Source organism: Azospirillum humicireducens, assembly GCF_001639105.2.
GTDB lineage: Bacteria > Pseudomonadota > Alphaproteobacteria > Azospirillales > Azospirillaceae > Azospirillum > Azospirillum humicireducens.
The window spans coordinates 302,501-359,461 of the sequence record NZ_CP015285.1 but is presented as its reverse complement, the minus strand read 5'-3'; the positions used below and the strand labels follow the sequence as shown (position 1 = coordinate 359,461).

The 56,961-nt window shown below is 68.4% G+C and carries 50 protein-coding genes, 1 tRNA gene, 2 rRNA genes and 1 riboswitch (1 of these 54 running past the window's edge); of the genes, 19 read left to right on the top strand and 34 right to left on the bottom strand.

The annotated features are described in order from the left end of the window. Positions 1 to 590 precede the first annotated feature (590 nt). The gene (locus A6A40_RS01605; protein WP_063633834.1) at positions 591 to 3,641 is read left to right on the top strand and encodes an Rne/Rng family ribonuclease; all 3,051 of its coding nucleotides are present in this window, start codon (positions 591 to 593) and stop codon (positions 3,639 to 3,641) included. A 100-nt stretch (positions 3,642 to 3,741) separates the two neighbouring features. Continuing rightward, positions 3,742 to 4,302, top strand: coding sequence for a transcription elongation factor GreB (greB, locus tag A6A40_RS01600; RefSeq protein ID WP_063633833.1), 561 nt, complete (start codon positions 3,742 to 3,744; stop codon positions 4,300 to 4,302). Positions 4,303 to 4,440: 138 nt separating this feature from the next. Here the strand turns inward: greB and thiC are convergent, their stop codons facing one another. From thiC to ffh, 15 genes are all read right to left on the bottom strand, one after another. Beyond that, positions 4,441 to 6,168: a phosphomethylpyrimidine synthase ThiC gene (gene thiC / locus A6A40_RS01595; RefSeq protein ID WP_063633832.1), complete on the bottom strand. Its 1,728-nt coding sequence runs from the start codon at positions 6,166 to 6,168 to the stop codon at positions 4,441 to 4,443. A gap of 132 nt (positions 6,169 to 6,300) precedes the next feature. Continuing rightward, positions 6,301 to 6,434, bottom strand: a riboswitch (TPP riboswitch). Positions 6,435 to 6,513: 79 nt separating this feature from the next. Continuing rightward, the gene (locus tag A6A40_RS01590; protein ID WP_063633831.1) at positions 6,514 to 7,497 is read right to left on the bottom strand and encodes a magnesium transporter CorA family protein; all 984 of its coding nucleotides are present in this window, start codon (positions 7,495 to 7,497) and stop codon (positions 6,514 to 6,516) included. Between the two features lie 41 nt (positions 7,498 to 7,538). Continuing rightward, on the bottom strand, positions 7,539 to 7,838 hold the full coding sequence (locus A6A40_RS01585; RefSeq protein WP_063633830.1) for a hypothetical protein: 300 nt from the start codon (positions 7,836 to 7,838) through the stop codon (positions 7,539 to 7,541). Positions 7,839 to 7,856: 18 nt separating this feature from the next. Then, complete coding sequence (gene argB / locus A6A40_RS01580; protein ID WP_063633829.1) at positions 7,857 to 8,756, bottom strand: acetylglutamate kinase; 900 nt, start codon at positions 8,754 to 8,756, stop codon at positions 7,857 to 7,859. Between the two features lie 82 nt (positions 8,757 to 8,838). After that, positions 8,839 to 10,137, bottom strand: a complete 1,299-nt coding sequence (locus tag A6A40_RS01575; protein WP_063633828.1) for a cation:proton antiporter domain-containing protein — start codon at positions 10,135 to 10,137, stop codon at positions 8,839 to 8,841. 15 nt (positions 10,138 to 10,152) lie between these two features. Continuing rightward, positions 10,153 to 10,836: a ribosome biogenesis GTP-binding protein YihA/YsxC gene (gene yihA / locus A6A40_RS01570; RefSeq protein ID WP_063633827.1), complete on the bottom strand. Its 684-nt coding sequence runs from the start codon at positions 10,834 to 10,836 to the stop codon at positions 10,153 to 10,155. A gap of 129 nt (positions 10,837 to 10,965) precedes the next feature. Then, entirely contained in the window at positions 10,966 to 12,693 is a 1,728-nt protein-coding gene (gene yidC, locus A6A40_RS01565) for a membrane protein insertase YidC (RefSeq protein WP_063633826.1), read from the bottom strand. Between the two features lie 27 nt (positions 12,694 to 12,720). Next, entirely contained in the window at positions 12,721 to 13,092 is a 372-nt protein-coding gene (gene yidD, locus A6A40_RS01560) for a membrane protein insertion efficiency factor YidD (RefSeq protein ID WP_063633825.1), read from the bottom strand. Between the two features lie 15 nt (positions 13,093 to 13,107). Then, positions 13,108 to 13,437 carry a ribonuclease P protein component gene (gene rnpA, locus A6A40_RS01555; protein ID WP_335645180.1) on the bottom strand — a complete coding sequence of 110 codons (330 nt, stop codon included), beginning with the start codon at positions 13,435 to 13,437 and terminating at the stop codon, positions 13,108 to 13,110. A 65-nt stretch (positions 13,438 to 13,502) separates the two neighbouring features. Further along, positions 13,503 to 13,637: a 50S ribosomal protein L34 gene (rpmH, locus tag A6A40_RS01550; protein ID WP_012973146.1), complete on the bottom strand. Its 135-nt coding sequence runs from the start codon at positions 13,635 to 13,637 to the stop codon at positions 13,503 to 13,505. A 101-nt stretch (positions 13,638 to 13,738) separates the two neighbouring features. Then, positions 13,739 to 14,134 (bottom strand): 50S ribosomal protein L19, encoded by a 396-nt coding sequence (gene rplS / locus A6A40_RS01545; protein WP_012973145.1) that lies wholly within the window; start codon positions 14,132 to 14,134, stop codon positions 13,739 to 13,741. Positions 14,135 to 14,175: 41 nt separating this feature from the next. After that, the gene (trmD, locus tag A6A40_RS01540) at positions 14,176 to 14,922 is read right to left on the bottom strand and encodes a tRNA (guanosine(37)-N1)-methyltransferase TrmD (RefSeq protein ID WP_236783767.1); all 747 of its coding nucleotides are present in this window, start codon (positions 14,920 to 14,922) and stop codon (positions 14,176 to 14,178) included. 59 nt (positions 14,923 to 14,981) lie between these two features. Next, complete coding sequence (gene rimM / locus A6A40_RS01535) at positions 14,982 to 15,551, bottom strand: ribosome maturation factor RimM (RefSeq protein ID WP_063633822.1); 570 nt, start codon at positions 15,549 to 15,551, stop codon at positions 14,982 to 14,984. Positions 15,552 to 15,602: 51 nt separating this feature from the next. Then, positions 15,603 to 15,959 carry a 30S ribosomal protein S16 gene (rpsP, locus tag A6A40_RS01530; RefSeq protein ID WP_063633821.1) on the bottom strand — a complete coding sequence of 119 codons (357 nt, stop codon included), beginning with the start codon at positions 15,957 to 15,959 and terminating at the stop codon, positions 15,603 to 15,605. 61 nt (positions 15,960 to 16,020) lie between these two features. After that, positions 16,021 to 17,406: a signal recognition particle protein gene (gene ffh, locus A6A40_RS01525; protein ID WP_063636066.1), complete on the bottom strand. Its 1,386-nt coding sequence runs from the start codon at positions 17,404 to 17,406 to the stop codon at positions 16,021 to 16,023. Positions 17,407 to 17,739: 333 nt separating this feature from the next. Here ffh and A6A40_RS01520 point away from each other — a divergent pair, with 333 nt between their 5' ends. Then, complete coding sequence (locus tag A6A40_RS01520) at positions 17,740 to 19,092, top strand: pentapeptide repeat-containing protein (protein ID WP_063633820.1); 1,353 nt, start codon at positions 17,740 to 17,742, stop codon at positions 19,090 to 19,092. 7 nt (positions 19,093 to 19,099) lie between these two features. On the opposite strand, the gene A6A40_RS01515 is transcribed toward A6A40_RS01520, so the two are convergent. The 4 genes from A6A40_RS01515 to A6A40_RS01500 all read right to left on the bottom strand — a co-directional run bounded on the left by A6A40_RS01515 (position 19,100) and on the right by A6A40_RS01500 (position 23,589). Further along, a complete protein-coding gene (locus A6A40_RS01515) occupies positions 19,100 to 19,744 on the bottom strand; it encodes a hypothetical protein (RefSeq protein ID WP_063633819.1) in 645 nt (214 codons plus the stop codon). Positions 19,745 to 19,849: 105 nt separating this feature from the next. Beyond that, positions 19,850 to 20,482 carry a hypothetical protein gene (locus A6A40_RS01510; protein WP_063633818.1) on the bottom strand — a complete coding sequence of 211 codons (633 nt, stop codon included), beginning with the start codon at positions 20,480 to 20,482 and terminating at the stop codon, positions 19,850 to 19,852. Positions 20,483 to 20,512: 30 nt separating this feature from the next. After that, positions 20,513 to 21,850, bottom strand: a complete 1,338-nt coding sequence (locus A6A40_RS01505) for a DUF2336 domain-containing protein (protein WP_063633817.1) — start codon at positions 21,848 to 21,850, stop codon at positions 20,513 to 20,515. Next, positions 21,847 to 23,589: a sensor domain-containing diguanylate cyclase gene (locus A6A40_RS01500; protein ID WP_063633816.1), complete on the bottom strand. Its 1,743-nt coding sequence runs from the start codon at positions 23,587 to 23,589 to the stop codon at positions 21,847 to 21,849. Before A6A40_RS01500 ends, A6A40_RS01505 begins: the two co-directional genes overlap by 4 nt. A 221-nt stretch (positions 23,590 to 23,810) precedes the next feature. On the opposite strand from A6A40_RS01500, the gene A6A40_RS01495 reads away from it, so the two are divergent. The 5 genes from A6A40_RS01495 (at position 23,811) to A6A40_RS01475 (ending at position 27,673) form a co-directional block, all read left to right on the top strand. After that, a complete protein-coding gene (locus A6A40_RS01495) occupies positions 23,811 to 24,542 on the top strand; it encodes a pyrimidine 5'-nucleotidase (RefSeq protein WP_063633815.1) in 732 nt (243 codons plus the stop codon). Between the two features lie 108 nt (positions 24,543 to 24,650). Further along, entirely contained in the window at positions 24,651 to 25,493 is an 843-nt protein-coding gene (gene dapD / locus A6A40_RS01490) for a 2,3,4,5-tetrahydropyridine-2,6-dicarboxylate N-succinyltransferase (protein WP_063633814.1), read from the top strand. Between the two features lie 108 nt (positions 25,494 to 25,601). After that, entirely contained in the window at positions 25,602 to 25,919 is a 318-nt protein-coding gene (locus A6A40_RS01485; RefSeq protein WP_063633813.1) for a hypothetical protein, read from the top strand. A 13-nt stretch (positions 25,920 to 25,932) separates the two neighbouring features. Continuing rightward, positions 25,933 to 27,081, top strand: coding sequence for a succinyl-diaminopimelate desuccinylase (dapE, locus tag A6A40_RS01480; protein WP_063633812.1), 1,149 nt, complete (start codon positions 25,933 to 25,935; stop codon positions 27,079 to 27,081). Positions 27,082 to 27,103: 22 nt separating this feature from the next. Next, complete coding sequence (locus A6A40_RS01475) at positions 27,104 to 27,673, top strand: hypothetical protein (RefSeq protein WP_063633811.1); 570 nt, start codon at positions 27,104 to 27,106, stop codon at positions 27,671 to 27,673. Positions 27,674 to 27,838: 165 nt separating this feature from the next. On the opposite strand, the gene cobT is transcribed toward A6A40_RS01475, so the two are convergent. Both cobT and A6A40_RS01465 read right to left on the bottom strand, forming a co-directional pair. Then, the gene (gene cobT, locus A6A40_RS01470) at positions 27,839 to 28,864 is read right to left on the bottom strand and encodes a nicotinate-nucleotide--dimethylbenzimidazole phosphoribosyltransferase (RefSeq protein WP_063633810.1); all 1,026 of its coding nucleotides are present in this window, start codon (positions 28,862 to 28,864) and stop codon (positions 27,839 to 27,841) included. Positions 28,865 to 28,992: 128 nt separating this feature from the next. Further along, positions 28,993 to 30,039, bottom strand: a complete 1,047-nt coding sequence (locus A6A40_RS01465) for a lysozyme family protein (protein ID WP_063633809.1) — start codon at positions 30,037 to 30,039, stop codon at positions 28,993 to 28,995. 220 nt (positions 30,040 to 30,259) lie between these two features. Between A6A40_RS01465 and A6A40_RS01460 the strand changes: the two genes are divergently transcribed. Beyond that, positions 30,260 to 32,056, top strand: a complete 1,797-nt coding sequence (locus tag A6A40_RS01460; RefSeq protein WP_063633808.1) for an acyl-CoA dehydrogenase — start codon at positions 30,260 to 30,262, stop codon at positions 32,054 to 32,056. A gap of 473 nt (positions 32,057 to 32,529) precedes the next feature. After that, entirely contained in the window at positions 32,530 to 32,976 is a 447-nt protein-coding gene (locus A6A40_RS01455) for a GFA family protein (RefSeq protein ID WP_063636065.1), read from the top strand. A gap of 9 nt (positions 32,977 to 32,985) precedes the next feature. On the opposite strand, the gene A6A40_RS01450 is transcribed toward A6A40_RS01455, so the two are convergent. The 8 genes from A6A40_RS01450 to ykgO all read right to left on the bottom strand — a co-directional run bounded on the left by A6A40_RS01450 (position 32,986) and on the right by ykgO (position 43,533). Next, positions 32,986 to 34,302, bottom strand: a complete 1,317-nt coding sequence (locus A6A40_RS01450; RefSeq protein WP_063633807.1) for a hydroxyacid-oxoacid transhydrogenase — start codon at positions 34,300 to 34,302, stop codon at positions 32,986 to 32,988. A gap of 83 nt (positions 34,303 to 34,385) precedes the next feature. After that, positions 34,386 to 37,202, bottom strand: a complete 2,817-nt coding sequence (locus A6A40_RS01445) for a DUF2339 domain-containing protein (protein WP_063633806.1) — start codon at positions 37,200 to 37,202, stop codon at positions 34,386 to 34,388. 116 nt (positions 37,203 to 37,318) lie between these two features. Continuing rightward, entirely contained in the window at positions 37,319 to 38,059 is a 741-nt protein-coding gene (locus tag A6A40_RS01440) for a DUF72 domain-containing protein (RefSeq protein WP_063633805.1), read from the bottom strand. Positions 38,060 to 38,146: 87 nt separating this feature from the next. Then, positions 38,147 to 38,854, bottom strand: coding sequence for a phosphatidylcholine synthase (gene pcsA / locus A6A40_RS01435; RefSeq protein WP_063633804.1), 708 nt, complete (start codon positions 38,852 to 38,854; stop codon positions 38,147 to 38,149). 198 nt (positions 38,855 to 39,052) lie between these two features. Next, entirely contained in the window at positions 39,053 to 40,378 is a 1,326-nt protein-coding gene (glcF, locus tag A6A40_RS01430) for a glycolate oxidase subunit GlcF (protein WP_063633803.1), read from the bottom strand. Between the two features lie 17 nt (positions 40,379 to 40,395). Beyond that, a complete protein-coding gene (locus A6A40_RS01425) occupies positions 40,396 to 41,694 on the bottom strand; it encodes an FAD-binding protein (protein ID WP_063633802.1) in 1,299 nt (432 codons plus the stop codon). Between the two features lie 16 nt (positions 41,695 to 41,710). Next, positions 41,711 to 43,198 (bottom strand): FAD-linked oxidase C-terminal domain-containing protein, encoded by a 1,488-nt coding sequence (locus tag A6A40_RS01420; protein ID WP_014246802.1) that lies wholly within the window; start codon positions 43,196 to 43,198, stop codon positions 41,711 to 41,713. A gap of 209 nt (positions 43,199 to 43,407) precedes the next feature. Next, the gene (ykgO, locus tag A6A40_RS01415; protein ID WP_012973122.1) at positions 43,408 to 43,533 is read right to left on the bottom strand and encodes a type B 50S ribosomal protein L36; all 126 of its coding nucleotides are present in this window, start codon (positions 43,531 to 43,533) and stop codon (positions 43,408 to 43,410) included. 665 nt (positions 43,534 to 44,198) lie between these two features. Here ykgO and A6A40_RS01410 point away from each other — a divergent pair. Further along, positions 44,199 to 45,167, top strand: coding sequence for a tripartite tricarboxylate transporter substrate binding protein (locus A6A40_RS01410; RefSeq protein WP_063636064.1), 969 nt, complete (start codon positions 44,199 to 44,201; stop codon positions 45,165 to 45,167). A gap of 98 nt (positions 45,168 to 45,265) precedes the next feature. Here the strand turns inward: A6A40_RS01410 and A6A40_RS01405 are convergent, their stop codons facing one another. Further along, positions 45,266 to 46,354, bottom strand: coding sequence for a tripartite tricarboxylate transporter substrate binding protein (locus A6A40_RS01405; RefSeq protein ID WP_082860685.1), 1,089 nt, complete (start codon positions 46,352 to 46,354; stop codon positions 45,266 to 45,268). Positions 46,355 to 46,649: 295 nt separating this feature from the next. Between A6A40_RS01405 and A6A40_RS01400 the strand changes: the two genes are divergently transcribed. From A6A40_RS01400 to tyrS, 8 genes are all read left to right on the top strand, one after another. Next, positions 46,650 to 47,318, top strand: coding sequence for a 4-carboxy-4-hydroxy-2-oxoadipate aldolase/oxaloacetate decarboxylase (locus A6A40_RS01400; protein ID WP_063633801.1), 669 nt, complete (start codon positions 46,650 to 46,652; stop codon positions 47,316 to 47,318). A gap of 42 nt (positions 47,319 to 47,360) precedes the next feature. Further along, positions 47,361 to 48,314 (top strand): hydroxyacid dehydrogenase, encoded by a 954-nt coding sequence (locus tag A6A40_RS01395; RefSeq protein ID WP_063633800.1) that lies wholly within the window; start codon positions 47,361 to 47,363, stop codon positions 48,312 to 48,314. A 143-nt stretch (positions 48,315 to 48,457) separates the two neighbouring features. Beyond that, positions 48,458 to 49,183: a response regulator gene (locus A6A40_RS01390; RefSeq protein ID WP_063633799.1), complete on the top strand. Its 726-nt coding sequence runs from the start codon at positions 48,458 to 48,460 to the stop codon at positions 49,181 to 49,183. Then, a complete protein-coding gene (locus A6A40_RS01385) occupies positions 49,180 to 50,601 on the top strand; it encodes a sensor histidine kinase (RefSeq protein ID WP_063633798.1) in 1,422 nt (473 codons plus the stop codon). Before A6A40_RS01390 ends, A6A40_RS01385 begins: the two co-directional genes overlap by 4 nt. 63 nt (positions 50,602 to 50,664) lie before the next feature. Beyond that, positions 50,665 to 51,231, top strand: a complete 567-nt coding sequence (locus A6A40_RS01380) for a cytochrome b (protein ID WP_063633797.1) — start codon at positions 50,665 to 50,667, stop codon at positions 51,229 to 51,231. A 96-nt stretch (positions 51,232 to 51,327) separates the two neighbouring features. After that, positions 51,328 to 52,254 carry a RadC family protein gene (radC, locus tag A6A40_RS01375; protein WP_063633796.1) on the top strand — a complete coding sequence of 309 codons (927 nt, stop codon included), beginning with the start codon at positions 51,328 to 51,330 and terminating at the stop codon, positions 52,252 to 52,254. 115 nt (positions 52,255 to 52,369) lie between these two features. Beyond that, entirely contained in the window at positions 52,370 to 53,029 is a 660-nt protein-coding gene (locus A6A40_RS01370) for a YcbK family protein (RefSeq protein WP_063633795.1), read from the top strand. 235 nt (positions 53,030 to 53,264) lie between these two features. Next, complete coding sequence (gene tyrS, locus A6A40_RS01365; protein ID WP_063633794.1) at positions 53,265 to 54,509, top strand: tyrosine--tRNA ligase; 1,245 nt, start codon at positions 53,265 to 53,267, stop codon at positions 54,507 to 54,509. Between the two features lie 16 nt (positions 54,510 to 54,525). On the opposite strand, the gene A6A40_RS01360 is transcribed toward tyrS, so the two are convergent. The 4 genes from A6A40_RS01360 to A6A40_RS01345 form a co-directional block, all read right to left on the bottom strand. Beyond that, the gene (locus tag A6A40_RS01360; RefSeq protein ID WP_063633793.1) at positions 54,526 to 55,476 is read right to left on the bottom strand and encodes an MBL fold metallo-hydrolase; all 951 of its coding nucleotides are present in this window, start codon (positions 55,474 to 55,476) and stop codon (positions 54,526 to 54,528) included. A 174-nt stretch (positions 55,477 to 55,650) separates the two neighbouring features. Then, positions 55,651 to 55,727 (bottom strand) — tRNA-Met (locus tag A6A40_RS01355). An 80-nt stretch (positions 55,728 to 55,807) separates the two neighbouring features. Beyond that, positions 55,808 to 55,923, bottom strand: a 5S ribosomal RNA gene (gene rrf / locus A6A40_RS01350). A gap of 141 nt (positions 55,924 to 56,064) precedes the next feature. After that, positions 56,065 to 56,961, bottom strand: a 23S ribosomal RNA gene (locus tag A6A40_RS01345) (it continues 1,850 nt past the right edge of the window).

Genomic DNA, 56,961 nt, shown 5'->3' with positions numbered 1-56,961 from the left:
GGTCTCAATTCCGGGCCGGGGTGCCGTTCCTGCAACAGTGACTCCGCGCCCTGCCGTCGCGGCCACCCCGGCCCGCCATTGCCGGGGAACGCCGCGCTTACGCTTCCCTGGGACGAACTTGTTCGCCGAATCGGCGCATTTCCGCGTTGTGAAAGAGGGACCGCTTGTCTATGGTATCTTTGCGACAGACCGCAATTCGCCAGATTCGGGTCGGACTCCCAAGGTGAGCGCCGATTCGCTGATCCCCGGTACTCGATTCCATCGATCCGGGGGTCAGCCGATCGCCGGTCACGGGGCCGTCCAAGGGGCTGCGGCGTCGCCTCCGACACCGCCTGTCCGGCCATCCGCGCCGGAGGGACGTCGTGAGGTGGCGCGTTCGGGTTGGCGGTGAGAGGACGAAACCTCGAAGCTGGCTGTGGCCGCAAGGCGGCAGCCCGGCGCGTGTCGACCGGGCCGTCCTGGCTGCTCTCGTCAGCGCCGTTCGGCGGTTCCGGTCCGTCGTGCCGTATGCTTCGCCCACAACAGACGCTGCGTCCAGGCGGCCCGACCGGTCGCGCGGGTTCCCTGGGTCGCGCCGTTGAGGACCGTATATGGCCAAGCGCATGCTGGTGGACGCCACGCACCCGGAAGAAACCCGGGTCGCCGTGGTCAATGGGAACCGGCTGGAAGAACTCGACTTCGAGATCGCCAGCCGCAAGCAGCTGAAGGGCAACATCTACCTCGCGAAAGTGACGCGGGTCGAACCTTCGCTCCAGGCGGCCTTCGTGGAGTATGGCGGCAACCGCCACGGCTTCCTCGCCTTCTCCGAAATCCATCCCGACTATTACCGCATCCCCGTCGCCGACCGCGAGGCCCTGCTGGCCGAGGAGCGCCGGCTGGAAGAGCAGGCCGAAGCCCGCGCCGAGGCCGCCGCCGACGGCGCCGTGATGGGCGAGCCGATCCGCCCCGAGCAGGTGGTCGAGGAATGGTCGCCGATGCCCTCCCCCATCACGCCGGAGGCGTCCGACGAGGATGCCGGCGACGAGGAGGGTGAGAACGAGACCGGTTCCGAGGGGCAGGCCGCTCCGTCCGAAACCGCCACCCAGGACACGGCACAGGCGGCCGACGCCCCCGATATGGTCGGCGGCGACGAGGATGAAGAGGTCGAGACCCAGCGCCGCCGCTCGCGCCCGCTGCGCTCCTACAAGATCCAGGAAGTGGTGAAGCGCCGGCAGGTCATGCTGGTGCAGGTGACGAAGGAGGAGCGCGGCAACAAGGGCGCCGCTCTGACCACCTACCTGTCGCTTCCCGGCCGCTACTGCGTCCTGATGCCCAACACCGGCCGTGGCGGCGGGATTTCCCGCAAGATCACCAACCCGGCCGACCGCAAGCGCCTGAAGGAAATCCTGTCGGATCTCGACATTCCGGACGGCATGGCGGTCATCCTGCGCACCGCCGGGCTGGAGCGCTCCAAGCCCGAGATCAAGCGCGACCTGGAATATCTGCTGCGCCTGTGGGACGACATCCGCGAACAGACGCTGAAGTCGTCGGCGCCCTGCCTGATCTATGAAGAAGCGAACCTGATCAAGCGGTCGATCCGCGATCTCTACGCCAACGACATCGACGAGATCTGGGTCGAGGGCGAGGCCGGCTTCCGCACGGCGCGCGAGTTCATGGACATGCTGATGCCGGGTCATTCCCAGCGCGTCCAGCTGTACCGCGACAGCCAGATCCCGCTGTTCCACCGCTATCAGGTGGAAACCCAGATCGACGCCATCCACAGCCCGGTGGTGCAACTGCGCTCCGGCGGCTACATCGTCATCAACCCGACCGAGGCGCTGGTCTCCATCGACGTCAACTCCGGCAAATCGACCCGCGAGCGCAACATCGAGGAAACCGCCTACAAGACCAACCTGGAGGCCGCCGACGAGGTGGCGCGCCAGCTGCGTCTGCGCGATCTGGCCGGCCTGATCGTCATCGACTTCATCGACATGGAGGAGCCGCGGAACAACGCCGCCGTCGAGCGCCGCATGAAGGAGGCGATGAAGAACGACCGGGCGCGCATCCAGCTCGGCCGCATCTCCGCCTTCGGCCTGCTGGAGCTGTCGCGTCAGCGTCTGCGCCCCTCGCTGCTGGAGACCAACTTCGAACGCTGCCCGCACTGCTCGGGCACCGGCGTCGTCCGTTCGGTCGAGTCCGCCTCGCTGCATGTCCTGCGCGCCATCGAGGAGGAGGGCATCCGCAAGCGGTCGGCCGAGATCACCATCTACGTCCCAACCTCGATCGCGCTCTACATCCTCAACCAGAAGCGCGGTGAGCTGGCCAAGATCGAGGAGCGTCACAGCTTCCACGTCATGGTCCAGGCCGACGACAGCCTGATCGCCCCGGACCATCGTCTGGAGCGCAACAAGGCGCGCCTGCCGGACGAGGACGGTCCGCTGGTCAGCGCCGACCGCGTCATGGCTGAGACCGATCGTGCCCTGGCGGCGGAGCCGGTCGCCGAGCCGGTCGAGGAGGAGGCCGACGTCGAAGCCGCCCAGGCCGAGGATGTCGGCGAGCGCGGCGAGACCAACGGCGCCAATGGCGATGGCAATGGCGAGGACCGCCGCCGCCGCCGCCGCCGCCGCCGTGGGCGTGGCCGTGACCGTGAGGAAGGCCGCATCGAAGGCGACGCGGGTGCGGGCGAGGACGCCGAGGAGTCCGACGAGACGGGCGACGAGGAGACCGGCCTGCCGGCTGCCGCCGAGACGATTCCCGGCGCTGCCGTCTCCGAGCCGGCCGAAGACGACGACTCGGAAGAGGATGAGGAAGAGGGCGAGGGCGACGAGGAGACCGGCGCAGACGCCGGCGATCGCAACGGCGAGGGCCGCAAGAAGCGCCGCCGCGGCAAGCGCGGCGGTCGCCGCAGGTCCCGCCGCGAGGGTGCGGAAGGGTTGGAAGGAGGCGAGGAGACTGCGGCCGATCAGTCGTCTGCCGCTCCGGCCGAAACCGCTCCCGTACAGGCTCCGGCCGAGGCATCCGACCTCGACTGGATCCTGGCCGGTGAAAGCGCTCCGGCACCCGTCCCGGAAGAGGCTCCGGTTCCGGTGCCCGCGGCCGAGCCGCCGGTAACCGCTCCGGCCCCGGCTGAAGCCGTTGCCGAAAAGGCGCCGGCCAAGAAGGCCTCGCGCAAGCGCAAGGCCGCTGCCGAGGCCCCGGTGGAAGCCGCGCCCGCCGCCGCGCCTGCCGTCGACCAGGCCCCGGCCAGGGGCCGCAAGCGCAAGGCTGCCGCTCCGGTGGAAGCACCGGTGGAAGCGGCACCCGAGCCGGTGACGGAGCAGGCTCCGGCCAAGAAGGCCTCGCGCAAGCGCAAGGCCGCTGCCGAAGCCCCGGTCGAGGCCGCGCCCGCTGCCGCGCCTGTCGTCGCCGAAGCGCCGGCCAAGGGCCGGAAGCGCAAGGCAGCCGCAGCCGAAGCCCCGGCGGCAGTCGCGACCGACGCGGCTCCGGCCAAGAAGGCCTCGCGCAAGCGCAAGGCCGCTGCCGAGGCTCCGGCCGAAGCCGCGCCCGCCGTCGTCGCTGCGACGGCGCCTGCCACCGCTCCGGAACCCGCTGCGGTTCCGGCGGCGGCCGACGACACCGGCGAAGCTGCCGCCAAGCCGCGCCGCGGCTGGTGGAAGCGGTAAGCCGAACGGCCCGTTGGGACTTCTGGAACGGGAAAAGGCGCCGCAAGGCGCCTTTTCCTTTTCCCGGACGTTATTTCCCTGCCACAGCACAGGTCGGACCATGAGCAAGGCTTTCACCCGCGAGAACGACACGCCCCCCGAAAGCGAACTCGACGATCTCGACGATCCGGCACCGCTGCCGCAGGGCTTCAAGAATTACATGACGCCGCCCGGCTTCCAGCGCATGCAGGAGGAACTGCGCCATCTGCTGCGGGTGGAGCGGCCGAAGGTGGTGGAGGTGGTGTCCTGGGCCGCCGGCAACGGCGACCGGTCGGAGAACGGCGACTATCTTTATGGCAAGAAGCGCCTGCGCGAGATCGACCGCCGCATCCGCTTCCTGAACAAGCGCTTGGAGTCGGCGGTGGTGGTCAACCCGCAGGACCAGAAGAACCGCGAACAGGTCTTTTTCGGCGCCATCGTCACCTATGCCCGCGAAGACGGATCCGAGAACACCATCACCATCGTCGGCGCCGACGAGGTCGATCCCGACCGCGGCCATGTCAGTTGGATCTCCCCCATCGCCCGCGCATTGCTGAAGGCGCGGGAGGGCGATCTGGTCGATGTGCGCACGCCGGCGGGCATGGAACAGGTGGAGGTGCTGGAGATCAGGTACGCGGGGTGAGTGGAGGCGTTGCTGCCCCCACCCTGACCCTCCCCCGCTGGGCGGGGGAGGGAATTGGACCTTTGTCGGCGTTCGGCGGCAGTCCCCTCTCCCGCATTAGCGGGGGAGGGTTAGGGAGGGGGCATCGCTGCCGAGACCTCACTCCGCCGCCGGCTGGTAAATCTCCCCGCCCGACTCGCGGAACTTCTGCGACATCTCGGCCATGCCGGACTCCGCGGCGTCGCGGATTTCCTGCGTGATCTTCATCGAACAGAATTTCGGCCCGCACATCGAACAGAAATGCGCGGTCTTGGCCCCTTCGGCCGGCAGGGTCTCGTCGTGATAGGCCATCGCCGTCTCGGGATCGAGCGACAGGGCGAACTGGTCGCGCCAACGGAAGGAGAAGCGGGCGCGCGACATGGCGTCGTCACGCAGGCGGGCCGCCGGATGGCCCTTGGCAAGGTCGGCGGCGTGGGCAGCGATCTTGTAGGCGATGACGCCGGCCTTCACGTCATCGCGGTCGGGCAGCCCCAGATGCTCCTTCGGCGTGACGTAGCAGAGCATCGCCGTGCCGAACCAGCCGATCATCGCCGCACCGATGGCGCTGGTGATGTGATCGTATCCCGGAGCGATGTCGGTCACCAGCGGCCCCAGCGTGTAGAAGGGCGCCTCGCCGCACAGGGCCAACTGCTTTTCGACATTGTGCTTGATCTTGTGCATCGGCACATGGCCCGGCCCTTCGATCATCACCTGCACGTCGCGCGCCCAGGCGATCTTGGTCAACTCGCCCAGGGTTTCCAGCTCGGCGAACTGGGCGGCGTCGTTGGCGTCGGCCTGGCTGCCCGGCCGCAACCCGTCTCCCATCGACAGCGCGACGTCATAGGCGCGGCAGATCTCGACGATGTCGGCAAAATGGTCGTAGAGGAAGCTCTCGCGATGATGCGCCAGACACCATTTGGCGATGATCGAGCCGCCGCGCGAGACGATGCCGGTCACCCGCTTGGCGGTCAGCGGGATATGGGCCAGCCGCAGGCCGGCATGGATGGTGAAGTAATCGACGCCCTGCTCCGCCTGCTCGATCAACGTCTCACGGAACAGCTCCCAGGTCAGGTCCTCGGCCCTGCCCTTCACCTTTTCCAAAGCCTGATAGATCGGCACGGTGCCAATGGGAACCGGGGAGTTGCGCAGGATCCATTCGCGGGTCCGGTGGATGTCGGCGCCGGTGGACAGGTCCATCACCGTGTCGGCGCCCCAACGGATCGCCCACACCATCTTCTCCACCTCCTCCTCGATCGAGGAGGTCACGGCGGAGTTGCCGATGTTGGCGTTGATCTTGGTCAGGAAGTTCCGGCCGATGATCATCGGCTCCGACTCGGGGTGGTTGACGTTGGACGGAATGATTGCCCGCCCGCGCGCTACCTCGTCGCGCACGAATTCCGGCGTGATGAAGTCGGGGATGTCGGCCCCGAAATCCTCACCGTCGCGGGCGGCTCCGATTGCCGCGACCCGGCCCAGATTCTCGCGGACGGCGATATACTCCATCTCCGCAGTGACGATGCCGGCGCGGGCATAGGCCATCTGCGTGACGGCCCCGCCGCCCTTGGCGCGCAGCACGCCGCTGTCGGTGGTCTCCACGTCGCCGCGGGCCAGGATCCAGTCGCGGCGGTGCTTGGCCAGCCCGGCGCGCACGTCGATGCTCACCGACCCGTCGGTGTAGGGGCCGGATGAATCATAGACGGTCAGCGGAGGCTCGCCACCCGACAAGGCGATCTCGCGCATGGCGACGCGCAGGTCTGGAAAGCGCGTGCCCGGCACATGGATTTTGCGCGACGACGGCAGTGGGCCGGTCGAAATGCGGATGGCGGAGTCGTTGAAGTCCTTGGGCATTGGGTTTCTCCGTCGGAGTTGGGCGGACAAACCCGGGACTGCGGACGGAGGTGCGGTGTCTTCGTGCGGGCCGTATCCCTGCATGAGTCCCCGGCGTGGCGGGGCTGATACGGCCGGACGGGGCGAGAATCGGCCCGTCACGAGGTCCCTCCCTTCGCCGGTATGACCCGGATCAGGTTCGAAGGGTCACCACGCTGCCGGCAGCGCTTGGCGCCGTCCGGCCGTTGGTATCTCAGCCCCCTGTCGGGACCCCCCTGGAATGCGCCCATCCTGCCGGGACGGACGCCCCCTGTCAAAAGGAAAGAACAGCGGACGATCCGCTCACCCCATTGTGGAGATCCGGTGCTACAGCCAGCGTTTCAGACGAACATAGATCATCGGCAGAAGCGCCGACAACAGCATCAGCCCCAAGGCGCTTGGATAGCCGAAGGGCGAGTCGGTCCCCGGCATCTCGTTGAAATTCATGCCGCCGATGCTGGCGACCAGGGTTGGCGGGAACAGCAGGACGGTCAGGACCGACACGATCTTGACGATCTCGTTCTGCTCCACGTTGATCTGACCCAGCGCGGTGTCCAGCGCCAACGCGACCTTGCCGGCCAGGAAGCGGGCGTACTGGTCCAGTCCGCGCAGATCCTGCAGCGTCGTCTTGGCCCAGCGTCGTGTCGCCTTGCCGGAGTTCCAGCCGTCGCCGCGCGCCAGGAAATCGGCCATCCGTGACAGGCTGGCCAGGCTGATGCGGGCCTTGCCGATCAGGTGGCCGGCATGGCCGATGCGCTTCAGCGTCTGGGCGTCGTCCAACGTCTCGCCACGCGAACGCAGCTTGCGCCCACGGAAGAAGCGGCGGTTCAGCACGTCCAGTTCGACCCCGGTCCGCCGCAGCACAGCCGACGTCCGGTCGACCATCCCGTCGACCAGCGCCGCCAGAACCAGTTCCCCGCGGGAGGCGGGGACCTGCCCATGGGTGGCGCGGCGGCGGAAAGCCAGCAGGGCCTGGGGGTCGATGTCGTGGATGGTGACCAGCCGGCGCCCGGCCAGCACGAAGCTGACCGTGGCGATGCGTGGCTCGTCGGTATCGGCCCAGACCAGGGCGGTGACGGTCATGGTCAAGGCGCCCCCGGCGATGCGCAACCGGCTCGATTCCTCGATCTCGGCCATCTGCTCGCGGGTTGGCAGGCTGGCGCCGATCAGAGTCTCCGCCCGCGCCAACTCCTCGGCGGTCGGGTTGATCAGGTCCAGCCAGACGGAGGCCTCGGGCAGCGGATCCGCCCCCTCCGCGGCCTCCCTGGCCCAGCGCAGCAGACCGCCCTCATTGACGAAGACATGCAGCAAGGCACTGCTCCTTGCGAGGTTGGCGGCGGCTCTTGAGGCGGCTAGGTCATCCGCCCGCCACGCCTGGGCTTCTGGGGCGGCTGTACCGGCGAAGGCGCTTTCCCCTCGGTGTCGAGGTCCAGCGTTGCCCCCTCCGCCTTCAAAGCCTGTTCCAGCTTGCGGCGGAAGGCGCCGCCATCCCGTTTGGCGTCGAGGAAATGGCCGACCGCCTCCTTCGCCGCGTCGCTGTCGTAGGGGATCTTGCCCAACGCCGCCAGCTTGGCGCGCTCCACCAGCTTGGGGTCCATCCGGTCGCGGATGGCCTTCATCTGGCGGAGCAGGTCCTTGCGCAGGTCGCTCATCGGCCCCCCGTTGCAGCGTCAGGCCTTGCCGATCAGGGTGCCGGCGCCGCCTTCGGTGAAGATCTCGAGCAGCAGTGCATGCGGCACGCGGCCATCGAGGATAACCGCGGCGTCGACACCCTGCTCCACCGCGCCGATGCAGGTTTCGATCTTCGGGATCATGCCGCCGGACGCGGTGCCGTCGGCGATGGCCCTGTGGGCATCCTCCAGCGACATCTTCTCGATCAGCGTCTTGTCCTTGTCGAGAACGCCGGCGACGTCGGTCAGCAGGAAGAAGCGCGCCGCCTTCACCGCCGCCGCGACCGCGCCGGCCGCCGTATCGGCATTGATGTTGTAGGTGTCGCCGTTCACGTCGAAGCCGACCGGCGCGATCACCGGGATGATGTCCGACTGCGCCAGGGCATGCAGAATCTGCGGGTTGACCTTGTACGGCTCGCCGACGAAGCCGAGGTCCAGCACCTTCTCGATGTTGCTGTCGGGATCGCGCTGCACGCGCTCCAGCCGGCGGGCGGTGATCAGGTTGCTGTCCTTGCCCGACAGGCCGACGGCCCGGCCGCCGGCGCTGTTGATGGCGGCGACGATCTGCTTGTTGATGGAGCCGGCAAGCACCATCTCGACCACCTCGACCGTCTCCTTGTCGGTGACGCGCAGGCCGTCGATGAAGCTGGACTTGATCTTCAGCCGCTCCAGCATCTGGCCGATCTGCGGCCCGCCGCCATGGACGACCACCGGATTGATGCCGACCTGCTTCAGCAGGACGATGTCGCGCGCGAAAAGCTCCGCCAGGCTGGCGTCGCCCATGGCGTGGCCGCCGTACTTGATGACGAAGGTGCTCCCGGCATAGCGGCGCATGTAGGGCAGCGCTTCGGACAGGGTACGGGCCTTGGCGAGCCACTCGTCACGGGTGGGAGTCTGCACGGGAGGATGCCCTTTGTCGGGGTGAACGGTCGGGTTTCTTTAACGGAAAGGCCGGCCGGTTGCCTAGAGGGCAATTTAACGGTCACATGCCCCCGTTCCGTCCGCCCGCGGCTGCGGCCGACGCGGCGCCGGCCGGGCGCCACCATCCGGCCAGCCGGGTCATGGGCTGGGTCAGCGCGGTGACCGCCACCGCCATCAGCACCATCGCCGAGAAACAGGCGCCGGACAGCACCCCCGCTTCCAGCAGGACGGTCAGAACGATCACCTCCATCAGCCCCTTGCAGGGCATCAGCGTGCCAAGCCTCAGCGCGTCCGGCCAGCTTTCCCCGGTCAGGCGGGCGGGCAGCGACGTACCGGCCATCTTGCCGGCGAGCGTCGCCACTGTGGCGAGCGCGAAGACCGTCCATTGCGCCGGATCGTCCAGAGTCAGGGTCACCTTCAGTCCCGTAAGGGTAAAGAAGAAGGGCAGCAGGATCAGGGTGGAGAAATGCTCCAGCCGGTCGAGGATCGCGGCGGCATAGCGGCGCGGCATGGCGGTGCCGGCGACGAAGGCGCCCAGGATGTAATGCAGCCCGATCAGTTCGGTCACGGCCGCCGAGGACAGCAGCGCCGCGCAGGTCACCACCACCGCGGTGTCGCCCATCCGCCCCTCGGGCGCCACCCGCTCCAGCAGGCGGTCGAGCAGCGGACGCACGATCAGAACCGTCACCCCGACATAGGCGAAGCCCAGCAGTCCGACCCGGGCGACCGCCCAGCCGCCCCCACCATCCGACGCGCCGTCCGCCGAGGCCCAGGCCAGCACGGCGGTGATCAGCAGCCACAGCAGCGCGTCGTTCACCGCCGCATAGCCGAGAGCCAGCCGCCCGACCCGATCGCCCAGCAAATCCATCTCGCGCAGGATGGCACCAAGCACCGGCAGGGCGGTGACGCCGACGCAGATGCCGAAGCCGGCGGCGAACAGGCCCGGCGTGGCGTGGGTCCCGGTCATCTCGGGAAAGGCACCGGCCAGCCACCAGCCAAGCGCCCCGCCCAGCAGCGTCGGCACGATCATGCTGGACAGAGCCACCGTGGCGAAGGCACCACCCCGGCCTCGGAAATCTGCGGGGTCGAGGTGAAGGCCGGTGAGAAAGGCGAAGAAGACCACGGCCAGCAGCGCGAGACCGGACAGCGGCGCCAAGGCTGCCGGCGCGAACAGCACGCCCCACAGATCCGGCACCATCCGGCCGAGCAACGAAGGGCCCAGCGCGACGCCGAACAGGATCTGGATCACCACCATCGGGGCGATGTGACGCCCGCCGCCGAGCCGCCACAGCAGGAACGGCCCGGCGATCAGCAGCAGGGCCTGCATCAGGAACAGCAAGGCGGGGGAAAGGCCACCCATCGCGGTCGCCCGGTGCTATTCGGCGGCCAGGGCGAGCGCCGCGAGGCTGGCGCGCAGTTCGGCGATGCCGGTTCCCTTCTCGGAACTGGTGACATGGATGTCGGGGAAGGCGGCGGGGTGCTTCTTCAGCCCCGCCTGGGTGTCGCGACGGATCTTGTCCAACTCCGTCGGCTTCACCTTGTCCGCCTTGGTCAGCACGACGACATAGGGCACCGCGGTGCGGTCCAGCATCTCCATGATCTCGTGGTCGTTGGGCTTCAGCCCATGGCGCGAATCGATCAGCACCAGCGCCCGGCGCAACGTCACCCGCCCGCGCAGGAAGCGGCGGACCATGTCGTTCCACGCCTCCACCTTCTCCTTCGATTCCTTGGCATAGCCATAGCCGGGCATGTCCACCAGCTTCAGCCGGTTGCCGAGGTTGAAGAAGTTCAGCTGCTGCGTGCGGCCCGGCGTGTTGGATGTGCGGGCCAGCGTCTTGCGCCCGGTCAGCGCGTTCACCAGGCTCGACTTGCCGACATTCGACCGCCCGGCGAAGGCGACCTCCGGCAGGTCGGCCTCCGGCAACTGGTTCAGCGCGTTGGCGCCCCAGACGAAGTCGCACTCCTTGGCGAACAGCAGCCGCCCGGCCTCCAGCGCGGCCTCGTCGAAGCCGGAAACGATGCTGGGGGTATTGGGGGTCGGCGTGTCGGGGCTGGTCATGGCGGGCGCTTTCGTTGGTACGGGCTAAAAAACATACCGCCGGCAAAGTCCCGTCAAGGGTCTTTGCCGGCGGCAGGTCTCAAACGATGGGCGGATCCATCGGGGTCAAGGAGAACGAAAGTCCGATGATCAGACCTTCACACCCATGCGGCGCATAATGGTCCACTGCTGCGCAACGGACAGCAGGTTGTTCCAGGCCCAGTAGATCACCAGACCGGCCGGGAAGCCGGCGAGCATGAAGGTGAAGACGATGGGCAGGAACTGGAACACCTTCTGCTGGATCGGGTCCGGCGGGGCCGGGTTCATCTTCTGCTGCAGCCACATGGTGACGCCCATGATCAGCGGCCAGGCGCCCAGATGCAGCATGGCGGGAGGATCCCAGGGGATCAGGCCGAACAGGTTGAAGACGGTCGTCGGATCGGGCGAGGACAGGTCATGGATCCAGCCGAAGAAGGGCGCGTGCCGCATCTCGATGGTCACGAACAAGACCTTGTAGAGCGCGAAGAACACCGGGATCTGGATCAGGATCGGCAGACAGCCCGACACAGGCGAGACCTTCTCGCGCTTGTACATGGCCATCAGTTCCTGGTTCATGCGCGCCTGATCGTCGCTGAACTTCTCGCGCAGCTCCTGCATCTTCGGCTGCAGGGCCTTCATCTTGCTCATCGCCTGATAGGACTTGTTGGCGAGCGGGAAGAAGACGGCCTTGACGCAGACGGTCAGCAGCAGGATGGCGAGGCCGAAGTTGCCCAGCACCTGCCCGAAGAAGTCGAGTGCGTAGAAGAAGGGCTTGGTCAGGAAATAGAACCAGCCGAAGTCGATGGCCAGATCGAAGTTCTTGATGTTCAGCTTTTCGGAATAGGCGTCCAGCAGCTTCACCTGCTTGGCGCCGGCGAACAGGCGGCCGGTGGTCTCGGCCGAGGCGCCGGGCGCCACGGTGACCGCGTCGCCCATGAAATCGGCCTGATAGCGGTCGGCATTGGCGACGGTGCTGTGGACGAAGCGCGCGGTGACCTTCTGCGCCGGATCCGGGATGACAGACACCAGCCAGTACTTGTCGGTGATGCCGAGCCAGCCGCCGGTGGTCTCGATCGGCTCGGCGCCCTTCTTGCGGAGGTCGTCGTAGGACCGCTCGGTCAGCGTGCCGTTGAAGACGCCCAGCGGGCCTTCATGCAGGATGTAGTAGCCCGAGGTCTGCGGCGTGCCGGTGCGCGACACCAGGCTGTAGGGCAGCAGGGTGACCGGGTTGGCGCCGGTGTTGCGGACCGTCTGCGTCACCGTGAACATGAAGTCCGGATCGACGGCGATCTTGCGTTCGAACACCAGTCCCTGGCCATTGTCCCAGGTCAGGGTCAGCGGCTTCTCAGGCGTCAGCGCGGTGCCGTCGGCGGTCCAGCGGGTGGTCGCGGTCGGGGCGGCGATGCCGGCGCCCTGCGGGACCCAGCCGAACTCGGCGTAATAGGCGGCGGGCGTGCCGGCCGGCGCCAGCAGCACGATCTCCGGGCTCTTGGGGTCCGGGGTCTCGTGGTACTGGGCCAGCGTCAGGTCGTCGATGCGGCCGCCGACGAGGTTGACGGAGCCGTGCAGGGCAGGCGTGTCGATCTTCACGCGGGAGCCGGCCGCCAGCTGCTCGGCAAGCAGGACGGGGCGCTCCTTCGCGACCTCTGCCATGGCGGGGGGCTGCTGGGCTGGCACGCCGGGGGCCGGCACCGGCACCGACTGCTCCGTCTGGGCGGCCTGCTGGGCGGCGAGTTGCTTCTGCTGCTCCACCCGCGGCTTCTCGTAGAAATACTGGAAGCCCAGAAGGATGGCGATCGACAGGGCAATCGCGATGATGAGGTTGCGTTGGTCGGTCATGGCGTCCCGGTTGCCGTGGGGCCTTTACTAGAAGGGCGGCGTGTGCGCGGCCTTGTTACGGGTTTTCGCCGGGCTGAGCAACCGCCGCATGCCCTTTTCCCGATCCGCCGCATCAAAGTGGTGACGGCGCAGTCCGCCGCGCGACGATGAAGGGGCCGATGTGTCGGGCACGGGATCCCAGCCGGACCCGCCCCAGGGATGGCAACGCCCGAGCCGGCGCACCGTCAGCCATCCCCCCCGGATGGCACCGTGCTTTTCCAGCGATTCGATGGCGTAGCAGGAGCAGGTCGGCTGGAAACGGCAATGCCAGCCCACGAAGGGCGACAAGGTCCAGCGATAGAGATAGACAAGCGCGCGGAGAAGATGCGCGAGTGGGCTGAGGCCGGCGATGCGGAACATGACGTCGCGGGCCCCCTACCCTTCCGCCTCGCACCACAGGCCGAGGCGCTTCAGCCCGGCCTTCAGATCGCCGAGCAGGTCGGTCCACGGCCGCTCGGCCGTGTCGCCACGCGCGACCAGGACGAAGTCGTGGCCCGGTGCGGCGTGGATGGGCAGTATCTGCCGCGCGGCCTCACGCAAACGGCGGCGGGCGCGATTGCGCACCACCGCGTTGCCGACCTTGCGGCTCGCCGTCAGACCGAGACGGATCGGCGGCTCGCCTTCGGCGGGCCGCTGTTTGTCGTCGTGCCGGCGCACCTGGAGGATCAGGCCGGGAGCCACATGCTTGCGCCGTGTCCCGGCCACGGCCAGAAATTCCGGCCGCCGCATCAGGCGCCCGACCCTGCGGTCCGGCGCCGCCATCGCGGGGATCAGGCGCTCAGAACCTTGCGGCCGCGGGCGCGGCGGCGGGCGATCACCTTGCGGCCGCCAACGGTGGCCATACGGGCGCGGAAGCCATGACGACGCTTACGCACGATTTTGGACGGCTGGAACGTGCGCTTCATGGCGCCTACTCCTTAAGCTTTGCTGATGGTGACGGGAAGAAGACGCCCGGCCGGGTGGCCGGGCGCCGAACCTATGAACCTGGACCGAACCGGAAGGTGCCTTACTCGGCAGCCCGGCGGCCGTTGACCATGCCGCGGCCGGTGGTGCGCTCGGCGATGCGGGCGGCCTTGCCGCGCAGATCGCGCAGGTAGTACAGCTTGGCGCGACGGACGGCGCCCTTGCGGACCAGCTCGATCGAGTCGATGCGCGGGGAGTACAGCGGGAACACGCGCTCCACGCCCTCGCCGTAGCTGATCTTGCGAACGGTGAAGGAGCTGTTCAGCCCGGCGTTCTTGCGGGCGATCACGACGCCCTCATAGGCCTGGACACGCTCGCGCGTGCCTTCGACGACCTTGACGTTCACGCGGACGGTATCGCCCGAGGAGAACTCCGGGATCGTCTTGCCACCGAGGGCCTTCTCGATCTGCTCCTGCTCGAGCTGCTGCAACAGGTTCATAGCACTACCCCTTTTCTATCGGCGCGCCTCGCGGCGGACCGTCACTCCGGTTTCGGGTCGCGCCGGCGAGCCTGCCGCCGACCCTTGTTCGTAACAGTTTCTGCCGGACGTCCCGCCTGGTAGAGCGACCACAGGTCCGGCCGTCGGGCCTCCGTGATCTTCTCCGCCTCGGCCAGCCGCCAGGCCTTGACCTTTCCGTGGTGACCGGAGAGCAGAACCTCCGGCACCGCGCGCTCCACACCCTGCCCGTCGGTCCAGACCGCCGGCCGGGTGTAGTGGGGGTATTCGAGCAACCCCCGTTCGAAACTCTCTTCGCCCGCCGTCTCCACGTTGCCCATGACGCCGGGGAGCAAGCGCACCACGGCATCCATCAGGCTGAGCGCGGCGAGTTCCCCGCCGGACAGCACGAAATCCCCGAGGCTGACCTCTTCGAGGCCGTGCGCATCGAGGACCCGCTGGTCCACCCCTTCGTACCGGCCGCAGAGCAGCGTCACCACCGGGGTGGCGGCCAGCTCCTTGACCAGCTCCTGGTCCAGCACCCGTCCGCGAGGCGACAGATAGATCGCCCGGCCGCGTCCCGGTGCCCCCACAGGTCCCGCCGTCGCGGTCAAAGCCGCGTCCAGCACATCGGGCCGCATGACCATGCCGGCCCCTCCGCCGAAGGGGGTGTCGTCGACGGAGCGGTGTTTATCGCGCGCGAACGAGCGAATGTCCACCGATTCCAGCGCCCAGACTCCATTTTCCAACGCCTTGCCGGCCAGCGAGTGGCCAAGCGGCCCCGGAAACATTTCAGGGAACAGCGTCAGAACCTTGGCGGTCCAGACCCGCGGGCCTTCGGCGCCGTGGTTCACGGCCCCTCGCTCCCGAGTCCGCCTTCATCCCCGTCTTCCGCCTCGTCCTCGGAGCCTTCGCGGGCTTCGATAACGGCCGGAAGATCGATGACGATGCGGCCGCCCCGGACATCCACCACCGGCACGCAGGCCTTGGAGAAGGGAAGCATCTCCAGCGGCCCGCCTGCGGTCCTGATCTCCAGCACGTCGCCGGCCCCGAAATCGTAGATCGCCTTCACCGTGCCGTAGGCGGTTCCGTCGGCGAGTTCAGCACGCAGGCCAATCAGGTCGGCATGGTAGAACTCGTCCTCGTCCTCCGTCGCCGGCAGGGCGTCGCGGTCCACATAGAGCCGCATGCCTGCCAGAGCCTGGGCCTGCTCCCGGCTCGTCACCCCGTCGACCTTGGCCAGGAAGTTGTCCTTGACCATGCCCTGGAGCGTCACCGTGAAGCGGCGGGTGCCGGCTTCATCCGACAGCGGGCCGTAGGTCATGATGTCGGCGGGTTCGGCGGTGAAGCTGCGCAGCTTCACCAGCCCCCGCACGCCGTGCGATCCCGCGAACTGGCCGACACAGATCTTGGCGGTCATCGAAGGAACACCCGGCACGTCGTCACGACCTCGAACCCTGCGGCCTCAAGCTCAGCCCTCGGCGGCGGCAGCGGCGGCAGCGGCCTCGGCCTTCAGACGCTCCTGCGCCTTGGCCTTCGGAGCCGACTTCTTCGGGGTCTCGCGGACGGCGGGCTTCTCGACCAGGCCGGCATTGGCCAGGAAGTGAACCACGCGGTCCGTCGGCTGGGCGCCGACCGACAGCCAATGCTTGGCGCGCTCGGCGTTCAGGATGATGCGCTGCTCATGCTCGCGCGGCAGCATCGGGTTGTAGGTGCCGATCTTCTCGATGAAGCGGCCGTCACGCGGGCTGCGGGCGTCCGCGATGACGATCGAGTAGAACGGACGCTTCTTCGCACCACCGCGAGCCAGACGAATCTTCAGAGCCATTGGTCGAAACTTTCTCTTCTCAAGTCAAACAGGTATCAGGTGATTTCTAGAGGCGGTCGGGTCAGCCGAAAGGCCCCTTGCCGCCAAAGCCGCCGAGTCCCTTCGGCAGCAGGTTTCCGAGGCCGCCGCGCAGCATCCCCTTCTTCCCAAGCTTCTGCACCTGCTTCATCATTCCGCGCATGGTCTCGAACTGCTTCAGCAGCTTGTTGACCTCCTGCACCGAGGTGCCGGAACCGGCGGCGATGCGCTTGCGGCGCGATGCCTTGATGATGTCGGGGTTCTTACGTTCCGCCTTGGTCATCGAGGAGATGATCGCCTCCTGGCGCTTGATCATCCCGTCGTCGACGTTGGCGTCCTTCAGCTGGTCCTTGATCTTGCCGATGCCCGGCAGCATTCCCATCAGGCCGGACATGCCGCCCATCTTGCGGAGCTGCTTCAGCTGCATCGCCATGTCGTCGAGGTCGAAGCCCTGGCCCTTCTCCATCTTGCGGGCGAGCTTTTCGGCCTCGTCCTTGTCGATGGTCTCGACGGCCTTCTCCACCAGCGACACCACGTCGCCCATGCCGAGGATACGGCCGGCGATGCGGTCGGGGTGGAAGGGCTCCAGCGCGTCGATCTTCTCGCCGACGCCCAGCAGCTTGATCGGCTTGCCGGTGATCTGGCGCATCGACAGGGCGGCACCGCCACGGGCGTCGCCGTCGATGCGGGTCAGCACGATGCCGGTGATGCCGACCTTGTCGTTGAAATTGGTGGCGACGGTGACGGCGTCCTGGCCGGTCATCGCGTCAGCGACCAGCAGGGTTTCCGCCGGCCTGGTCGCGTCGCGGACGGCCGCGACCTCCGCCATCAGCTCCTCGTCGATGGCGAGGCGGCCGGCGGTGTCGAGCATGACGACATCATAGCCTTCGAGACGGCCGGTCTCGATGGCGCGCCTGGCGATGGCGACCGGATCCTGGCCCGGCACGATCGGCAGCGTGGCGACGCCGGTCTGCTCGCCCAAAACCTTCAGCTGTTCCTGGGCGGCCGGACGGCGGACGTCCAGCGAGGCCATCAGGACCTTCTTGCGGTCCTTCGTCTTCAGGCGCAGCGCGATCTTGGCGGTGCTGGTGGTCTTGCCCGAGCCCTGCAGGCCGACCATCAGGATCGGCACCGGGGCGGCGGCGTTCAGGTTGATCTCGGAGCCTTCGCCCAGCATCTCCACGAGGTTGTCGTGGACGATCTTGATGACCTGCTGGCCGGGAGTGACCGACTTCAGCACCTCCTGCCCGACGGCGCGTTCCTTCACCTGGGTGACGAACTGCTTGACGACGGGCAGAGCGACGTCAGCCTCCAGCAACGCCACGCGAACCTCGCGCAGCGCGGCGGAGACGTCCTCCTCGGTCAGCGCGCCGCGGCGGCGCAGCTTGTCGAAGATGTCGCCCAGGCGTCCGGTCAGGCCTTCGAACATGCGATACTCGTTCCCCAGTTCCGGGTCCAGCGTCAGAACCGCCACCCGCACAAGCACGAAAGCGCCAGTGCGCGAACCTCGCGGACTGGCGGAGATACCCGGCATGGGGCCGGGGTACCCGGTCTATCGGCTTTGCGGAAGACAGGTCGGCAGACCATAGAGAAGCCGGCGGACCGAGTCAATCACTAGAAGCGCCCCAGCGCCTTCAGCCGAAGGTCATTCTTGCTGTCTCCTGGTTATCCGTCCGACGCTTGTCACAAATCTCCGCACCTTAACGAAATTTTGGCGACTCTTTCTGATTATGGCTAACCAAATAGAGAAGGTATCCCGGCGATGTCGTCCGCCCAGGGCTTCGGTTCCAACAGCCCGCGAACCAAGCTGACCCAGAGCCAGCTCAACGCGATCCTGTTGCGGCACCAGGCTTTCCGAAAGAGCCAGCCGGGCGGCGTGCGCGCCAACTTGAAGATGCGCGACCTGTCGCATCTCGACCTCTCGGGCATCGACCTGTCGGATGCCGACCTCTCGGGCGCCAAGCTGTTCAGCGCAAGGCTGACCGGCGCCAATCTTGTCAATGCCAATCTCTATGCCGCGGACCTGCGGCTGGCCAACCTGGAGAAGGCCGACCTGCGCCGGGCCGACCTGCGCGGCGCCTGCCTGCGCGGTGCGGTGCTGAGCGAGGCCACGCTGGTCGAGGTCGATCTGCGCGACGGCACCCTGCTGCATTACGATTCCAGCGGCGAAATGTTCTCCCACCAGTATGAGGACAGCGTCCTGACGTCGGAACTGACGGCGGCGACCATCCGCGGCGCCGACCTGTCGCGGGCCAAGGTCGCCAACGCCTTCGTCATGCAGACCGACATGACCGACGCCATTCTGCGCGGCACGAAGTTCATGCGCGCCAACCTGACCGGCTCAAACCTGACCGGCTGCGACCTGACCGATGCCGACCTGACGGAGGCCAACCTCTCGGGGGCCCGGCTGTCGGGAGCGGTGATGACCGGTTGCGCCATCAACCGCACCAATTTCAGCGGCGCCACGCTGATCGGCGCCATTCTGGACGCGGCTCAGCTGCGCTCCCCCAACATCCAGGCGGCGGTTCTGGCGAAGACGCTGGAGAATCCCGACGACGACCTGCGCGACATTCTGGTGGAGCATCTGTCCTGGATCGACAGTGGCGGCAAGGCCGGCAAGCGCGCCGACCTCTCTGCTCTCGACCTGTCGGGCCGGAAGCTGGACGGCATCAACCTGTCCGCGGCAATCCTGCAATGCATCGCCTTGCGCGGCGCCTCGCTGACCGGTGCGGCGATGGCGATCGCCGACCTGTCGCTGGCCGACATGCGCAAGGCCGACCTGTCGAACGCCGACCTGCGCGGCGTGAATTTCGAGCGGGCCACCCTGACCGGCGCCAACCTGACCGGCGTCCAGCTCGGCCCCGTCCATATCCAGACCATGAGCGGCCACATCTGGCGCGCCAATCTTCAGCGGGCCCGGCTGGGCATGGCGCTGCTGTGCAGGGCCGACCTGCGCAAGGCCAATCTCGCCGGAGCCAACCTGGCTGGGGCCGACCTCACCGGGGCCGATCTGAGCGAAGCCGACCTGACCGGGGCCGACCTCACCGGTGCGGTCCTGGACGGCGCCACGCTGGACCAGGCGATCGTCGAGGAGGCGATCGGGCTGGAAGGCTGAGGTCAGCTCAGGCCGAAGGCCCGCCGCGCTTCGCCATCCAGTCACCGGAACCGTAGACGCTGCGGACATGGTGGACCAGCAGGTTGCGGGCATCGATCAACTGGCCCATCCGCTCGCGGCAGGCGACGATCCCGGTGTCCGGGTGGTAGACCGGGGCCAGCTCGCGGAAGCGGCGCCGGACCTGATCCTCATCGAAACACCATTCGTTGACGAAGCCGAACAGCTGGGCAGCATCGCGCACCTCGGTGATGCGGCCGTCCAGCGGCTGGAAGGACAGGCGCTGCAGCGCATGGGCCAGAGTCTTGTTGCGGTAGCCCAGCGTCTCGACCGCCGCTTCAAGCCGGCGGACATCCGCTCCCGGCAGGATGCGGGCGCCCGGATCGGCCAGCGCCAGCGCCGCGGCCAGCGCCTTGCGGATCGCAGCGTCGGAAGCGTCGCTTGCTCCCACGTCGAGAACCGCTTCCCCATCGGAGTCGCGTAGGCCGGGATCGGTGGCCCCTTCCGGTGCCAGCAGCAGAGCGGCAGCCAGCAGCAGCGGCACTCCGACCCCGCGCGCGGCGGCAAGCTCGAGAACCGCGGCACGGAAACGGGCGCCGCAGGGTATGGTCCGGCTGGGGGGCGGCAAGGAACTGGTCTCTTCCGGTGCGGTCATCGTCGGCGCCAACACTTGGTGGAAGCGGGCGCGAGTCTACGCAACAGCTGGGGCTCCCGCAATCACGCGTATGGACGCGGCGGAACGTCGTATCCCTTTTCCGCCTCAGCGGAGCGTCGTGGCACCCGGTTTGGCCGGCAACCGGTCGAGCAGATCGTCGATGTAGGCGGTCTCGTCCTTGCCGGACATGGCGGCGAAGCCCTTCAGCATCTGGCTGCCAAAGGTGAAGACGCTGGCGAGGTCGATGCGCCACGCCCCGCCTTCGCGCACGAAATCGGCGGGGACCAGCGCCGGCCGGTTGTCGACCATCAGCAGGCCCGAGGCCCGGTCGCCCTTCACCCGCACCGGCCCCAGCGAACTGCGGGAGATGACGTTGGGGCCGAGCCAGCCGGCCTTCAGCGCATGGTTGGCGATGTCGCCGACCGACATGCGGCGCAGGTCCGACGGGCCGAGATAGCGGCGCAGCCCCATGGCGGCGAAACGCTCCGCCGGCTCCAGCCTCTGCAGCGGCGCGTCACCCGGCTGGCGAGCGGCGTCGCGCACCGACTCCAGCCTCTTGACCGAATTGCGGGTGAGCAGCGGGATCACCGCCGATCCGCGCTGTTCTGTCAAAGCGGTCCGGGCGGCATCGAAGGTCGCGGCGACCGCCCGCTCCTCCGGCGTCTCGCGCGGCGGGGCGGCGAAGCTGGTGGCTGCGGCGATCAGGATGACGAAGAAGGCGAGGAAAGCGACACGCATACCAGGAAGAACCGGATAGGGAATGGAACGTCACGCCTTCGCCTCGACACCGAAGAATTCGAGCTGCCAGCGCATCTCTTCATCGGTCATCGGATAGTGCGTGCCGTCGCGAGCATTAAGCGCCGTTTTTGGCGGAATCTGGGCAAGCCGCAACTGGACCTGCCTGGCGAAGCGCATGGTCAGCCCGGCACGCCACACCAGGGCCGTGACGGCGCGCGGCGCATGGGTGGCGACGATGCGGTCGACCACCGCCAACTCGATCTGCGACAGCTCCGCCAGCGCCGCCATGACGAAGGCGCGGTCGCCCTCCACCATCGATCCTTCGATCAGCCTCTCGGTCAGCTTGCCTTCCTTGTTCAGGCGTGCCGCCTTGTCGCTGGGGCGTTCCACCGGCTTTTCCGGTCCGGCGGCAGCGGCAGTACCGCCGACAGCCTCCTCGCCGAAATCGACCGGGCCGAGCGGCAGGCCCGGCGCGGCACCGGCCGCGGCCTGACCAACCCGCTGGCGCACGGCCTCCACCAGACCGCGCGTCGCGGCGGGGTCGAGGTCGTCGCGGTCCTGCAAGACCTTCAGCAAATTGTCGGCGACGAAGCTGGCGAGCCGCGCCACCGCGCGCGCCGGCAGCCGCGGACGGCGGACCAGCGGTGAATGCCAGGGCTCGTGCTGGGGCGCCTGATCGAGGATGCGGTCGAGCGTCTCCTCGCGGATCTGGGCCGACGGGTTGCCGAGCAGCGCCGTCACCGCCGCCTCGTCGTCCGACCGCGCGATGGCGTCGGCGACCGACGCCGTGACGTTCTGCCGGCTGGCGATGGCGGTCATCGCGCCCCGCACCGGCCCCTTCATGATGATGTCGGTCAGATCCTCTTCGGTGAGGATCGGCGAATGCTGCAGCACCGGCCCGCAGACCGACAGCTCGACGTCGCGGGCCAGTCGGTTGATCACGCCGTGCGGGGCGTTGGGCAGGTCCTTCAGCGCTTCGGCCAGGATGCCGCGCACCTCCGTCGCCTGGTCTCGGGCCAGAGTTTCCAGGCATTCCACCGTCAGCCGCTCGATCTGGATCGCCTGATCGGCCGACAATTCGGGCAAAAGGCGGGCGATCTTCCGCGCCACCGCCTGCCGCACCATGACCTCACGGTCCTTGGCCAGCAGCAGATCGGCCTGACGCGGGGTGCCGGCATTGGTGGCGATGGCGCGCCGCACCTCAGCCGCTGCGTCTGCGGCAAGGAAATACAACAGCTCCGGCCGGGTCTTGGGATGTTCGGCGACCTTCCGGCGGACGGCCGGATCCTCGCTTTGCACCATCCGCTTGGCGGATTCGTAATCGGCGGGGTCGAGCGCTTCGGAGCGCTGGGTGGCAGGCGGGGTCACGGTGCGGGCTCCGCGGCGGAAACGTCGGAAGAAGACATCTCGGGGACCGCCTGATAGGCGGGGGCCAGGGCGTAATGGCCCTTGCCGCTCTTCTTGGCATCGTACATGGCGGCATCGGCGCGGTCGGTCAACTCCCGCACACTCTCGCCGCGGCCGGGAGTGTGGACGGCGATGCCGATCGACAGGCCCAGCGGCTTCTCCGGACTGGCCGACAGGTGGGCAAGCTCGCGCATGCCCTTCAACAGCCGTTCGGCGACGATGCGGGCCTTCGCCTCGTCGGTGCGGCCCAGCCACAGGACGAACTCGTCGCCGCCCAGCCGGCCCGGCAGGTCGCCAGGGCGTACTCCGGTGGTCAGCAGCGTGCCGATGGCCTTCAGCACCGTATCTCCCTGCTGGTGTCCGTGCAGATCGTTGACCGCCTTGAAGTTGTCGAGGTCGACGTAAAGCAGGGCCGACGGACCGCTGTCGGGCCGCGAGATCGACTCCTCCAGCCGTTCGAAGAAGGTGCGGCGATTGAACAGGCCGGTCAGCCCGTCGCGTTCCGACAGGCGCCGCAGCCGCTCCTGATAGGCGAGATGGGCATGCGCGATGCCGATATGGTCGGCCACGCCCGACATCAGCTGCCGGTCGTCGTCGTCCCAGGGCTCCGAATCGCCGGCGCGCCAGACCAGCAACGCGCCGTTCACCGCCTGCCGGTATTCCGTCCGCTCCCCGATCAGTTGGATATCGCCCAAACGGTCGGCCACCAGCCCCTCGCCATTGGCGATGCGGTCGAGCAGCGCCGCGCCGACATCCGGCAACTCCGCCCCGAATTCCGCGACCAGCGACAGGGCGACGCGGCCGCCACCCTGGCCGCCCCCCCCGGTCCCCTCTTCGGCCCGGTAGATGCGGCAGCCATCGGCGCTGAGCGCGCGCGCCGTCTCGGTTGCGGCAACGGCCAGCGCTTCCGCGGCATCCAGACGGTCGCGCAGGGTATGGACGATGTGGCCCAGCAATCTCTCACGGTTCCGGATGCGCGCCAGTTCGTTGGAGCGCAGCACCTGCTCCGTCACGTCACGGCAGACACCGCGGGCGCCGATCCAGTCGCCCTGCTGCCCGAACAGCGGCAGGGCTGACGCGACGACGCAGGCCGGTGTCCCGTCGGCGCCCTTCAGCCAAAGCTCCGTCTGGTCGACCGGGCGGCGGCTGTCGAAAGGCATCGGCAGGTCTTCCGCCTCCTCCAGCGCGAGGCTGCGCGGATCGCGGCCGATCAGCGCGTCGGCCGGATATCCCAACGCGCCCTTGTGGCTGACGAAGACGAAGGTGCCGTCAGGGCCGGTCTCCCATGCGAAGTCTGAGGAAACCTCGACCAGATCCTTGTAGCGGCGGCGCGACTCGGTCAGCGTGTGGCGCAGCTGCCGTTCCAGCGTGTCGTCGCGCCCCAGAAGCAGGAAGCCGCCGTCCGGCAGCGGCACGCCGGCCCATTCGACGATCATGATTCCGCGCAACGATTCCACCGGCACCGAGCGCAGGCCCGGCGCCACGCTCGACGCCGAGAGCCAGCTGCGGAGATCGGGCAGCCAGCGCGGATCGCTGTCCATCATGTCCTCCGCCTCGGCATTGGCTTCGGCAATGGCCAGCGCCGGGTCCAGCCGCAGAGCCGGGCCGGGATACAGCGCGACCAGCGTCACGGGGCTGGTCTGGCCACCGGTGGCGGCGGAGGGAGAGGCGGAGGTACCGGTGGTCAGAAGGAGGTCCACGGCGATCCCAGATGGGCAATCCACGAAGCGGGCGGGGCAAAAAACCTTAGGCAGCAAACCGTTGCATACTCTCTGTCATGCTACCTCCTTAGAGGTTAATCTTCAATCAACCAACGGGGCGGAGGACTCCCCATTGCCTCGCCCGGCAAAAGGTACCAGCGACGGGCTGCGACCTTGTGAAGCGGCTTGCGGCCGGGCGGCGTCGGCCCCATTCTTCTGGAATGACCGCCCCGACCTTTTCCGCCGCACCGGCGCCCGCCACCGCCACCGCCACCGCCACCGAGCTTCCGACCGCTCTGCGGGACCGCGCGGTGTGGATCTTCGATCTCGACAACACGCTCTACCCGGCGTCCTGCAACCTGTTCGCCCAGGTCGACCGCCGCATCAACGAGTTCATCGCCGCGCATTTCAACATCGGCATGGACGAGGCCAGGGTGCGGCAGAAGCAGTTCTTCCGCGATTACGGCACAACGCTGCGCGGCCTGATGAGCGAGCACGACGTCGATCCGGTAGCCTACATGGACTATGTCCACGACATCGACGTCACCGGCGTCCAGCCCTCCGCCCAGCTCGCCGACGCGCTCGACCGGCTTCCCGGCCGCAAGATCATCTACACCAACGGCTCGGTCCGCCATGCGGAGAATGTCGCCGGCCGCCTGGGAATCATCGACCGGTTCGAGGCGGTGTTCGACATCACCGCGGCCGGCTATGTGCCCAAACCCGACCCCCGCCCCTACGCCAGCCTGGTCGAGCGCCATGGCGTCAACCCCGCCGACGCCTGCATGGTGGAGGACATCGCCCGCAACCTCGCCCCCGCGCATGCGCTGGGCATGACCACGGTCTGGGTCCGCGGCGAGCAGGAGTACGAGAAGGCCGGCGTCGGCGCCGGGGTCCACATCGACCACACCGTGGATGATCTGCCGTCCTGGCTGGCCGCCGTTGCGGGACTGTAGGGCTTTGTCGCAAACCGGCCATTGTCGGCCGCGGGTGTGGTTGACAGCGGGCGCGATGCCGCTTCATGGTGCCGTCCCTTGGACAATCGACAGCAGAACGACCGCGCCATGAGCCACGCCAGCCTGCAAGCCACCATCGACGCCGCTTGGGAAAGCCGCGCCGATCTCACCACCGCCACCACCGGTCCCGTCCGCGACGCCGTGAATGCGGCGCTGGACGCGCTGGATGCCGGCGACCTGCGCGTCGCGGAGAAGACCGCGGACGGCTGGACGGTCAACCAGTGGCTGAAGAAGGCCGTGCTGCTGTCCTTCCGCCTGAACGCCAACGAGATGATCCCCGGCGGCCCCGGCGGCTCCTCCTGGTACGACAAGGTGCCGCCGAAGTTCGAGAACTGGACCGAAGGCCAGTTCCAGAACGCCGGCTTCCGCGCCCTTCCCGGCGCCATCGCCCGCAAGTCGTCCTATGTCGCTCCCGGCGTCATCCTGATGCCGAGCTTCGTCAATGTCGGCGCCTATGTCGACAGCGGCACCATGGTCGACACCTGGGTCACCGTCGGGTCCTGCGCCCAGATCGGCAAGAACGTCCACCTGTCGGGCGGCGTCGGCATCGGCGGCGTGCTGGAGCCGCTGCAGGCCGATCCGGTCATCATCGAGGACAACTGCTTCATCGGCGCCCGTTCGGAGATCGTCGAGGGCGTGATCGTCGAGGAAGGCGCCGTCATCTCCATGGGCTGCTACATCGGCGCCTCGACCAAGATCATCGACCGCCACACCGGCGAGGTCTTCATGGGCCGCGTCCCGGCCTATTCGGTCGTCGTCCCCGGCTCGCTGCCCGGCAAGCCGCTGCCCGACGGCACGCCCGGCCCGAGCCTGTACTGCTGCGTCATCATCAAGCGCGTCGACGAGAAGACCCGCTCGAAGACCGCGATCAACGACCTGCTGCGGGATTGATCCATTGCGCTCCCCGATACAGTCATCGGGGAGCGCTTACTGCCGCACAACAGTCAATTTGCCGGACAATCGTATTCAGGTTACGGCATAGCGCCGAACGAGGCGGAAATGGACATATTCAAGCTGTCTTTCGTCACCGCAGTTTTGAAGATCCTGGCATTTATAAGTGTGACAATTGGATTTTTCGCTGCATTCGCCATGCTGGCGACCGGCAACCTTCTTCTCGTGGCCACAACTTTTTTCGGCGCCCTGGTTTCCGCCGCCTTCATCATGGCTGTCGTTCATGTCCTGCAGATCCTGCACCGGATCGAACGCACGAACGCAGCGATGGAGGCACATCTGGCGATCCTGGCAATCCACAGGACGAAGCCGGAAAGTTCAAGCGCCCGTACCGGCAGCGAACTGACCGCATCCCGTCCAGTCTGAAAACAGGCATTCCATGACCATCGACCCAGTCGCCCTCGCCCAGGATCTGATCCGCTGCCCCAGCGTCACGCCGCGCGACGACGGCGCGCTGGGCGTGCTGGAGGCGGCGCTGACGCCGATGGGCTTCACCTGCCACCGCCTGCGCTTCCAGCAGGACGGGACGGAGCCGGTGGAGAACCTCTATGCCCGGCTCGGCAGCGAGGGTCCCAACTTCTGCTTCGCCGGCCACACCGATGTGGTGCCGCCGGGCGACAAGGGCTGGACGGTCGATCCCTTCGCCGGCGAGGTGATGGGCGGCCGCCTGTTCGGCCGCGGTGCGGTGGACATGAAGGGCGCCATCGCCGCCTTCGTCGCCGCCGTGTCGCGGCGCTTGCAGGACGGCCCGCCCGCCGGTTCGATCAGCCTGCTGATCACCGGTGACGAGGAAGGGGTGGCGATCAACGGCACCCGCAAGGTCCTGGATTGGCTGGCCGAACGCGGCGAGCGCATCGACGCCTGCGTGGTGGGGGAACCGACCAACCCCAAGGCGCTGGGCGACATGATCAAGATCGGCCGGCGCGGCAGCCTGACCGGATTCCTGACCGTGTTCGGCGCGCAAGGCCACGTCGCCTACCCGCATCTGGCCGACAACCCGCTGCCGCGGCTGGTCCGCATGCTGGCCGCCATCACCGAGCACCCGATGGACGAGGGCACGGCGCATTTCCAGCCATCCACCCTGGCGCTGACCACCATCGACGTCGACAACACAGCCACCAACGTCATTCCGGCCCAGGGCAAGGCGACCTTCAACATCCGCTTCAACGACGCCCACACCCCGGCCGGCATCGAGGCGTGGCTGCGCCGCAGCTTCGATGCCGTCGGCGGCGCCTATGAGCTGGAGGTCTACTGCTCCGGCGACAGCTTCGTCACCCCGCCCGGTCCGTTGACCGAACTGGTGGCCGAGGCGGTGGAGGGGGTGACCGGGCGCCGTCCGGAATACTCGACCACCGGAGGCACGTCGGACGCCCGCTTCATCAAGAATGTCTGCCCGGTGGTGGAGTTCGGGCTGGTCGGCCAGACCATGCACAAGGTGGATGAATATTGTTCGGTGGAGGATCTGCGCAAGCTGACCGCCATCTACGAGTCGATCCTGAAGGGCGTGTTCACGCGCCTTGCCGGGTGAGAGGTCTGACCGGGACACCACGATGCCGCTGACCACCCCCGCCATCCTGTCCGCCCTGACCGGCGCCTGGCGGCTGGCCCGTTTCGACCGGACCGGAATGGAGTTCTTCGACCGCACGCCCGATGGGGCGCTGAACTCCTTCTACGCCGCCGTGGTGGTGCTGCCTGCCTATGCCCTGCTGCTGGCGATCCGCCTGTGGGACCAGCTGGACGGCACGCCGGTCCTGCAACTGGTGACGGTGGAGGGCATCGCCTACATCGTCAGCTGGACCGCCTTCCCGCTCGCCCTGTTCCGCATCGCGTCGCTGTTGGGCAAGGAGCAGCTCTATCCCGGAGCACTGACCGCCTACAACTGGTCGGCGGTGGTGCAGATGGCGATCTACCTGCCGGCCATCGTTCTGTCGGCCAGCGGCCTGCTGCCGTCGGGAGTATCCGAAGCCCTTGTCTTCGGCGTGCTGATGGCGATGCTGACCTATCAATGGTTCGTCCTGCGCACCGCCCTGTCACTTTCGGGGCTGGCCGCCGCGGCGCTGGTGATGCTGGACCTGTTCCTGTCGGCGGCGATCAGCGATCTGGCGGACGGGATGCTGTGAGGGAGTTCAGCATCGGTCGCCCCCTCCCCATCCCTCCCCCGCTTCGCGGGAGAGGGGGCAGGACGCTTGTCGGCGTGACGTAAATGCAAGAGCGGCGGCAGTCCCCTCTCCCGCGGAACGCGGGGGAGGGTTAGGGAGGGGGCGACAGGCCCCCACGCCCCTCACTTACCCCTGCGTGGCAACGCCCGCGTCGGCAAAGGTCGCCATGCCGGCGTGGCAGGCGACAGCCGACTTCACGATGTTGATCGCCAGCGCCGCACCCGAGCCCTCGCCCAGCCGCATGCCGAGATCCAGCAGCGGCTCCTTGCCAATGGCCTGCATCAGGCGGGTGTGGCCCGGCTCGACCGAACGGTGGGCGACCATGCAGTGGTCGAGCGCGCGGCGGTCGGCCTTGTACAGCACGGCGGCGGCGGCGGTGCAGGCGAAGCCGTCGAGCAGAACCGGCACGCGGGCGACGCGGGCGGCCAGGATGGCGCCGGCGATGGCGGCGAACTCGTAGCCGCCGAGGCAGCGCAGCGCCTCGAACGGGTCGTCCTTGGCCTGCGGGTTGGCGGCGACGCCGGCCTCCACCGCGGCGATCTTGCGGGCGAGCCCGGCGTCGTCGATGCCGGTGCCGCGGCCGGTCCAGTCGGCCGCCTCGCCGCCGAACAGGGCGAGGCACATCGCCGCCGCCGAGGTCGAGTTGGCGATGCCCATCTCGCCCAGCGCCAGCAGCTGGACGCCCATCTCCACCGCCATCATGCCGTAGGCCATGGTGCGGCAGCATTCCTCCTCACCCATGGCCGGACCCTGGGTGAAGTCGGCGGTCGGGTTCTCCAGGTCCAGTTCGTAGACGCGCAGGTCGGCGTCGGCCACCTCGCAGAGCTGGTTGACCGCGGCACCACCGTTCTGGAAGTTGGCGACCATCTGCACCGTCACCTCGGCCGGGAAGGCCGAGACGCCGCGGGCGGCCACGCCATGGTTGCCGGCGAAGACGGCGACGCGCGGGCGGCGGACCTCGGCCGGGTGCTCGCCCTGCCAGGTCGCCATCCACTGCGCGATCTCCTCCAGCCGGCCGAGCGAGCCCGCCGGCTTGGTCAGCTGCCGTTCGCGCTGGAGGGCCGCGGTGCCGGCCTCCAGGTCGGGGCCGGGCAGGTTGCGCACGAGCGCGCGGATTTCCTCGAAGGTGACGGCGGGCTGCTGGTTGCTCATGATCGGTCCTGAGGGGTGAGCGCCAAAAAACGGCGCGACCTTGCACCCATCCGGCCCTCAAGTCAAAGCGCCAGCGTAGGGCATTTTGCCCCTCTCCGCCTCATGGCGCCCCGCTCGGGCCGCCCCGCTCAAGCAGCCTTCGTCACGGCATCCTTGCCGGCGGCGCCCGCGGTTGCGGAGGCGACCGGGGTCGCCGATTCGGAGCCGACGATCCGGCCCAGCCCCAGCCCGAAGCCCATGGCGACGCCGTTGCCCGCCGTCTGCTCGGTCCGCACCGGCTCCTCGCGCATGCGGCGGTTCTCCTTGTCGCGCAGGCGGGCCGGACGGCCGCTGATGCTGTCGACCTCGTCCGGCGTCTCCAGAGCGTTCAGCGCCAGCACCTGATAGATCGACAGCGGCGTGCCGTTCAGCGCCTTGGCCGGAGCCATCGGCACCTGGGTGGTGAAGCCGTCCGGCATGTCCTGCTTGCGCACGGCGTCGGTCGCCGCCTGGGCCGGGGCGAAGCTGGCGAGCGGGTTCTCCGAGAACTTGCCGGCGAAGCGGTCGTAGATCTCCTTCAGCGACTTCGCCTTGCCGGTGGCCTTGTCGTAGAAGACGTTCTTGTTGGCCGCCGCCGCCTCGGGGAAGACGTCGCGGGCGGTGCGGCCGGGATTCTCCTGCATCGCGTTCAGGAACTTCGACGCGCCGCCGGCCCCCAGGAAATGGGCCATGTACAGCTCGGTCGAGCCGATCTTGCCGCCAACCGTCTCCTCCAGATACTCCTTGTTGCCGCGGGTGTATTCCGCCGCCATCAGGGCCGAGGCGGTCGGATCCTTGCGCAGCTCCAGGATCTCCTTCTTCATCTCCGGATCGGCGACATAGGGGCGGCCGTCGCTGCGGGTCTGGATGGCGTTGGCGTATTTGCCATAGCCGTGGTCGGCGCCATGCTCCTTCATCGTCTGCAGCCATGTGCTGTCGATGAACTGGTAGAGCCCGGTCGCCGACGAGGAGGAGGACTTTATGTCCGTGCGATAGCCGCTCTCCACGGCAGCTTTTTCCATGAGGTAGGAAAAATCGACCCCCGTCCTGGCGCTGGCATTGCGGACGGCGGCCTCCACATTGGCCGGACCGCGGGCGGCGCGGGCCTGCTGGGCGGCGGTGTCGCTGGGATTGCCGAGGGCGGAAGCGTAGGTCATGGGTCGATCCCCGTGTGAAGGCCCCGGTGGGAGGCGGACACTCCTATGCAGACGCCATGCCAATCGGCTGGAGGCTTGATGCGGCCCTGCGGCGGGCCTAGCCTTGCCAAGACGCGGCATCCCGCCCTCTCGCCAAGCGCCATCCGATGCTGTATGTTAACGTATAGGTAAACCAAACAATCCTTCCCCTATAAATCTGCCTTGGGAGAACCGCCCCGCCATGACCTACACCGCTCCGGTCGACGATCTGCGCTTCGTCCTGAACGAGGTGGTGGGCCTCGACGCCATCGCCGCCCTGCCCCAGTGCGACAGCGCCGCCCCCGATCTGGTCGACGCCATCCTGGAGGAAGCCGGCAAATTCGCCTCCGGCGTGCTCGCCCCGCTGAACCGGGTGGGCGACAAGGAAGGGGCCAAGCTGGAGAACGGCGTCGTCCGCACCGCCACCGGCTGGAAGGAGGCCTATGGCCAGTTCACCGAAGCCGGCTGGAACAGCCTGCCCTTCGAGCCGGAGTATGGCGGGCAGGGTCTGCCCTGGACCGTCGCCTTCGCGGTCAACGAGATGTGGCAGGCCGCCAACCTGTCCTTCGGCCTGTGCCCGCTGCTGACCCAGGGCGCGGTGGATCTGCTGACCGAGCATGCGAGTGCCGAGCAGAAGGCGGTCTACCTGTCGAAGATGATCTCCGGCGAATGGACCGGGACGATGAACCTGACCGAACCGCAGGCGGGCAGCGACCTCGCCGCGGTGCGGACCAGGGCGGTGCGGGCGGAGGACGGCAGCTATCGCATCACCGGCCAGAAGATCTTCATCACCTATGGCGAGCATGACCTGACGGAGAACATCGTCCATCTGGTGCTGGCCCGCCTGCCCGACGCCCCGGCCGGCATCAAGGGCATCAGCCTGTTCATCGTGCCGAAATTCCTGCCCAACGCCGACGGCACGCCGGGCCAGCGCAACGACCTGCGCTGCGCCAGCCTGGAGCACAAGCTGGGCATCATGGCGAGCCCGACCGCCGTCATGGCCTATGGCGACGACGAGGGCGCCATCGGCTACCTCGTCGGCGAGGAGAACCGCGGCATCGAATACATGTTCACCATGATGAACAACGCCCGGCTCGGTGTCGGCATCCAGGGCGTGGCGATCGCCGAGCGCGCCTACCAGCAGGCCCGCGACTATGCCAAGAGCCGGGTGCAGAGCAAGGATCTGGCCGATCCCAAGGGCTCCGGCGTCGCCATCATCAAGCATCCGGACGTGCGCCGCATGCTGCTGGACATGCGTGCCAAGACCGAAGCCGCCCGCGCCCTGGCGCTCTATGCCGGCACGCAGCTGGACATCTCCCGCCACCACAAGGATGCGGGCGTCCGCGCCGCGGCCACGGCGCGGGTCGATGTGCTGACCCCCATCGTCAAGGCGTGGTCGACCGACATCGGCTGCGAGGTGGCGTCCACCGGCGTGCAGATCCATGGCGGCATGGGCTTCATCGAGGAGACGGGGGCCGCCCAGCATTACCGCGACGCCCGCATCACCCCGATCTACGAGGGCACCAACGGCATCCACGGCAACGACCTGACCTTCCGCAAGACCGGCCGCGACAAGGGTGCGGCGGCGAGAGCCTTCGTCGCCGACATGCGGGCGACGGTGGAGGAGCTGGGCTCCGCCCCCGGCGACGATCTGGCGGTGATCCGCGCCGAGCTGTCGGCCGGGCTGGACGCGCTGGACAAGGCCATCGACTGGATGGTCGCCACCCAGGCGGAGGGCGACCTGCAGGGGGCCGCGGCCGGTGCGGTGGCGTATCTGAAGCTGTGGGGCACGGTTGCCGGCGGCTGGATGCTCGCCCGCTCGGCGATGAAGGCGATGGAGGGGCTGCGCCAGCCGGGCGCCAACGCGTCCTTCCTGGAGACCAAGCTGATCGTCGCGCGCTTCTACGCCGAGCAGGTTCTGGCGACCGCCCCCGCGCTGCTGCCGACCATCGCCAGCGCCCGCAACACGGTGATGGCGCTGAGCGAGGACCAGTTCTGAGGTTTGCACCCCTGTTTCGCGGGGGTGGATGGGACGTTTGAAACACCGTGAAACGGTTTTCCGGACCCTGTTCAACTGTTCAACGCCGCCCGCGCGATGGCGGCGTGGGACAGTGAACGGGGTGGAAAGCCGGGCAATGGGGGACATGGGGACTCCGCGGAAAAACAGGATGTTAATCCTATATCCAGCAGATGCTTCAGACAACGTTCCGCCGAAAATCGGGCCGGACGGCATTCGCCATCGAGATGGCATCCTGCCAAAGCCAGCGCAGCTTTCCTTCTCCCAGTGGGAGAGGGACTTTCCCCGCGTCGCCCGCCCTCAATCCTTCCGCCGGCTCCCGATTGCCCTGCTTTTTCGGGGAGCTTTGTTATCGCCTATCGAATGAGTATGGTCCTAATGGCCAACTGAACATACTTGTTATCGGTGATAGCGTCCTATTGTTCGCATCACCAACAAAGATGAAGTCGAAAGCCATGACAAGCACGGAGACTCAGACCGAGACTCATACGGGCAGCTGCTTCTGCGGCGCGGTGGAGGTGGAGGTCACCGGATCGCCGGAGGCCATGGGCTATTGCCATTGCCGGTCCTGCCGCTCCTGGTCCGGCGGCCCGGTCAATGCCTTCACCCTGTGGAAGCCCGACGCGGTGCGCGTGACCGCGGGCGCCGAACATCTCGCGACCTTCCAGAAGACGCCGCTCAGCCAGCGCCAATATTGCGCGAAGTGCGGCGGGCATCTGATGACCAATCACCCGCCGCTCGGCCTCGTGGACGTTTTCTCCGCGACCCTGCCGACCCTGCCCTTCGCCCCCGCCGTCCACGTCAACTACGCCGAGACCGTGCTGCCGATGCGGGACGGCCTGCCGAAGCTGAAGGACTTCCCGGCCGAGTTCGGCGGTTCCGGCGAAACGATGGCAGAGTAGCGGCAACCTTCACCAATAACGCATCGCGTCCGCATACAGCCCGCGCAGGTCGTCCTCCGACACCGGGCGGGGGGCGATGGTCAGCAGGCGCTGCTGGGCGGCGGCGCCCCTGACCAGACCCGGAATGTCGGCCTCGCCATAGCCGAGCGCCGACAGCCCGTTGGGCAGGCCGGTCGCCCGCATCATGCCGATCAGCCGGGTCGCCAGCAGCTCGCCGCCATCCTCCGGCGAGGCACCCCGCACGTCCGCCCCCAGCGCCTCGGCGGCGCGCAGATGGGCCTCGGGAGCGGCCGGGCCGGTGAAGCGGAAGGCGGCGGGGGCGTTCAGCACCACCGAGATGCCGTGCGGCACCATCGGCTCCACCGCCTCATAGCCGGTCGCGGTGAAGCTGTGGTTCATCCCGGCCACCGAATAGGACATGGCGTGCGGGATGTGCACCCCGGCATTGCCGAAGGCGAGACCGGCCAGCGTCGCCGCGAACATCAGGGCGTCGCGCGCTTCCGCACAGTCGGGGTCGTTGACCGCCCGTTCCAGCCATTGCCCGCCGAGCCGGATCGCCTGCAGGCTGCCGATGTCCGACCACGGGTTGGCGCCCTGGTAGGGCGGGCGCGCCGTCGGCGTCTCGGGGCGCGGGCGGGAGCGGAAGGGCCGCGCGGTGTGGCTCTCGATGGCATGGGTCAGCACGTCGAAGCCGGTGGCGGCGATGGCGCCGGGCGGCAGGCTGTCGATGGTGCGCGGATCGACGACGGCGAGGCTCGGCCGCAGGTAACGCGACGAGATGCCGGTCTTCACCTGCTTTTCCACATGGTCGAAGATGGCGACGCCGGTGGTCTCGCTGCCGGTGCCGCAGGTGGTCGGGCAGGCGATGTGCGGCTTGACCGGGCCGGGCACCGGGATGCCCTCGCCCAGCGGCTTGTTGACGTAGGCGAGGAAGTCGGCCGGATAGGTCGCGTAGAGGTTCGCCGCCTTGGCGGTGTCGATCACCGATCCGCCGCCGATGGAGACATAGCCGTCGAAGCCGCCGTCCCGCGCGAAATCGGCGGCGTCGAGGAAGGAGGCGCTGGTCGGCTCCACCCGGCAGCGGTCATAGACCACCGGATCGAGGCCCGCCCGCTTCAACCCGTCGAGCGCCATGGCGAAGGGGGCGGTTGCGGCAACCCGCGGGTCGGTGAACAGCGCCACCCGCGTCATGCCCAGCGACAGCGCATCGCCGCCCAGTTCCGCCAGCATGCCGGGGCCGAACTTCATCCGCGCCGCCTCGACGGTGAAGCCCTCCTCGCCGTCGGGAAGGATGGGATAGGCGTTGCCGTGCGTCTCGCGGTCCATCTGGCGCTGCTCCTCCGGTGGCGGGGGCCAGGTTCCGTCCCGGCCCATCCTTCACCGTATGGGAGCGTTCCCCGCCCGGCCTGTCAATGAGTCCGTTGGTTCAACGGATCATCCGTTGGCAGATCATCTGCCGGGGAGAGCGGCGGCTCCGGCGGGGTGCCGGCGGCGGACGGGCGCAGAAGGCGCTGGTACAGCCAGCCGATGCCGACCAGCGAGACGCCGAGGCCGAGGAAGGAGGCGACGCGGTACATCCCCTCGAGGTCCGACATGTCGCTGAGGAACACCTTGGCCACCACCGCCAGCACCAGCACCAGCCCGGCATGGCGCATCCAGCCCCAGCCGAAGCGGATCCCCGCCACCAGCATCGCCACCGCGAACAGCAGGAAGCCGGCCGAATAGGCGTACCATTCGGCGTCCGACGTCCCGTAGCCGTTCAGCACCGGCCCCTGGAAGGCGCGGCGGATCTCCAGCGCGAGGTTGGCGGCGATCAGCAGCATCGGCAGGACCGGCGCGGCGCTGCGCAGGCCGCGCGACGGCGGCGGGTCGTACCAGAGGTAGAGCAGCAGCAGGACGGCCGGCGCGCCATAGGCCAGCAGCAGCCGGTTGACCACCGGCCAGGTTCCGACCCACTCGAAGTTCCACAGCGGGTTCAGGGCGAACAGATGCAGGAAGAAGGCGGTCACGGCGGCCAGCAGCACCAGCAGGCGCCGGCCCCAAACCGCCACCGGCCGCGCGCTCCACCGCCGGTCGGCGGCCAGCAGGAGGGCGAGGCCCAGCCAGGACAGGGTGTGCAGCGCCACTTCGGTCAGGCCGGACGGCTCCGCCTCCAGGCTGCCGGCCATCCAGCGATGGATGCCCAGCGACAGCATCAGGGTGGTGAAGATCAGCGCGCCGGCCTCCAGCACCATCACCACCAGATCGTCGCCGCGTCCGATGTTTCCCTGGGCATCGGGCGCCGTCCGCATCAGGCGCGCCGCCACCAGGAAGCCCAGCGCCGGCAGGCCATAGCCGTAACCGATCCAGGCATAGCCTTCGTAATCCAGCACATAGGGGTTGATCGCCAGCCGCACCAGCACGGCGACCGCCACCAGCAGGGCGACTCCGCGCAGCTCGCGCAGGCTCATCTGCCGCTCCAGCCAGGCCAGCACCGGCACCTGCATCGCCAGCGCCACGGTCAGCCACGCCTCCTGCAGGGTCATGGTGGCGCCGAGCGCGATGGCGCCGCTCGCCCCGGCGGCGAAGGCGGCAAGGCCCAGCGCGGCGCCCGGCCGGTGGCGGTGGCGGGCCAGCGGCGTGGTGCCGGCGACCAGCAGGGCGGCCAGCGCAAGGGCCGCAGCCGGCCAGCCGATGGCGGTCTCCGGCGGCTCGACCAGGGCGTAGGCCAGCGTCAGCAGGGCCAGCGGCACCAGGGCCGACAGCGACGCCCACAGCGCCGCCCGCCGGGCGCCCCACAGCGCGGCGAAACCGCCGATGCCGAACAGCGCCGCGAAGCCGCCCGCCACCCACAGGAAGCGCACCACCGCCGCTGGGTAGCCGGCCGGATCGGCGACGATCAGCGGCTGGCCCTCCGCAGTCAGCGGCGGCGGGCTGGACGGCACATAGGGCAGGTTCCAGGGCGCCAGCGACAGCAGCACGGTCAGCGCCGTGATCCAGGCGACTCCGGCGATCCGCTCGGTCCGCCGGCCGGCGGTCATGGCGAGAAGCGCGAACAGGGTCAGCACGGTCAGCGACACCGCGTCATGCCCGGCGCGCCAGGTGACGGCGGCGACCAGCAGGCCGAACAGCCGCATCGCCATCATCGCCAGCCGGTCGGCGGGATGGCGCTGCTTGCGCCGGATCCAGTCGGGCAGCGCCCGGCGCCAGCCGGTGGCGGGCGCCGGCTCCGCCAGCCGGTCCTCCGCGGTTCCCGCAACCACGCCCAGCATGGCCGGAACCAGGAACAGGGCCGAGGTCAGCAGCAGGTAGATGCCGGTCGGCAGCGCGTCGCCGCGGCTCCACGGGTCGATCATCCACAGCAGCGGCCAGAGCGCCGCACCGGCCAGCGCCCCCCAGCCGAGCCAGCGCCAGCGGCGGTACAGCACCACCGCCATGCCGGCCCCGTTCAGCGCCAGCAGATAGGCGAACAGGCTCCAGGCATCGGAGTTGCCGGTGGACACCAGAAGGGGAGACACATAGCCGGCCAGCAGCCCCAGCGCCGCGATCAGCGGCCCCTGCAGCAGCGACAGGGCGATGCCGGCCATCGACAGGCCGGCCAGCAGCGCGAAGGCGACCAGCGGCGCGAACAGGCCGAACAGGGCGAAGCCGCCATAGACGCTGATGAAAGCGGTGAACAGGCCGGCGGCGGTCAGGGCCGGCGGCACGTAATCGGGCTGCAAGGCGGCGACGGCGCGCTGCATCGGCCGGCGGCGCAGCCATTCGCCGCCCACCATCAGCGCGAAACCGGCGAGCAGCCCCAGCGCCACCCGCACGCCGGGCCCGAGCCAGCCATGCTCCACCGACAGCTTGATGAAGAAGGCGGCGGCCAGCGCCATGGTGCCGCCGCCAAGCCAGATCAGCCAGCGCGAGGCCAGCGATTCCTCCAGTTCGCGCCAGCCCGCCCGCGCCGGGCGGGGAGACGGTGCAGCGGCGGGTTCCGGCCTGGCCGGCGGCGCGGTCTCCTCCGGCGGGGGAGCCGCTTCGGCGGCAAGGGCCGGGTCGGCGAGCGGCTCCGTCTGCGGCGCGTCCTCCATCGCCGCGGCCGCAGCCTCGTCGGGCGGGGACGCCTGCAGGGGAGCGGCGCCGGTCAGCGCCTTGTCCAGCCTGCCGCGCAGCGCGGCGATCTCCGCCTCCTGCGCCTTCAGCCGCCGGTCGAGCCGGTGGGTGATGAAGCCGAAGATCAACAGTAGGACGACAAACTCCATAACCGCACCGCCTGCACGCCGTTGCCCCTCCTATCGGGAGCATTTCGCGCCAGGATAGACTTGCAACAATGCACTGTCTCGGTCGTGCTGGGGGGTCATCCGATAGAGAATTGCGCCTATGATCGGACCCGCAGCCGCGCCATCGTCGCCAGCGCGTCGTCCACCGCGTGGAAGTCGGCGGTGTTGTCGAAGACGCACCAGACCGGCCGCAGCACCGCCTCGGCCATGAGCCGGTCGGCCAGCGCGTCCAGCACCGCCGGTCCGTAGGCCGAGCGGTAGATCACCGGCGACCCGTGCAGCCGCCAGTACCGGACCCCGTCCCAGCCGCCGGGTTCGCCGGCTCCCGGCACCGGTGCCGGATCGGCGGCGACGCGGGCGACGCGGTGGGCGACGAGCAGGGCGTCGGCTCCTTCGGCGAACCAGGAGGCATGGCGCGGCTCGCACACCACGTCGCCGTCGAAGCGGGCGCGCAGCAGCGCGAAGAAATCCTCCGCGACCGACCGGTCGAAGCGCAGGCTGGGCGGCAGTTGGACCAGAAGCGGACCGAAACGGCCGCCCAGCATCCCGGCCTCGGCCAGGAAGCGCTCCAGCGCGGCGTCGGCGCCCACCAGCCGGGCTTGATGGCTGATCGCCTTGGGCAGCTTCACCGCGAAGCGGAAGCCGGACGGGGTGGAGGCTGCCCAGCGCGCCCAGGTTTCCGGCTTGTGCGGGCGGTAGAAGCTGCTGTTCACCTCCGTCATCGTCATGATGCGGGCGGTGCGCTCAAGATGGGTGCCGTCGGCGGGAAAGGCCGGGGCCGACGGTTTGGGAATGCTCCAGCCGGCTGTGCCGATCCGGATCGGGTACGCTGCGGCCAAGGCGGGGTTTCCTCTGCTGCGCCGGACTTGCCCTCCAGGCAACGGCCGGCACGCGGAGCTGTTCCCTCCTCCCCGGAGGCCGGGCCGTCAGGGGCCGCGCAGGGTCCGCCAGGCGCAGACGGCGGCGTAATAGACCGAGGTCGCCAGCCACAGGCCGAACAGCCAGCCCGGACGCGCCGGCTCCAGCACCACCAGCGCGACGCAGCAGAGCAGCCAGACCGTGGTCACCGCGATGTTCAGCGGCATCAGCGCCTTGACACGGAAAGGGTGCAGGAACTTGGCCGTGGTGAAGGTCAGCAGACCCAGCGCAACCACCACCGCCGCGTTGATCCAGGGATTGAGGTCGAGCAACCAGAAATAGAGGGCGACGACGTTCCAGATCGCCGGGAATCCGACGAAATAATTGTCGCCGCTCTTCATCCCGACATTGGCGAAGCAGTAGAGCGCGGTCAGCAGGATCCAGGCGGCGAGAGCGATGCTGACCAGCCCCTCCGGCAGCAGGCCGAAGCGGTGGATGAACACCGCCGGCACCACGACATAGGTCAGGTAGTCGATCACGAGGTCCAGAGCCGAGCCGTCGATCCCCGGCAGCACCTGCTTGACCGAGACGCGGCGGGCCAGCGTGCCGTCGACGCCGTCGACGACCAGCGCGATGCCCAGCCACATCAGGCACAGCTTGGCATCGCCCGCCGCCGCCGCCAGCAGGCCGAGCAGCCCCAGCACGGCGCCGCTGGCCGTGAAGATGTGGACGCCCCAGGCCGACAGGCGATGGGTGATTCCATAGCCGGCGCTCATGCCGATGTTATCCGTGGGTGGCGAAGAGGACGGTGGCAAGGACAAGGCGATGACCTGAACGGAATGGGGCTGGGACGAAAGGCGGTGGAGCGGGCGGATCTTCTGACACAGATGAACGCAGATAAACACAGAATTGTGGGGGTCCGAAACCCCCGGCTCCGTCCACGCCGTCCGGCACGGCCGTCCGCGCCCCGCCTCTCAGGCCGCCCGCGCGCCGCCCTGCCGGAAGGCCGCCCGGCCGGTCAGCGCGTCGGGCATCGGGCCGCCGGTCGCCCAGTCCAGCAACTCCACCGTGTGGACCACCGGCAGCCCCGTGCCGGATGCGATCTGGGTGATGCAGCCGAGATTGCCGGCCGCCACCGCCTGCGGCTGGGTGCTTTCGATGGCCGCGACCTTGCGGGTCCGCAGCTCCCCCGCCAGGTCCGGCTGCAGCATGTTGTAGGTGCCGGCCGACCCGCAGCACAGATGCGCGTCGGGGATCTCCTTCACCAGGAATCCGGCGGCGCGCAGCAGGGCGCGCGGCGGCTCCTTGATGCGCTGGCCGTGCTGCATCGAACAGGCGGAGTGGTAGGCGATGGCCTGCCCCGTCTCCACCACCGGGCGGGCCAGCCCGATCCCGTCCATCAGCTCTGTCACGTCCTTCGCGAGATCCGCCACCCGCGCCGCCTTGGCGGCATAGGCCGGATCCTCGCGGAACATGTGGCCGTAATCCTTCACGCTGGTGCCGCAGCCGGACGCGTTGATGACGATGGCGTCGAGTCCCTCGCCCTCGATCTCCCTCGTCCAGGCGTCGATCGTCTTCTTCGCGGCGGCGTGGGCGAGATCCTCCTTGCCCATATGGTGCGTCAGGGCGCCGCAGCAGTCGGCGCCCTTCGACACCACGACCTCGACACCGTGCCGGGTCAGCAGGCGGATGGTCGCCTCGTTGATCTGCGGCGCCAGCACCTGCTGGGCGCAGCCGATCAGCAGGGCCACCCGCTTCTTCCGCGGCCCCTCGGCCGGATGGACGCCCGGCCGGTCGCTGTAGCTCGGCGCCGGGATGCTGGACGGGGTCAGCGCCAGCATGGCCGACAGCCGCTTCGGCAGCAGGACGCGGAAGGGCCGGCCCAGGGAAGCGCCCAGCAGGGCCAGCCGGAACAGCCGCGGGTTGGGCAGCACCCGCGCGATCAGGTCGCGCACCGCCCGGTCGGCCGGCGGTCGGCGGTGGGTCGCCTCGATATGGGCGCGGGCGTGATCGACCAGATGCATGTAATGGACACCCGACGGGCAGGTCGTCATGCAGGACAGGCAGGACAGGCAACGGTCGATGTGCTTGACCGTGGTTTCGGGCGGCGGCCCGCCCTTCTCCAGCATGTCCTTGATCTGGTAGATGCGGCCGCGCGGGCTGTCCAGCTCGTCACCCAGGATGGTGTAGGTCGGGCAGGTCGCGGTGCAGAAGCCGCAATGCACGCATTTGCGCAGGATCTGTTCCGAGTCGCGGATCGCGGCATCGGCCAGCTGGGCCAGCGAGAAGTTGGTTTGCATCGAGATCGGCCTTCCCGTTACAGCCCCGCATACATGCGGCCGGGGTTGAGGATGCCCTTGGGGTCGAAGCTCTCCTTGACCCGGCGGCTCAGCGTCATCAGCGGCTCCGGCAAGGGCTGGAACACGTCGGTCGCCGCACGCACCGCCTCCGGCGCCCGCACCAGCGTCGCATGGCCCCCGGCGGAGAGCGCGCTGCGGATGGTTGCGCCCGAGTCGGGCGGTGCGGTCAGCCAGACCAGCCCGCCGCCCCAGTCGTAGAAGGCCTCGACGTCGAGCGTGCGGCGGATGGCGTCCACCGTGGACGGGCCGGTCGAGGGGGGAACCGAGAGTTTCCAGAGGTGGGGAGTGTCGCCACGGTTGCCCCCTCCCCGACCCTCCCCCGCTTGCGCGGTGGAGGGAGATTGGGCCGGCGTCGGCAAGGCCCCCTCTCCCGCCAAAGGCGGGGGAGGGTTGGGGAGGGGGCCATCAGCAACCACCTCCCCCAGCCCCGCCCCGTCCCGAACCTCGCGCCAGAGCGCCAGCGACTCGTCGCGCCCCAGCACGGCATCGGCCCGCAATTCCTCGCGCAGCATGGTGACGCGCGCGGCGACCGACGGGCCGAAGCCCTCCAGCCGGACCAGCGTCGCCGCCCCGCCCGCCCCCGCCACGGCGGCGACCTGCGACCGCGCGGCGATCCCCGCCGGCAGATGGGCAGCGCCCGACACCTCGTAGGGGCTGCGCAGAGCCCGGTCGAGCATCGCCACCGCCGCCCTGTCGTCCAGCCCGAACAGCAGCAGCGTCGCGGTGTCCTCCGGCGCCGGCAGCACCTTCACCGTGATCTCGGTCAGCGCGGTCAGCGTGCCGAAGGAGCCCGCCATCAGCTTGGGCAAATCATAGCCGGTGACGTTCTTCACCACCTTGCCACCGCCCTTGTAGGCCTCGGCCCGGCCGCTGATCCCGGATATCCCCAGCGTGTGGTCGCGGGCGGACCCGGCGGAGATGCGGCGCGGCCCGGCCAGCCCGCTGGCGACCAGCCCGCCGAGCGTGCCGCCCTCCGGCGGCTCGAAGGCCAGATGCTGCCCGCGCTCGGCCAGCATGCTGCGGATCAGGTCCATCGGCGTTCCGGCCAGCGCGGTCAGCACCAGCTCCTCCGGCTCATAGGCGATGACGCCGGACAGGCCCGACAGGTCGAGCGCGTGGCCGGCCCGCACCGGGCGCCCCAGCCCGCGGCGGCTGCCGCTGCCCACTATCTCCAGCGGCTCATCGGCCGACAGCGCCCAACGCACCGCGTCGGCCGCCTGCGCGGGGGTCTCCGGCTTCAAGGTGGTGATGGTCATGGCGAGCGGCGGCCCTTCAGAAGCGCGGGATGTCGGGGAAGCGCAGCTCCCCCTGGTGGACATGCAGCCGGCCAAGCTCGGCACAGCGGTGCAGCGTGGGGAAGACCTTGCCGGGGTTCAGCAGACCGTCGGGATCGAAGGCGCATTTCAACCGCTGCTGCTGCTGCAGATCGGCCTCGTCGAACTGGTCGGTCATCAGGTCGCGCTTCTCCACCCCCACCCCATGCTCGCCGGTCAGCACACCGCCGACCTCGACGCACAGGCGCAGGATGTCGTTGCCGAACTCCTCCGCCGCCTCCAGCTCGCCCGGCTTGTTGGCGTCATAGAGGATCAGCGGGTGCAGGTTGCCGTCGCCGGCATGGAAGACGTTGGCGACGCGCAGGCCGCAGCGGTCGGACATCTCCTGCATCCGTTGCAGCACCAGCGGCAGCGCCTTGCGCGGGATGGTGCCGTCCATGCAGTAGTAATCGGGGCTGATCCGCCCCACCGCCGGAAAGGCCGCCTTGCGCCCGGCCCAGAAGGCCAGCCGCTCCTCCTCGCTTTTGGACACACGGGCGTAACAGGCGCCCTTGGTCCGGGCGATGGCCTCGACCCGGTCGATCAGATGGTCGACCTCCGCCGCCGGGCCGTCCAGCTCGACGATCAGCAGCGCCTCGACATCCAGCGGATAGCCGGCATGGACGAAGGCTTCGGCCGCATGGATGGCGGGACGGTCCATCATCTCCATGCCGCCGGGGATGATGCCGGCGGCGATGATGGCGGCCACGCAGTCGCCGCCCTGCTCGCTGCTGGGAAAGCCGAGCAGCACCGCGCGGGCGGTCGCCGGCTTCTTCAATATGCGGACGGTGACCTCGGTCACGACGCCGAGCAGCCCTTCCGACCCGGTGACGATGCCCATCAGGTCGTAGCCGCCGGCGTCCAGATGCTTGCCGCCCAGCCGGATGACGGTGCCGTCGATCAGCACCATCTCCAGCCCCAGCACATTGTTGGTGGTCAGCCCGTATTTCAGGCAATGCACGCCGCCGGAATTCTCGGCGATGTTGCCGCCGATGGTGCAGGCGATCTGGCTGGATGGGTCGGGGGCGTAATAGAAGCCCTCATGCGCGACCGCGTTGGAGATGCCGAGGTTGGTCACGCCCGGCTGAACGGTGACGCAGCGGTTGGCATAGTCGATGTCGAGGATGCGCTTGAACTTGCCCATGCCCAGCAGCACGCCGTCGGCCAGCGGCAGGGCGCCGCCCGACAGCGAGGTGCCGGCCCCGCGCGGCACCACCTTCACCCCCATCGCCTTGCAGGTCTTCAGGACCTGGGACACCTGCTCCACCGTGCTGGGCAGAACGGCGACCATCGGCAGCTGGCGGTAGGCGGTCAGGCCGTCGCACTCGTAGGCGCGCAGCTCGTTCTCGTCGACGATCACGCCTTCGCCGGGAACGATGGCGCGCAGCGCCTCCACGATCTCCCGGCGGCGGGCGATCACCCCGCTGTCCGGCACCGGCATCTTCATGGCGGGCGGTCCTCATCCCGTTGCGGCGAACTCGTCCGCCACACGTACCATCCGCAGGGATCCCAATACAAGGCGATGCGGCGACGGGGATGCAGGCACCCCAAAACGCAAGAGCCGCACCCGAAGGCGCGGCTCTTGCGTAAACACCCGATGACGGAGAGGCTGGGCGCGATGCCCGGCCTCGCAGTCGATCGACCCTTGCGGATCGGTCAGCCCTGGCGGGCCTTGAAACGGGGGTTCTGCTTGTTGATGACGTAGACGCGGCCCTTGCGGCGGATCACGCGGCAGGCCTTATGGCGCGTCTTCATCGACTTCAGGGAGTTGACGATTTTCATGATGCTGTTCCTGAACGCTCGGCGGCTCGATTGAAGGCGCGCACCATAGTGCGGTGCCCACCGACTGTCAACGTCCGGGAATGCCCCCGAAACACCGGCCGCCGCCGACCGTCTTTCGCACCGGACCCGCGGGAGCGGCCCGACAGGCGCGGGAGGCGGAAAACACTGCGCATACCTATGAGATGCCATACTCCTTTATGTTCTCCAATAAAGGGAAACCTTGTGGGCGCTCCGGCAGAAGCTATGGAAGATATACAACTTCGCGTTAGACGGCCATGAGGGGCGGCGAGCGGAAGACGACTGTCAGCCCATGATTCTCGACTTGGGAAAGGCAAGCCTATCCCAACAAAAATCACCAATCACCCGAACCAATACACAGTATTTATTTGCACACTTCCATCACACTCATCAATCCTTCACAATATTCTGCGGTGTATTGACGCGACGACGCGAAATCGTATGCTGCGGAGTTGAAGGCCTGTTCTTGCTGATGTAGGAACGTCCTCAGATATTCAGCGGCATCCGGACCGCCGCCGCGCACGATTACAGCCGATCCCGCCGGGGCGGCGCCGATTCGTGCCGGACCGGGCCGGACTCCGCCCCGTTCCGCGCATGGCATGCCGACTCCGGCCCGCCCCGCGCAGTGCATCATCGAAGGGGGGATCATGAAGTTCTGGAAGTCTCTGACTCTGGCGGCTGCGGCCGGTGCGATGTTCATGTCGGCCACCAACGCCGAGGCGGCCTATCCGGAGAAGCCGATCACGATGATCGTGGCCTTCGGCGCCGGCGGCGGCACCGATCTGCTGATTCGCGCCCTGGCGCCCTTCCTTGAGAAGCAGCTGGGCGACGGCAGCCGGGTCGAGGTGGTGAACAAGCCGGGCGCCGGCGGCGAGATCGGCTTCGCCGCCATCGCCGATTCGGCCCCCGACGGCTACACCATCGGCGCGATCAACTCGCCCAACGTCAACGCCATCCCGATCGAACGCCAGGCCCGCTATTCGCTGGACCGGCTCGACCCGCTCTACAATCTGGTCGACGATCCCAGCTCCTTCGCGGTCCACAACGAAGGGCAGTTCAAGACGCTGACCGACGTTGTGGCCTTCGCCAAGGCCAATCCCAACGGCGTCACCGTCGGCACCACCGGCATCGGGTCCGACGACCATCTGGCGATGCTGGTGTTCCAGCGCCAGGCCGGCGTGACCTTCACCCATGTGCCCTTCCAGGGTTCCGCCGCGAACGAAGCGGCGCTGGCCAACAAGAAGATCATGCTGAGCGCCGTGAACATCGGCGAGGCGATGCAGTACAAGCAGAAGGACCCGATCACCGTCCTGGGCGTGATGGCCGACAAGAAGGTGGAGCAGGCTCCCGGCGTCGCAACCTTCAAGGAGCAGGGCTTCGCCGCGCTGATGTCGTCGCTGCGCGGCATCGCCGCCCCGAAGGGGCTGCCGCCGGATGTCCGCACCAAGCTGGTCGACGCGCTGGACAAGGCCGCCAACGATCCGGGCTTCCAGGCCAAGGCGAAGGAGCTGTATCAGCCGGTCCGCCTGCTGCCGCCGGAGAAATATGCCGCCGAACTGGCCGAGTCGACCAAGGAACTGCGCGATCTGTGGGCCACGAACCCCTGGCTGAAGTAAAGCTCCGCAAGGTCGATGCGAAAAGAAAGGGCGCCGGCGATCTGCCGGCGCCCATTTCCATGTCTGCATTGTCCTTCAGACTGCGCCTGCAGGAGCCGTCACTTCAGCCAGGGCGTCTCCTTCCACATGGCGCGGAAGGTCGCCTCCTGGGTCTTCAGCTCCGCCGCATACTGGTCGGGGGGCAGCAGGCGCAGCGGTTGATAGGCCTTGCGGGCGATGTCCTGGAATTCCGGATGCAGCACGGCCTTGCCGATGGCATCCACCAGCTTGGCGCGGATGTCCGGCGGCAGCCCCGTCGGCGCGGCCAGACCGCGCAGCGACGCCATCTTCACGTCGAACCCCAGCTCCTTGAAGGTCGGCACGTCGGAGGCCTGGACCGACCGCTCCTCGGTCATCACGCCCAGGATGCGGATCGGGTCGCCTTCGCGGGCCCGCGCCGATTCGCCGATGTTCATCGAGGTCACCTGGATATGCCGGCCCAGAAGCGCGCGGTGGGCGTCGGCGCTGCCCGGAAAGGGCACATGGGTCAGCCGGGTCTGGGTCAGGCGCTGGAACATCAGCATGGCGAGATGATCGTCGGACCCGATGCCGGTGGTGCCGACCGTCACGCTGTTGGGGTTGGCCTTGGCGAAGGCGGCGACGTCGGCCAGCGTCTGGTAGGGGCTGTCCTTGTGGACGACGAAGGAGCCGGGGTCGTCGACCAGATTGTAGAGCGGGTCGAGCCGGTCCAGCGAAAACCGCGCCTGGCGTTCGATCGGGATCGTCACGACGTTGGGCGAGTTGATCAGCCCGATGGTGTAGCCGTCGGGAGCCGCGTCGGCGATGGCGGCGAAGCCGATCTCCCCGCCGGCACCGGGGCGGTTCATCACGATGACGCGGGTGCCGCCGCCCAGTTCCTTCTCGATGAAGGGGGCGAGCGAACGGACGATGAAGTCGGATCCGCCGCCGGCCGCATAGCCGACGATCAGGGTGATCGGCTTCTCCGGATAGGCCGCCCAGGCCGCGCCCGGCCCCGCCAGCCCGAAGGCCGCGGCCAGCGCGGAGACCGCAATCCCGGCGGCACCGGCCAGCCGGACGGCACGCCGCCGCAGTCCGCGCGAAAGGGCATCGAACCGCCCGGTTGCGGCCGGACCGGCGGCCGTTCCTGTCGATCCACCCCGCACGGCGGGACGCGCGTTCGTATCCATACATCGCCTCCTTCGGTTCGCATCCGCTGAACAGCCGGGACCATCCCAGGACCGCCGCCCAGGTGGATGCGGCATCTTTCAATTGCTTTTATCTACCGCAGGTTGCCGGATCGGCGCCTTCTTGCGGCCGCTCCATCGTAAAGGCGATTTTCTGTCAATCAACCGCCGTTTCGATATTTTCAGCAACCTTCAAATATTCTAATACTTGTTTATCAGTATATGTTCACCCGCTCTGCGGATTATCCGGCATACAGCCGGCTCGTAAACCGCTCATCCGCGAAAGGCTGTTCCCGGCATGACCGTTCACAAGGATTTCATCCGCCCCGACGCAACGACGCTGGAGGCTCTGCGCGCCCAATCTCCCGCCACCCTGCACGAGGCGATGGGCAAGAAGGGCGCCATGGGCCACCCGATCAAGCCGCTGTTCCCCGGCATGCGTCTGTGCGGACCGGCGCTGACCGTGTCCTGCGGCCCGACCGACAACCTGATGATCCACATCGCGGTGGCGCTGGCGAAGCCGGGCGACATCCTGGTCGTCGACTTCAAGGGCATGACCGACGCCGGCCCCTGGGGCGACGTGCTGACCGCGTCGGCCATCGCCCGCGGCCTGGGCGGGCTGGTGATCGACGGCTGCGTGCGCGACGCCGTTGCCATCCGCGACATGGGCTTCCCCGTCTTCTGCCGCGGCACCAACATGAAGGGCACCAACAAGACCGACGCCAAGGGCGACATCAACACGACGATCGTCTGCGGCGGCGTGATGGTGTCGGCCGGCGACATCGTGGTCGCCGACGACGACGGGGTGGTGGTGGTGCCGCGCGATCTGGCCGCCGACACGCTGGAGAAGGCCGCCGCCCGCGAGGCCGCGGAAGAGGCCTACCGCCACAAGCTGGAAGCCGGCGAGACGACGATCGAGCTTCTGAACCTGAAGCCCTATCTGGACGCCGCCGGCATCACGCTCTGACCCGTCCCCCGCATCCGCCCCCCTTCGACGGAAGCCCCCGCCATGCCCGACATCATCATTTCCGAATTCATGCAGCCGAGCGCCGTGGACGATCTGCGCCGCGACTTCGACGTGCATTACGACGAGACGCTCTACAAGCGCCTGGACGAGCTGTATGCGATGGGCCAGGACGCCCGCGCCATCTGCATCCGCAACGAGACGGAGATCCGCGGCGCCTTCTTCGACGCCTTCCCCAACCTGAAGGCGGTCGGCCGGCTGGGCGTCGGGCTGGACAACATCGACGTGCCGGCCTGCCGGGAACGCGGCATCGCCGTCCTGCCCGCCACCGGCGCGAACGAGGTGTCGGTGGCCGAGCTGGCCATCGCCGGCCTGATGATGCTGGTGCGCGGCACCACCTATTTCGCCACGCCCGACGTGGTCGCCGGCAAATGGCCGCGCGGCCGGCTGATCGGGCGCGAGGTTTCGGGCAAGACGTTGGGAATCGTCGGCTTCGGCCGCATCGGCCGCCATGTCGCCCGCCGCGCCCAGGGGCTGGACATGACGGTGATCGCCGCCGACCCGCATGTGCCGGCCGACGATCCGGTCTGGGCCCGCATGGGCGTGGAGAAGGTCTCGTTCGACCGCATCTGGGACAGTGCCGACGCGCTGTCGCTCCACCTGCCCTACACGCCGGAGACCCACAATCTGGTCAGCGCCGAGGTGATCGCCCGGCTGAAGCCCGGCACCATCCTGGTCAACGTCGCCCGCGGCGGCATCGTCGACGAGGCGGCGCTGGCCGCGGCGCTGAAGAGCGGCCATCTCGGCGGCGCCCTGCTGGATGTCTTCGCGACGGAACCGCTGCCGGCCGGCAACCCGTTCCAGGACGTGCCGAACCTGATCCTGACCCCGCACATCGGCGCCACCACCGACGAGGCGCGCGTCCGCACCGGCCACATGATCGCCGACAATGTCCGCGCCGTGCTGACCGGCACCATCCCGGACACCGCGATCGTCTGACCGCAGCCTCGTGAGGGAAACGGGCCTTTCCCCATCCGCCGGGGAAAGGCCCTTTTCTTGCCCCGGCTTGCGGCGACGGGGCAAAAGGCGGAGAGTCGCGGCACGGCACCCCGCCTCACCACCGGTTCTGGAAGGCCACCGCCTTGCGGCTGCTGCTGATCGAAGACAACCGCCGGCTCGCGTCCCTGACCGCGGAGGGGCTGCGCAAGGCCGGCTTCGCCGTCGACCCCGTCCACAGCGCGGAGGAGGCGTCGGCCGCCCTGGCGGTCGCCGGCTTCGACGCCGTGCTGCTCGACCTCGGCCTGCCCGATGCCGACGGGCTGAGTCTGCTGTCCGCCCTGCGGGCGAAGGCCGACACCACCCCGGTGCTGATCCTGACCGCCCGCGACGCGGTGGACGACCGGGTCCGCGGCCTCAACCTGGGGGCCGACGACTATCTGCTGAAGCCCTTCGCGTTGGAGGAGCTGGTGGCGCGCATCCGCGCCCTGCTGCGGCGGCCGGGGGCGGCGCTGGGAATGGTGCTGCAACTCGGGAACATCGCCCTCGATTCGGCCGACCGGCTGGCGACCGTCGCCGGCCAGCCGCTGGACCTCACACGGCGGGAGCTGGACGCGCTGGAACTTCTGTTGCGCCGTGCCGGCCGCGTGGTGTCCAAGGCGGCGCTGGAGAACGGCCTCTACGGTTTCGGCGAGGAGGTCGGCTCCAACGCGGTGGAGGTGCTGATCCACCGGCTGCGCAAGCGGCTGCAGGCGGCGGGCGCCAGCGCCGGCGTCCAGACCCTGCGCGGCATCGGCTATATCCTGATCGAGGACCCGCCCGGAGCCGGTGCGGGCAGCGACGTGGGAAGCGGCGTGGGAAGCGGCGGATGACCGGCAGGCAGCCGCCCTCCCTGATGGCCGCCATCGCGCGCTGGCTCGTTCTGGTCACGCTGCTGGCGGTCGCGACCACGGCGCTGCTGCTCTACGTCGAATTCAAGGGCACCCACGACCGGATGCGCCAACGCACGCTGTCCGGCGTCGCCCGCATGATCGAGAAGGCGGTGCGGGGGCCGGACGACCGGCTCGTCGCCGCCCTGCCCGACTCCGTCCGCGCGATGCTGCGGGTGAATGCCGCCTCCTTCGCCATCGTCGACGGGGACGGCCGGCTGCTGCTTGGCTCCGACGGGGTGTCGGGTCCGCTCGATCCGACCGGCTCCGACCGGTCGCATGCCGTCTTCCGGGTGCCGGCGCGCGATGGCGAACCGGCTCTCTACGGGCTGAGCCGCCGCATCGAAGTCGATGGCCGCCGCCTGTGGATCCAGGTGGTCTCCGGCGAGGAGGAACTGCACATCGAGTGGCTGCTGGAGGAGTTCGTCGAGCATTTCGGCTGGATATGGCTGCCCTTCGCCCTGGTTCTGATCCTCGTCAACCTCGTCATCATCCATCGCGGGCTGCGGCCCCTGCGCCGGGCGTCGGCCGGTGCCGCCGCGATCGGGCCGGACAGCGTGTCGGAACGCCTGCCGGAAGAGGGCATGCCGCGCGAGGTCCTGCCGCTGGTCCGCGCGGTGAACCAGGCGCTGGACCGGCTGGAAGCGGGCTATCGGGCCCAGCGCAGCTTCATCGCCGACGCCGCGCACGAACTGCGCACGCCGCTGGCCGTCCTGGACGCGCATCTGGCGCTGATCGGCACGCCCGGCGCCCCGATCCGGGCGGATGTCGCCGGCATGACCCGGCTGGTGGACCAGCTGCTCGACCTCGCCCGGCTGGACGCCTTGCGGATCGCGCCGGGCGAGACCGTAGACCTGACCGCGCTCGCGGTGGAGGTCGCGACCCACATCGCCCCGCTGGCCTTGGACAGACGCCGCGGGATCGAGGTCATCGGACGGCAGGACGCCCTGCCGGTGCGCGGCGCGCACGACCCGCTGTTCCGCGCCCTGCGCAACCTCGTGGAGAATGCCGTCTGCCATGCCCCCGCCGATAGCACGGTCAGCATCGAGGTGGCGGTCTCGGCCACGGGCGAGCCGCTGTTGCGGGTGATCGACCGCGGTCCCGGCATTCCGCCGGCCCTTCGGTCCCGCGTCTTCGAACGCTTCTGGCAGGGCGGCCGCGACCGGACCACGGAGCCAACGGAGTCCGGCGGCGCGGGACTCGGGCTTTCCATCGTCGCGCGCACCATGGCCGCGCATGGCGGCAGCGTCGCCATCGCCGACACGCCGGGCGGCGGCACCACCTTCACCCTGCGCTTTCCCCTCCAGCTGCGGCGGACTGCCGCACCACCGGCCGAGAATGCCGCGGCCGGCGGCGTGTAAGCGGCACGTAAGTTTGGCGGTCTAGACCGGACGGCGACCCTCCCCTCCTTCCGGAGCATCGCCATGACCGTCACCGCCTACAGCCCGGCCCAGAAATCCCTGCACTGGCTGATCGCCCTGCTCATCGTCGGCCTTTACCTGCTGACCTTCGGCGAGGAGTTCTACGAACGCGGACACCCGATGCGCGCCACCATCTGGTGGCTGCACATCTCCTTCGGCCTGCTTCTGCTCGGGCTGGTCATTGCCCGGATGGGACTGCGCCTAGTCCGCGGCATCCCGGCGCTGCCGTCCACCATGGCGCCGGCCGAGCGCGGCGCGTCCCATCTGGTCCATCTCGGTCTCTACGCCCTGATGCTGGCGGTCCCGCTGATCGGGGTGGTGCTGACCTGGCTGCGCGGCGACACGCTGACCTTCTTCAGCCTCTTCTCGATTCCATCCCCGGTCGAGGCCGACCGCACGCTGGGCCGGTCGGTGAAGGACATTCACGAGCTTGCCGCCAACCTGATCCTTGCCCTGGCCGCCCTGCATATGGCCGCCGCGCTGTGGCACCATCTCGTCCGCCGCGACGGCGTGCTCGGCCGCATGCTGCCCGACCGGCAGGCCGACCGGGAAACCGGCCTTGCCGACTGACCAGAGCCCACCTCTCCAAAAGCGCGAGCAGCGCCCCTGTGCGCTCGCGCATCGAGAGGCTATAGTCATCGCCATACATATGGATGGCGACGATCGATGGCAGAACGCAAGACGACGGGACGCAGCCGGAAGGCGGGAAGCACGCGGAGCGGAACGGAACTGGACGATGCCGGCCTGACCGCCGGCCTCCTGCCATTTCCCGACCTGCTGTCCTCGACCGCCGCCGCGGGCGTGGAGGGGGAGGAAGCCGGAGACATCCTCTCCCCTGGTGATGCGGCCGGCGGGACCGCTTGCGGAACCGCGGGCGAAACCAGCGACGAGGCCGGCGGCGACGATCCTCACTACATCGATCATCGCGAGCGGCTTCGCCGCCGCTTCCTCGACCGTGGGCCGGACGCGCTGGAGGATTACGAGCTGCTGGAGATGGTGCTGTTCGCCGTCAGCCTGCGGCGCGACGTGAAGCCGCTCGCCAAGCTGCTGATCCGGACCTTCGGCGACCTGTGGGGCGTGGTCAACGCGCCGCCGGAGCGGTTGCGCGGGCTGAAGGCGGAGGGCGTGTCGCTCGGCACCGACAATGCCGTCGCCATCGTTCGCATCGTCGGCGCCGCCGCCCTGCGCGCCCTGCAGCAGCGGGTGATCGACCGGCCGGTTCTGGCCTCCTGGCAGGCGCTGATCGACTACTGCTCCGCCGCCATGGCCCATGAGCCGACGGAACAGTTCCGCCTGCTGTTCCTCGACCGCAAGAACACCCTGATCGCCGACGAGGTGCAGCAGCGCGGCACCGTCGACCACACCCCCGTCTACCCGCGCGAGGTGGTGAAGCGGGCGCTGGAGCTGTCGGCCAGTGCGGTGATTCTGGTCCACAACCACCCCTCCGGCGATCCCACCCCCAGCCGGGCCGACATCGAGATGACCAAGGAGATCGTGCGCGCGGCCAATGCCGTCGGCCTGATCGTCCACGACCATCTGGTGATCGGCAAGGGCGGGCGCCACACCAGCTTCAAGGCCCAGCGCCTGCTGTGAGCGGCGGAGGCCCCTGCTTTCCGCGCAGCCGGGCCATGCTCCGCCACTTTGCATTTGCGAATCGCTCTCCATTTTGTTGACGTGACGGTGCCCTGCTGAAAGACCAAGCCCCTCCATGTCCTCCTCGCCCCTCTCCCTGAAGCGCCGAAGCCTGCTGATCGGCTGCGGAGCGCTCGTCCTGATGTCGGACCGCGCGCTGGCCGCACCCGCGGCACCCCGCCGCCTCAGCCTCCGGAACCAGCACACCGGCGAGACGTTCGAGGGGCCCTACCGCGACGCCTCCGGTCCGCTGCCCGACGCGATGGCCGACCTTTCCAAACTTCTGCGCGACCACCGCGCCAACAAGGAGGGGCCGATCGACGTCGGCACGCTCGATTTCCTGGCCGACATCATGGAGGCGGTGGGGGAGCCGAAGGCGACCATCCTGTCGGCCTTCCGCACGCCGGAAACCAACGCCATGCTGGCCGCCCGCAGCCTGGGGGTGGCGGAGCACAGCCAGCATCTGCTGGGCCGTGCGCTGGACATCACCCTGCCCTCCCGCCTGCCCGATGCGCATCGCAGCGCGCTGGAGCTCAAGCGCGGCGGGGTCGGCTGGTATCCGCGCTCGCATTTCCTGCACATCGACACCGGCCCGCTGCGCAGCTGGGAGATGTTCGGGCAGAATCTGGACGGGCTGTTCGCCCCCGGAATCCGCGGCGCCCGCCCCCGCACCGTATCCCAGCGCATGCAGCTTCACCGCGCGCTCGCCCGCCGCCAGCTTCTCGGCAGGCGCTGAGCGGTTGGCAGCATTGACCTGCCGGGGGTGGATCTTTCCGGCAACCCGGTGTAGGGAAGACATCATGACTGATCGCATCGCCCTCACCGCTCCGATGTATTATCCGCCGCTCTCATAGCGCGGCGTCGATCGGTCATCCCCGAAACCATGCCGTCGCAAGTCCGGCGGCCATGGTTCTCTCCCCGACAGAGACAGTCTCCGGACGGCAACGGTCCATCCGCAAGAGAGCTGTCCCATGTCTTCCAAATCCAGTGCCGCCGAGTTCCTGCATATCCTGCGCGAGCGCGGCTTCCTCCATCAGTGCAGCGACCCGGCCGCCGACCTGTCGGGCCTGGCCGGCGCGGCACCCGGCGGCGTGCTGACCGCCTATGTCGGCTTCGACGCCACGGCGGCCAGCCTGCATGTCGGGCATCTGCTGTCGATCATGGCCTTGCGCTGGCTGCAGCGTACCGGCAACCGCCCCATCGTGCTGATCGGCGGCGGCACCACCAAGATCGGCGACCCCAGCTTCCGCGACACCACGCGGCCGATGCTGGACGATGCGCAGATCGCCGCCAACGCCGCCGGACTGCGCCGCGTCTTCGGCCAGTATATGACCTTCGGGGATGGGCCGACCGACGCGGTGATGGTGGACAATGCCGATTGGCTGGACGGGCTGGATTACGTGCCCTTCCTGCGCGATGTCGGCCGCCATTTCACCATCAACCGCATGCTGAGCTTCGAGTCGGTGCGCCAACGGATGGAGCGCGAGCAGCCGCTGACCTTCCTGGAGTTCAACTACATGATCCTCCAGGCCTATGATTTCCTGGAGCTGTCGCGGCGGCACGGCTGCCTGCTGCAGATGGGCGGGTCGGACCAGTGGGGCAACATCGTCAACGGCATCGAGTTGGCCCGCCGGGTGGAGCGGCGCGAGCTGTTCGGCCTGACCACGCCGCTGCTGACCACCGCCTCGGGCACAAAGATGGGCAAGACGGCGGGCGGTGCGGTGTGGCTGAACGCCGATGCGCGCAGCCCCTTCGACTTCTGGCAGTTCTGGCGCAACACCGAGGATGCCGATGTCGGCCGGTTCCTGCGCCTGTTCACCGAACTGCCGCTGGACGAGATCGCCCGGCTGGAGCGGCTGCAGGGGGCCGAGATCAACGAGGCGAAGATCGTGCTGGCGACAGAGGCCACCCGCCTGTGCCACGGGGCGGCCGAGGCCGAAAAGGCGGCTGCGGCGGCCGGGTCCCCCTTCGCACCGGGCGGCGACGGCCTGCCGGAAATCGCCCTGCAGCGTGAGGGGGCCGATGGCGTGCCGCTGGCCGATGCGCTGGTTGCAGCCGGCCTGTGCGCCTCGAAAGGCGCGGCGCGCCGCCTGATCCGCGAGGGCGGCGCCCGGCTGGACGGCGAGCCGGTGACCGACGAGGCGGCGGTGCTCACGACCACCGCCGTCCTGTCGGCGGGCCGCAAGCGCCATGTCCGCCTGATCCTGACGCCTTGATGGAGCGCCGGTGGCGTCAGCCCTCCAGCTGGCGCCACATCTCCAGGTCGCGCTCGGCGGTCCAGATGCGGGGATCCGGGTACTGCGTCGCCTCGTCATAGGCGCGGGTGACGTTGAAGGGCATGCAGTGGTCGAAGATCACCCAATGGCCGAACTTCGGCTTCAGCGCGGCGTGGGTGTCCTGGTAGATCGTCCGCAGGTCCTTGCCGGCGGCAACCCCCTGCTTCACCAGATCGAACAATTCGCTGGTGAAGGCACGGGTGCCGCGGAGCCCCTCCTCCACCTGTTCCGGCGTGGTCAGGGCGGCGCCGCGGCCGGGCACCAGCTTCTCTGGCTTCAGCGCGGCAATCGCGTCGAGCGTCGCCGGCCAGTGGGTGAAATAGGCGTCGCCGCAATAGGGGGTAGCGCCGTACTCGACGAGGTCGCCGGAAAACAGGATCTTCTGCTGTGGCAGCCACACCACGGTGTCGCCCTTGCTGTGGCCACGGCCGAGTTGCAGCAACTGCACCTCCAGCGCGCCGAGCCACATCGTCATCGTGCCGCGGAAGGTGATGGTCGGCCAGGTGAGGCCGGGAACCGATTCGACCGCTCGGAACAGGCGGGGGAAGCGTCCGATCTCGCTCGCCATGTCGGCTTCGCCGCGCTCGACGATCAGGTCGCGGGTGTCCTCGCTGGCGATGATCTGCTCCGGCGCATAGCCCGACGCGCCCAGCACGCGCACCGCATGGTAGTGCGACAGCACGACATGGCGGATCGGCTTGTCGGTGACTTCGCGGATCCGGCGGATGACGTCCTGCGCCATCACCGGTGTAGCCTGGGTGTCGATCACCATCACCGCATCGTCGCCGATGACCACGCCGGTGTTGGGATCGCCTTCCGCCGTATAGGCATAGGCATTGTCGGACAGCTTGTCGAAGCTGACTGTCTTCTCCTCGAGATCGGCATGAGAGGCAAAGTTCTTGGACATCCCGTTTCTCCCCAGGCGCGGCCTGTATCAAGCGTCGATGGATATGGCCGCCATTGATCGGTTGACCCAACCATATCGTTTCATTTGAAACCACGCAACGCGTTTGCTGCTGCCGCGGAGTCCGGGCCGAACACAGCAAAAAGCCCGTCGAGCTGACGCTCGGCGGGCTTAATTTGGTTGCGGGGGCAGGATTTGAACCTGCGGCCTTCAGGTTATGAGCCTGACGAGCTACCGGGCTGCTCCACCCCGCGGATGTCTGTCATATGGGGTGATGGGTGTCGTGACGATGCCAGCGAATATGCTTTGAATGAGCGTCTCTTGAGGCTGAGTGACCTGGCGGCGACCTACTCTCCCACGTCTTAAGACGCAGTACCATTGGCGCGGAGGCTTTTCACGGCCGAGTTCGGGATGGGATCGGGTGTTTGACACCTCGCCATGACCACCAGGTCACCCAGGCTCAAGACCGACGCTATCCAAAGCGTTTTCGCTGTCGTGCAAGTGATGTGAGGATGTATCGAACTGGCGGGCTTGCGTCAAGCAGGGCCTTTGAGCAGGCTTGCTGCTGCGCATGGCGCGGTCTGTGGTGTCGAGATCAAGCCGATCGAGCGATTAGTAAGGCTTAGCTTCAGGCATTGCTGCCGGTCCACATGCCTCCTATCGACGTGATGGTCTGTCACGGCTCTCAAGGGAGCTCTGGTTTAGAGGTGGGTTTCCCGCTTAGATGCTTTCAGCGGTTATCCCGTCCATACTTAGCTACCCGGCCATGCCACTGGCGTGACAACCGGTGCACCAGAGGTATGTCCATCCCGGTCCTCTCGTACTAGGGACAGATCCTCGCAAAACTCCGACACCCACGGCAGATAGGGACCGAACTGTCTCACGACGTTCTAAACCCAGCTCACGTACCACTTTAATCGGCGAACAGCCGAACCCTTGGGACCTGCTCCAGCCCCAGGATGTGATGAGCCGACATCGAGGTGCCAAACGACTCCGTCGATATGGACTCTTGGGAGTCATCAGCCTGTTATCCCCGGCGTACCTTTTATCCGTTGAGCGATGGCCCGTCCACGTGGAGCCACCGGATCACTATGGCCGACTTTCGTCTCTGCTCGACTTGTCAGTCTTGCAGTCAGGCGGGCTTATGCCATTGCACTCGACGAGCGATTTCCGACCGCTCTGAGCCCACCATCGCGCGCCTCCGTTACACTTTGGGAGGCGACCGCCCCAGTCAAACTACCCGCCATGCAGGGTCCCGGACCCGGATAACGGGCCACGGTTAGATGCCAGAGACTTCAAGGGTGGTATTTCAAGGTTGGCTCCACACGGGCTGGCGCCCATGCTTCCAAGCCTCCCACCTATCCTACACATGAAGTCCCTAGCACCACTGCAAAGCTGTAGTAAAGGTGCACGGGGTCTTTCCGTCTGACCGCGGGAACTCCGCATCTTCACGGAGAGTTCAATTTCGCTGAGTTGGTGTTGGAGACA

Coding starts and splice junctions, on each gene's coding strand:
- ffh (WP_063636066.1), bottom strand. CDS start 17,406: ATGTTCGAAGGCCTGACCGGACGCCTGGGCGACATCTTCGACAAGCTG.
- A6A40_RS01585 (WP_063633830.1), bottom strand. CDS start 7,838: ATGAGCGACCTGCGCAAGGACCTGCTCCGCCAGATGAAGGCCATCCGC.
- pcsA (WP_063633804.1), bottom strand. CDS start 38,854: ATGAGCGCCGGCTATGGAATCACCCATCGCCTGTCGGCCTGGGGCGTC.
- yidD (WP_063633825.1), bottom strand. CDS start 13,092: ATGTTCCGCATCGCCGGCCTCAGCCCACTCGCGCATCTTCTCCGCGCG.
- A6A40_RS01450 (WP_063633807.1), bottom strand. CDS start 34,302: ATGGACCGCGAGACGCACGGCAACGCCTATCCCATCCTTCCCGACGGC.
- ykgO (WP_012973122.1), bottom strand. CDS start 43,533: ATGAAAATCGTCAACTCCCTGAAGTCGATGAAGACGCGCCATAAGGCC.
- A6A40_RS01395 (WP_063633800.1), top strand. CDS start 47,361: ATGCCCGACATCATCATTTCCGAATTCATGCAGCCGAGCGCCGTGGAC.
- A6A40_RS01405 (WP_082860685.1), bottom strand. CDS start 46,354: ATGGATACGAACGCGCGTCCCGCCGTGCGGGGTGGATCGACAGGAACG.
- A6A40_RS01380 (WP_063633797.1), top strand. CDS start 50,665: ATGACCGTCACCGCCTACAGCCCGGCCCAGAAATCCCTGCACTGGCTG.
- A6A40_RS01420 (WP_014246802.1), bottom strand. CDS start 43,198: ATGAAGATGCCGGTGCCGGACAGCGGGGTGATCGCCCGCCGCCGGGAG.
- A6A40_RS01520 (WP_063633820.1), top strand. CDS start 17,740: ATGTCGTCCGCCCAGGGCTTCGGTTCCAACAGCCCGCGAACCAAGCTG.
- A6A40_RS01370 (WP_063633795.1), top strand. CDS start 52,370: ATGTCCTCCTCGCCCCTCTCCCTGAAGCGCCGAAGCCTGCTGATCGGC.
- A6A40_RS01445 (WP_063633806.1), bottom strand. CDS start 37,202: ATGGAGTTTGTCGTCCTACTGTTGATCTTCGGCTTCATCACCCACCGG.
- trmD (WP_236783767.1), bottom strand. CDS start 14,922: ATGTTTCCGGGGCCGCTTGGCCACTCGCTGGCCGGCAAGGCGTTGGAA.
- dapE (WP_063633812.1), top strand. CDS start 25,933: ATGACCATCGACCCAGTCGCCCTCGCCCAGGATCTGATCCGCTGCCCC.
- A6A40_RS01410 (WP_063636064.1), top strand. CDS start 44,199: ATGAAGTTCTGGAAGTCTCTGACTCTGGCGGCTGCGGCCGGTGCGATG.
- cobT (WP_063633810.1), bottom strand. CDS start 28,864: ATGAGCAACCAGCAGCCCGCCGTCACCTTCGAGGAAATCCGCGCGCTC.
- rpmH (WP_012973146.1), bottom strand. CDS start 13,637: ATGAAGCGCACGTTCCAGCCGTCCAAAATCGTGCGTAAGCGTCGTCAT.
- A6A40_RS01455 (WP_063636065.1), top strand. CDS start 32,530: ATGACAAGCACGGAGACTCAGACCGAGACTCATACGGGCAGCTGCTTC.
- A6A40_RS01425 (WP_063633802.1), bottom strand. CDS start 41,694: ATGACCATCACCACCTTGAAGCCGGAGACCCCCGCGCAGGCGGCCGAC.
- rpsP (WP_063633821.1), bottom strand. CDS start 15,959: ATGGCTCTGAAGATTCGTCTGGCTCGCGGTGGTGCGAAGAAGCGTCCG.
- A6A40_RS01515 (WP_063633819.1), bottom strand. CDS start 19,744: ATGACCGCACCGGAAGAGACCAGTTCCTTGCCGCCCCCCAGCCGGACC.
- yihA (WP_063633827.1), bottom strand. CDS start 10,836: ATGACCAGCCCCGACACGCCGACCCCCAATACCCCCAGCATCGTTTCC.
- rplS (WP_012973145.1), bottom strand. CDS start 14,134: ATGAACCTGTTGCAGCAGCTCGAGCAGGAGCAGATCGAGAAGGCCCTC.
- A6A40_RS01510 (WP_063633818.1), bottom strand. CDS start 20,482: ATGCGTGTCGCTTTCCTCGCCTTCTTCGTCATCCTGATCGCCGCAGCC.
- A6A40_RS01575 (WP_063633828.1), bottom strand. CDS start 10,137: ATGGGTGGCCTTTCCCCCGCCTTGCTGTTCCTGATGCAGGCCCTGCTG.
- thiC (WP_063633832.1), bottom strand. CDS start 6,168: ATGCCCAAGGACTTCAACGACTCCGCCATCCGCATTTCGACCGGCCCA.
- dapD (WP_063633814.1), top strand. CDS start 24,651: ATGAGCCACGCCAGCCTGCAAGCCACCATCGACGCCGCTTGGGAAAGC.
- A6A40_RS01385 (WP_063633798.1), top strand. CDS start 49,180: ATGACCGGCAGGCAGCCGCCCTCCCTGATGGCCGCCATCGCGCGCTGG.
- greB (WP_063633833.1), top strand. CDS start 3,742: ATGAGCAAGGCTTTCACCCGCGAGAACGACACGCCCCCCGAAAGCGAA.
- A6A40_RS01460 (WP_063633808.1), top strand. CDS start 30,260: ATGACCTACACCGCTCCGGTCGACGATCTGCGCTTCGTCCTGAACGAG.
- glcF (WP_063633803.1), bottom strand. CDS start 40,378: ATGCAAACCAACTTCTCGCTGGCCCAGCTGGCCGATGCCGCGATCCGC.
- radC (WP_063633796.1), top strand. CDS start 51,328: ATGGCAGAACGCAAGACGACGGGACGCAGCCGGAAGGCGGGAAGCACG.
- A6A40_RS01360 (WP_063633793.1), bottom strand. CDS start 55,476: ATGTCCAAGAACTTTGCCTCTCATGCCGATCTCGAGGAGAAGACAGTC.
- A6A40_RS01465 (WP_063633809.1), bottom strand. CDS start 30,039: ATGACCTACGCTTCCGCCCTCGGCAATCCCAGCGACACCGCCGCCCAG.
- yidC (WP_063633826.1), bottom strand. CDS start 12,693: ATGACCGACCAACGCAACCTCATCATCGCGATTGCCCTGTCGATCGCC.
- A6A40_RS01495 (WP_063633815.1), top strand. CDS start 23,811: ATGACCGCCCCGACCTTTTCCGCCGCACCGGCGCCCGCCACCGCCACC.
- rimM (WP_063633822.1), bottom strand. CDS start 15,551: ATGACCGCCAAGATCTGTGTCGGCCAGTTCGCGGGATCGCACGGCGTG.
- A6A40_RS01605 (WP_063633834.1), top strand. CDS start 591: ATGGCCAAGCGCATGCTGGTGGACGCCACGCACCCGGAAGAAACCCGG.
- tyrS (WP_063633794.1), top strand. CDS start 53,265: ATGTCTTCCAAATCCAGTGCCGCCGAGTTCCTGCATATCCTGCGCGAG.
- A6A40_RS01485 (WP_063633813.1), top strand. CDS start 25,602: ATGGACATATTCAAGCTGTCTTTCGTCACCGCAGTTTTGAAGATCCTG.
- A6A40_RS01475 (WP_063633811.1), top strand. CDS start 27,104: ATGCCGCTGACCACCCCCGCCATCCTGTCCGCCCTGACCGGCGCCTGG.
- A6A40_RS01400 (WP_063633801.1), top strand. CDS start 46,650: ATGACCGTTCACAAGGATTTCATCCGCCCCGACGCAACGACGCTGGAG.